Consider the following 57671-nt stretch of genomic DNA (forward strand, 5'->3'; position numbering starts at 1 on the left):
ACCGAGCCACCGGCCAGCCCGTGACCAGATCCCTGACCGCCTACGACCACTGACCGAGTTAGGACTTACTCATCTAGCCCACGCCAGCGCGGTACTGCAGGAAGCCGTGAACACCGGGATGTGCCTGTCCTGGGGATGGGCAACGTGGGACCCCAGGCCGCTGCACGCCGCGCTGGACACCAAGGCCGGTGTCCTGCCCAGCCCCCAGGCCCTCATGACGCGGGCCGGTCTGCTGGTCCCCGCCGACGTCCTCGACTCGGCACAGCACTTAGCCACGATGTTCGGCATCGGCGAGTCCGCACGATGGGGCATGAGCCCGTTCGGCGGACGCGCCGACCACCCGATCTGGGAACGAGTCAACCCACGGCGATTCCTCACCCCGAACCAGAACGCCTCCTGCGCTCAGGCCATTTTCAGAACGGCTTTCGAGCTTCCCCCGGTAGACCGCATCGCGGTGGGCACAGACGACCCTCGCCACCTCGACGAACTGCTCGCCGCAGTCGAGCTCCCGGTCGACCAGGCGGCGATCGCGCGTTATCGCCAGTTACTGCGGGCCCGGGGCGATCAGGACCGCAGCAGGGGGATAAGCTCGGAGGCCACGCGGCGGGCTGGCTCCAGCAACGGCCCGGAGTAGTCCGCAGGTGCGCCCAGGATTCCCGCGGCGAAAAATAGCATCATCAACTGACCATCCCGGCTGTCCAGATCAGCTTGCCGAACACGCCGAACCTGCTCGGCCAGACCCGGAACCGCCAGCGAGTTCGACCACAGCATCGCTGCGTCGAGCCCCCGGGGCGCCTGGCCCCAGTCTTCCCAGTCCAGGATCCAAAACTCAGGGGCCGTCAGGTTCGGCCAGGCGAAATCTGCGTGCGCGGCAACCCAGCTGTGCACCGTGGTGTCGAGATCGGCACCGAAGACCTTGCCGATCTCGCCGCTGACCCGCTCCTGGGTGATCGCCACCGTGTGCAGCGTCGCCACCCGTGTGGTCTCTGCACGAGCCAGAGAATCGAGCGAGTCGTTCAGCCCCGCCCACCACTGCGGTGTCAGCTGTGGATCATTGGTCAGGATGCCGCCTGGTTTGATCGAGGCAGCGGTTATCAGGTCGGTTTCATCCGCCCGCCACATCACCCCGCGCTCTGGATCGTTCCACGACATACCGGCATGCCAGGCAGGCATCGCGATACCGGTCAGCACCGCGGCTGCCTCCGCACCGTTGAATCCCTGACCGGTGATCTTCTCCCTGCGCCGGACCTCGATGCGAACCCACGTGCCCCGGTCGGTGGGTGTCCCCACCGACCGGCGTTTGCGCACCTGCTTTCCACGATCAAGCTGCACATCCAGTGCATGCTCGACCCTGGCCAGCACATCCTCGTCGAGCTGGGTGCGCAGATCGATCTGTGCCGACGTCCCGATGCGATTGCCTGTCGTCACGACGAATCCCTTGCTGTAGCAGCGTGTGTTGGGGTGTGCGGGTAAGTCAGTGCGCGTCACTGTGGTGGCGTGGTGCCGCGCGGCCGTGTGACTGTCCCGGCCAGATGTTTCCAGCGTCTGATGCGCGGAAGCGGCGAGAGCAGGTCAAGTAATGGCAGGTGCAGCGCGGGGTTGGTAGCCAGGCTGCTGCCGTCTCCCGGTAATGCCCTGCCCCGCAGGTCGGTCGCCACTCCGCCGGCTTCGCTGACGATGACCGGGACTGGTGCCCAGTCCCAGTGCTTTCCGGTGTGCACGGAGACCACGGCGTCGGCGCGTCCTGTCACCAGCATGGCGATGCCGTAGGCGTCGTCCCCGCGATTGCACTGGAGCAGACAATGGGCATGCAACGCGGCCATGAAGTCGACTGTCCAGGTGAAGGTGTGCGTGCCGTGCACCACGGCGGTGCCCAGATGGGTGCAGTTCCCGATACGCACCTGGCGAGCCTTATCGAGATTGGGGTTGGCGCCATGCGCGATCCAGCAGCCCAGTCCGCGTCCGGCGAAGACGAGCTCCTGTTGCATTGGCATGTTGATGACGCCGATGGCGCTGCCGTGCTCGTCTTCGTAGGCGAGCAGATTGGTGAACACCGGGATCCCGTTGGTGAAGAAGCGGGTCCCGTCGATGGGATCGATCACCCATCGACGACCCGAAATGCCCTCGTCTGATCCATTTTCCTCACCGAGGATGCCGTCATCGGGGGTTTGCCGTCCCAGTTCGCGGCGCATCATGTCTTCAACGGCTTGATCCGTTCGTGTGACAACACTGCCATCCCGCTTGATCCGCGCCTGCCGCTCCGCCGTCTGAAACCCCTCCGTTGTAATGGCACCTGCCGCGTGCGCCACGGCAACCGCAAGGGATAGCAAACTTCTGTCGACAGCAGGAAGCTCAGTCTCTGTGGCCATAGGCCCCGCCCCGCGTTCTCTAGGTTAATTCACGTGCACAGTCGGCTGCGCGGCTACACCCTAGTGTTATCTGAACGGTCTGTGTGCCGAAAGCTGGGCCTTCGTCGGCGGCCTCCACCTGACATTGCATCCCCGCGTAGGGAAGGAAGGCGCGGAACGCTGCGAGGAGAGCCGAGGGAGGTCTGCTCGCCGACTGCTGCTCCTCGTTGATGGCATGAGACTTTTGTTGACCGACGGGACCCATCCGGCCCCACACGTTGCCATCCCTCGTAGGGAAGATAAGAACAACAACAAAAACAACAAGGCTTTCCGGTCAGATCGTCGCTTGCGTGTTGCCACTCCTTATAGGGGAGACGAGGACCGCAGCGTCCCAGTCTGCCAGTTGCCAACCCTCGTCGGGACATGCGCACGCCGGGCTAGGGCAGGCTGGCCCGCCAGGTCTCGTGTTGCCACCCCTTTAAGGGACATGAGCGCCGGCCATCTCGCGCAGACCAGCAGCCATCTCCTCGCGTTGCCACCCCTCGTAGGGGGACGTGAGCACCTGCCAGATCGCCTTCGTCTGGTGCGGCACCGCAATCCGTTGCAAGCCCTCGCGGGGAAGATGAGCACACGTGCCTCTGCCCTGCTGGCCCGCCTGCCCAACCTGTTGCCACCCCTCCCAGGGGAGATGAGCACGCGAGAACAGTGCGGACGTCGTCCATGGTCCGCCTTACGTTGCAACTCCTCATAGGGGAGACGAGCACCAGTGAGCAAGTAGATGCCGATCAGCAGGGCTCGTTGCTACCCGTCGTAGGGGAATTGAGCACGAGTGGCTGGCCCGCGGCGACTTCCGCCGGTACATGTTGCCACCCCTCGTAGGGGAGATGAGCACGTCCTGGCCACCGGGGCGGTGCTGGCCACTACCTAGTTGTCACCCCTCGTAGGGGAGGTGAGCACCTGGACGCGGCACAGCACCACCGTGCTCGCCGAGACGTTGCCACCCCTCGTAGGCGAGATGAGCACGAGATCATCCCGCTGAGCGAGCCCTACTCCCCGGCGTTGCCACCCCTCGTAGGGGAGATGAGCACCCGGCTTGACCCCTTTCCCCGGCACCGGCACTACCGTTGCCACCCCTCGTAGGGGAGATGAGCACGTGATCGACCCTCGGCAGGTCCCGCTGTTCGAGGTGTTGCCACCCCTCGTAGGGGAGATGAGCACTCCACCCGGACGGCTTCGGCCGCCGGCCCGCCAGGTTGCCACCCCTCGTAGGGGAGATGAGCACACCGGCGATCAGCGACTTGGCGAGTCGTTCTGGATGTTGCCACCCCTCGTAGGGGAGATGAGCACGGTTCATCCGCCAGTACCGGCAGCGAGTCGGTCACGTTGCCACCCCTCGTAGGGGAGATGAGCACCCGATAGTAAAGGGCAAGATTCGACTCCAGGCTTCCGCACCGGTCAGCAGTTGCACGGTCGTATCCAGGCACTTTCTCACATAGTCGCGAGGTGGATCACAGTTGTGCCTCAGCGCAGCCAGCCTACGCGGCCATTTCGACCTACTGCTTGCAGCCGACCTGTGGTTGCGCAGCAGCAGAAACGCGACGCTGAGCCAGTTGCCCGAGCGCACCGAGCATTAGGCGAACAGTGGATCGCCGGAACAACGGTGCGCCAGGCATGCTCCGTCGTTTCCTCCGGTCTCGGAAGCTGGCGTCGGCCCAGACCGAGTCAGAAGTGAACCGGCGGTCGTGCAACGCCAGGCGGTGGCCTGCTGCAAACCGGCGGTCCGCCTCATGGCCCATCTGCAACTCCAGTTCCACCCATTAGGGTGAACGTGTCGGCGGGCTGGCGACTTGATTCGGCTTGGCTTCCGGGCCAAGTGCCTGCCGTGCCTGATCATCGGCAACGCTGACAAAGACGAGGTCTGAACTGCGGTAATTGACCGCCGTCGCGGATGGCAACATGACCGCTTGTGGTCTGCGTGCCGCTCTTATCTGCCCTGTGAGGGCTTGACATGACCTCGCCAGGAGGGGCTGACAGAGCATCTGCTCTGTCAGCCCCTCCTGCTATCCAGCCTCTGTGCCTACGCCGAGCCGGACCGCTGACACCGGTCGCTCCCATACGAGACGCTGCCGCCTCAAACCGTCACTTGCCGTCCAGGTACGGCGACTGATAGTAGTGACCACGCATCGCGAGATCAGAACCTAAAACCCCAAGCTGTCATCGACCGAAGGAGGTGTGACGGTGAGGCTTCGCTGTCAAGTCTTCACCCGGGCCCAGCAGATCCCCTGGGATGCGCTGATGCCCAAGGGCCGCGGCGTCTTCTACGACGCGCTCCGCGACATCGATCCCGCACTGGCACAGCAACTTCACGACATCGGGATCGGCCCTCGAGGGCTCACCCCGCTGGGCTACTGCCCCCCGCGGTTCGACAAGGCCAAGACCCGTGGAGCGGGCATCTACCGCGCCGGAGGTCAGGGCATCGTGGAGGTCGGCAGCCCTCTGCTGCACATCACCCAGGCACTGGCCGAGGGCCTGACTGCCCAGCGGATCTGGGACTGGGGCGGCGTGGCCCTGCAGGTCGGGACCATCACCCCCGTCCTACCGCCCCGCTTCGCCACCGGAACAGCACTGATGCGCTCCCAAACCCCCGTCATGCTGCGCAGCACCGCCCGCGACGAATCCGGACAGCTGCGCCGCAACAACTACCTGCTGCCCGGCGATCCTGAGTGGGTGCCCTACCTGCAGATCAACCTGCAGCGCAAAGCCGAGGCACTCGACCTAGACCCTGACATCTCCGTGGAGGAGGTCACCTGGATCGGCGCCCGCCGCCGCTTCACCACCAGCGCCACCGGAGCCAAAACCGGCGCCCCGGTCGAGGTACGTCTCTCCGGTGCCCCCGCGACGTTGCAGGCGATCTGGTCCTGGGGCCTGGGCCTCTCGTGCAGCGGCGGATGGGGCTGGGTGCAGGCATGACCACCGTCGCCGAGGACACCCGCTGGCAGATGCTGCCTCAGCTCACCCCGCACAAACTCCAGCGCGTCGGCGCCTTCGCCCTGGCCGAACTAGGCGGCTGCGACCGCCTTGGTGAGCTGACTGCCGAGACCTTCCACACCGCAGTGCAGACCATGACATCCGACGTGGCTGCCACCGCCGGCGCCTCCACCGCCAAAGACCATGTGCTGCTGGCCTACAGCCACTGCCTGTGGCCCAATTCCCCGGTCAACCACCCCACCCGGGCCAAACTCACCATCCCGCAACGCAAGCAGCGCATCCAGACCTGGCGCACCCCTCCGGAGCCCGCCGACTGGCCCGGGGTGCCGTGCGCGCTGTGCGGGCGCGGTGCCTGCGGCTTCTACGGCAAAGTCGACGTGCCCCTGGGCGCCAGCATCTCCCACCGCAACACCACCACCCCCGGCCACGAAGGCATGGCCCTGTGCGTGGGGTGCTGGGCCAGCTTCCACGCCGTGGTCTACGCCAGTGTCCTGGAGGGCGGCCGGGCGACTGTGTTGCACAGCTGGGACGAGGAGTTTCTGGCCCGGGTCACCGCCACCCAGGTCGCCAAGACCCGGCGGATCCTGATGCTGGGCAGCATCACCACTCTGAGCGGCTCCTACGTGCGGGAACAACTGGCCCTGCACAGGGTGCGGGAATTCAACCGCCCTGTTGCCGCCGATGTGGAGCTGCTCATCTTCAGCAACAGCAACAAAGAGCAAACCCTGGACTGCCGAGTCCTGACCGAGCCCGCCGCCCGCTGGCTGCAGACCACCGCCTGGCATCCGCAACGACGCGAGGCCTTCGGCTTCCTCCAGCGTGCCTGCTACACCGCCAAAGTCAGCGGATCCGCGCTGCTGGCCCGGCTGCTGTTCACCACACCGCAACGCTTGCCCGCACGCATCGCCACCTACGTGACCACCGATCTGCAGGAGAACATCCGTGAAGAGACCATCCCGCTGGCCGAGCTGGGCCGCAGCTACCTGGTGGAGGTCTTGATGGCCCCACGTGAGAACGTCGAACGCATCACCGCGCTGGCAGAACGACTCGCCCAGGTGATCATCAATCAGGACGCCACAACGGAACTGAAGAAATTCCAGGTCAGCTTCCGCAAGCCTCGCCGGCTCAGGGAGTGGCTGCGGGCCCAGCGCGAACGCCACTACCTCGCCGCCACCGCCGCCATCACCGCCGACGGGGCCAGCACCGGCTCCGCCCGGCGGCCGCAGGAGGCATTCATGGACTCAGCAGATCTCTGGCTGCTGTTCAACCCCGCACCGGAGTCCGACAGTTGGTTGTACCGCGAACAGTTGCACACTGACACCCTCGCCGCGCTGTTGCGCCATGGCTGGAGCATCGACCCGGCCACCGCCCGCGAAGCCCTGGACTACAGCCAGACCCCCTCCGACGACGCCGACGGTGTCGCTGACGATGTGGAACAGCCATGACTTATCTCGTTGGCCAGATGGTGCTCGACATCAAGGCCGGAGCCCCCAACAACGGCCGAGGCGAAGCAAACGTCGCCTTGGTCAAGCAAATCCGCCTCGGCCGTGACATCCACCCCTACATCGCCGCGCAGGCCACCCGCTATTGGCTGCGCACGTCGCTGCCACCCGAGGAACGCCGCTCCCCGGTCGAGCGTTCCGGTGCCGGTGCCAAGCAGCAGGCCCACACCGCCGGTCGTCCCGACCTCTACCTCGACGATGACCTCCTCGGCTACATGGTCGCGGTCAAGGACACGAAAAAGGCTTGCCAGCGCGACACCGTGCTGGCCACCGGCACCGCGGTCTCGGTCCTGCCACAGCGCCCTACCCATGACTTCGGCACCATGAGCCGGGGATTCGACGGCGCTGACCCGGTGATCCATGAACACGAGCACTACACTGCCCACCTCGCCCAGGACATGCTGCTGGACCTGCCGCGTGTGGGCACCTTCGATCTCTCCGGCACTATCCGGCTGCCCGACCTCGCCCCTGGCATTCAGCACGAGGCCCTCGTCCCGGAGGGGCAGGCACTGCAATTCCGGGGCAACCAATCCTGGCAGCTCCCGCTGGCCGAGCGCCGCCGCCGGGCCGCGGTCCTGCTGGAAACCCTGGCCGCGATGAGGGGCGGAGCCAAACAAGCGCTGCACTACGGCGAGCGCAGCCCAGCGCTAGTGCTGCTGGCCCCGATGAAGGGCGGCAACAACCCCTTCACCCGCATCGTGCGCAACCTCGACAACCACACCACCTTCGACACCCGCGTATTCCGTGAGGAACTCACCGCCTGGGCCGACGAGCTGGACGGCCCTATCCACATCGGCTGGAGTCCCGGATTCCTCGGCGACCAGCGGGAGAAGGTCACCGAGCAGATCAGCGACCTGATCGAGGACGCCACCGTCATCATCGGCCACCCGCGCACGGTGCTGCGGACCCTGGCCCAACAGCTGCGCGACGGTGAGCGTGACGACTGGTTCCAGGACTCCGCCCGGTGACCGAGACCATCCCCGCGCTGGAGGTCACGGTGACCGCGACCGTGACCTCCTTCCGCGACCCCATGTACGCCGCGGTCCAGAAAGGACTGCCCTGCCCGCCGCCGGCCACCGTCGGGGGCATGCTCGCCGCCGCCGCGGGTGGCTGGAACCACGTCCCGGTCACCACCCGCTTCGCCCTGTCCTTCACCGCCCGCGCCGAGGGAACCGACCTGGAGACCTACCACCCCGCCGATGCCCTCGGCCGCTCCACCGACCCCACTCCGAAAGACCGCGAATTCCTCTACGACACCACCCTGACCGTGTGGCTCCTGGACGAGCTCGACCACTGGCACGCCTCGTTGCGGCGCCCGATCTGGCCACTGCGCCTGGGCCGCAGCCAAGACCTGGCCGCCGCTCGCCCACGCCGCACCAGCCTGACCCGAGGGGAGGGCGTCCAAGGACACGCGGTACTGCCCCAGACACCACAAAGCCGCGGAACGCTGCTGCGGTTGGCGACCGCGACCAGCCTCGACCGCCAACACACCCGGTGGGACAACTACCACTACGCCCCCAAGGGCACGGCCGCCCCCATCACCGACACGCTGGTGACCTCCGACGGACAGGCCGTGCAACTGCTGCCCCCGGTCCACCCCGACACCGTGAAGGCCCGTTGACGATGACCGCATCACCTGCGCCGTGGTTGTTGTCGACGGCCACACCACCACTGTCCCTATTGGACTATGTGTGGGCGAAAAGCAGCCCCCTCAAAGGACAACCAGGCGAGCTCCTCACCGAACACAGCCGCACCACTTTGGAATTCGCCTTCCGCATCCGCGACCGCATCGGCGCCATCCCCGGGATGCCACCGAAATTCTGGCTGTGGGTACTGCTGTCCGCGCTCTGCCACGACTGCGGGAAAACCTGCGGCGGGTTCCAATGCCAGATCGGCAACAGCTCCCGGCCGGCTATTCGCTGGGGGGAACGGCACGAGGTCTACTCCCTGGCATTCCTGCCCACCCTGCTTCAAGACCTCGATGATGAGGACCTGCTGTGGGTGGCCACCGGCGTGGCTACCCACCACCGCCCGCTGGACAGCCAGGAACGCGGCACCCGAGCGATCCTCACCCTCTACCCCGAACCCCACGCCGAGGACTTCACCCGCCGCTTCGACCCCGTCGACCCAGACACCGCCCAAGCCCTGCTGGACTGGCTGATCGCCACCAGCGCAAGCTATCGCCTCATTCCCCGGCTCCTGCCCACCGGCGACACCCGGCGCACCACCGCTGAGCTCGGTGCTGCCGCCCACCACCTGCTCCAGCAGTTGCGCGCACGGTGGATGGACCGCCTGCCCCGCTCCCGCCGCGACGATGGCCTGGCTGCAGTCCTGCTTCTGGGCGCGGTGACCGCGGCCGACCACCTCGCATCCGCGCCACGGGCCGAACTGCTGAAGACTCTGCCCATCCTCGGCTACCGGCAGCAGCTCACCCAGCGGCGCTCAAACGAAAACCAGCAGGTGCGCCCCTACCAGTTGCAGGCCGCTGCAGTCTCGGGCCACCTGATCCTGTTGGCCCCCACCGGCTACGGCAAAACCGACGCCGTCCTACTCTGGGGCGAAACCGCCACTACGGAGATAGCCCGGCGCTGTGGCGGACGACCACGCCTGATCTACGCCCTGCCCTACCTGGCCTCCATCAATGCCATGACCCTGCGCCTGGTCGAGGACTTGCACACCCCTGATGTCGGGGTCCTGCATTCCCGGGCCGGGCTGTATCACCTCAACCGCCTCCGCGAAGACAACACCGGCATCGACGAGGACACCGCGGAGGTGGCCGCGGCCGAGCACGCGGTGAAGGCAGTCGAGGCAAGCCGGCAACACCGCGAACTCGTCCGCGTCACCACCCCGTACCAGCTGCTGCGGGGCGCGCTCGGCGGGACCCGCCACGCCTCCACCCTGCTGGATACCGCCACCAACAGCGTACTGATCTTCGACGAACTCCACGCCTACGAACCCCGCCGCCTGGGCATGATCCTGGCCATGATGAGCCTGACAGCCCGTCTGGGCAGCCGGGTCGCAGTGCTCTCGGCCACTCTGCCCACCCGCCTGATCACCCTCATCCAGCGTGCCCTCACCCCACCCGGCAGTCCCGAACCGGCGCCCGTCGTTCTGGATGCCTACCCGCAGCAGGACTGGCCAGCCCGGCACCGCATCAGCCTGCACGAGAAGCACCTCACCGACCCACAGACCCAGCAGGCTATCGCCGCCGACCTGGCACAGGGCAAGTCCGTACTGGTCGTAGCCAATAACATCGCCGACGCCCACTACCTGTATGGGGTGCTGGAGCCACAGTGCACTCAACAACACGGCGCGGGTTCGGCCCTGCTACTGCACTCCCGCTTCCGCGGCATGGACCGCAGCGCCCTCGAAGCCGGCATCCACAAGCGTTTCGGCGCCAACACCGCCACACCCCAGCCTGGCCTGCTGATCGGCACCCAAGCTCTGGAGGTCTCCCTCAACTGCAGCCTGGATGTGCTCTACACCTCCTGCGCCACACTGGAAGCGCTGCTGCAACGGGTTCGGCCGCGTCAACCGACTCGCCCTGCTCACCGGCGCCCTGGTGCACATCTGCGCCCCCGAGTACCGAACCCGCACCGGCGAGCACGGCCTCTACGCCGACGCCGTCTACCCCGAGGAACCGACCCGCGCGACCTGGGAGTTGCTCACCCGCCATGACGGTGAACTGATCAACGAATCCAACACCCGCGGTTGGCTGGATGAGATCTACACCGGAGAGTGGGCCCGGCACTGGGAAGACGCTGTGACCCAATCCCGCGACAGCTTCGCCGAAACCTTGACCTTCCCCCTGCCCTTCGAGGACACCATCGCCCTCACCCAGGACTTCGACCGGCAGTTCGAGGGCATCGAAGCCATCCTCGAGACCGACCTACCCGACTATCTCCGCGACCTCCAGGCTCCCGAGACCACCGCCGCCGGAAAACTGCTGGCCTCCCGCTACCTCATCCCCCTGCCCGAGCGCCTGGCCTATGCCACCACCTACCACAAGGGCGCCGGCGTGCTCACCATCAACGGCGACTACGACCCCGTCTACGGGCTCCGCTCGGTCGCCGGCGACCACAGGAGCAAATACAACCTCGGGGAGATCCTGTGATCAGCAGACAAGACATCGGCGGTGTCCACATCAAGTACCTCTACCACTGCCGTCGCCAACTCTGGCTCTACTCCAGAGGAATCCGCCCCGAGTACCTCAGCGACACCGTCGCCTACGGCAGCGCCGTGCACGACACCACCTACCCCCGATACCGCGAGATCGACCTCGGTGCCGCACGCCTGGACCACCTCGACGGCCAAGCCTGGGTCCACGAAGTCAAATCCTCCCGCACCTCCACACCCGCCGATGCCGCCCAGGCCCGTCATTACTGCTACCGACTCGACCAGCTCGGGGTTCAGGTCCACGGCGCGATCCTTCACCATCCCGCCACCCGGCGCACCCACCGCCTGCCCTACACCGACACCGAAGCCACCCAAGCCGACGCCGACATCACCACCGCCCTGGAGGTCATCACCCAGCCCGAATCACCACCCAAGCCTGGCCGATCCCGCTGTCACCGCTGCAGCTTCCACGACTACTGCTGGACCGACTGATGCCCACTGCCTCCCGCACCTACTGGCTCACCACGCCCTGCCGCATCCACCGCCAGGACAACTCCCTGCGCATCGACCGCGACGACCAGCCGTCCACACACATCCCCATCACCGATGTCCGCGACATCATCGCCGCGGCCCCCGTCGACATCAACACCTCCACCATCGCCCTGCTCAACACTCACCGCATCAACCTGCACCTGCTCTCCCACTACGGCGACTACGCAGGCTCCCTGCTCAGCGCAGACACCGCCACCTCAGGCCACGTCGTACTCGCCCAAGCGCGCCTGGCCGAACAGACCGACACCGCACTGCCCATCGCACGATCCATTGTGGACAACGCCGCCTTCAACATCCGCCGCTGCATCGACCGCCGCCTACTCCACCGCCCCTACGAAGTTCTCACACAGGCCATCCAGCACGCCGACACCATCGAGCAGCTCATGGCCGCCGAAGGAAACTTCCGACGCAGCGCCTGGGAGGTCCTGGACACCAAACTCCCCGACTGGCTCCAACTCCACGGACGCCACCGCCGCCCACCGGCCAACGCCGGCAACGCCTTCATCAGCTACGCCAACGGAATCACCTACTCACGCGTGCTCTCCGCCCTGCGCCTGACACCCCTGCACACCGGAATCGCGTTCCTGCACAGCAGCCTCCACCGGCGCCGCCACTCCCTGGCTCTTGATCTCGCCGAGATCTTCAAACCTCTCTTCGCCGAACGGCTCCTGCTACGCCTGGCCGGCCGCAAGCAACTCAACCCGAAACACTTCGACATCGACACCAACCAGGCCATGCTCAGCGACACCGGCCGCAAACTCCTCATCACGACCATCCGCGACGAACTCGGCACCACCATCGACCACCGCGGCCTCAAACGCCCCGTCGCCTACGACGAACTGCCCTACCTTGACGCACTGACACTCACCCGAACCTGCCTGGAAGGCACGCCCTACAAGCCGTTCCGGATCTGGTGGTGACCACCGGTGTATGTCATCGCGGCCTATGACACCGCCAGCGAACGCAACCCGCAGATCCTGCGAACCTGCCGCAAGTACCTGCACCACAGCCAAAACAGCGTCTTCGAAGGCCCGCTCACACCAGCACAACTACGACTGTTCCAAGCCGAAATCCAACGCCATGTCGATCCCGACTACGACCGGGTACTCGTCTGGACGCTCCCGCCCGGAGCCATACCGGAGAGGCAGTCCTGGGGACAACCAGACCCCCAACCGGACAACATCCTGTAGAAGGACGAGCTGATGTCAGCTTGCCGACGTTGTTGAGTTGCTGTCTAAGTGATCAGTTCAAAATGAGTTTTCGTAGGCAGATGATCAAGCAGGCCAGGCTGAGTATCGCTTGGTGGACGTCGGCTCGGCACTCGGTGCGGACTCGGAGTCGACGGAAGCCCTTGAGCCAGGCGAAGGCGCGCTCCACCGGCCAGCGGACCCTGCCCAGACCGGAGCCGTGTTCGACTCCGCGCCGGGCGATGACCGGGGTGATGCCGCGTGCGCGGACCAGGCGGCGGTACTTGTCGTGATCGTAGCCGCGGTCGGCGTCTGGGCTTGCCGAGCACGCCACGGATCGGAGGAATGGCGTCGATCAGCGGGATCAGCTGGGTGACGTCGTTGCGGTGGCCGCCGGTCAGAGTCACGACCAGGGGGATGCCGGTGGCGTCGGTGATCAGGTGGTGCTTGGAGCCGGGCTTGCGCCGGTCGACTGGGCTCGGCCCGATGTGGTCCCTCTGAGCGTGCGGAGATGGGTGGAGTCGACCAGGGCGGCGGAGAGGTCCAGCAGCCCGGCCACGCGCAGTTCGGCGAGCAGCCGCTCATGCAGTTGCTGCCAGACACCGGCCTCGTGCCACTCGGTCAACCGCCGCCAACAGGTCGCGCCCGAGGTGCCGAACAGAGTGGTGGGTAGCCGGTTCCAGCCGATCCCGGTGCGCACCGCGTACAGGATGACCTCCAACCCGGCCCGGTCGTCGGCACGCCTGCGACCCGGATGACGGAAGCGCCTCGGACGCACCGGGATCAACGGTTCCAGCCGAGCCCACAGCTCGTCGGTCAGGACCTCCTCGCGCATCCCCTAATCTTGAAACGTCCTGTCCTGCTGGCAAAGCCGACACGCCAGCTCATTCTGAACTGATCACTAAGCCCTGTCTGGTGCCTCCAGCGTCGCGGCCCGCGTTAGCGAGTTGGAGGCCAGCGAGGTCCATGAACCTGCCATTGCGACCCCTGATCGGGGAGATGAGGACTTTCGGCACCACCGCTACGGCGCCTGACCCAGCCGTTGCCATCCCTCATAGGGAGATAGGGACTTCTACCCGGTCGGGGCCAGCCCGCGGAATCCGGATGAATTGCCATCCCTCGTAAGGGAAATGACGACAGCGCGACCGAGCTGGACTACCTCGGGGAGTACCTGTTGCTACCCCTCGTAGGGGAGATGAGAACGCGCAGGGCCGCTGGCCTTGGCGTGGAGGAGCTGGCGTTGCCACCCCTCATGGGGAGATGAGGGACCTGCAGAGCCTGCGTCCGGGTCGTAATCCACTGTTCGTTGTCACCCCCCCGTAGGGGAGATGAGGACGTGTCCACCCCTGTGGTTGGCACTCGCAGTCGCCCGTTGCTACCCCTCGTAAGGGAGATGAGGACCGATGGTGACGCCACCGACGCGGGCCTGGTTTACATGTTGCCATCCCTCGTAGGGGAGATGAGGAGCCGGGACGTGGCCAGCGGCGGCCAGGTCATCCTGGTGTTGCCACCCCTCATAGGGGAGATGAGGACCTGCAGCGCAAGACCGGCCGCCTCCGCTTCGGCCAGTTGCTACCCCTCGTAGGGGAGATGAGGACCTGGCGCGGCAGATCGGTACCAGCACGTACACCGTGTTGCCACCCCTCGTAGGGGAGATGAGGACACCCGATCGCCCAGGGCAATGGCGGTGGACTCAGGTTGCCACCCCTCGTAGGGGAGATGAGGACCCGAGCACGAACGCAGCACGGGCCCTGAGCCCGATGTTGCCACCCCTCGTAGGGGAGATGAGGACACCACCCCGACCATCACCCCGCGCCTGGGCTGCGCGTTGCCACCCCTCGTAGGGGAGATGAGGACGCTCGTGATCGTCTGGATGCGATCGTGGATCTGATGTTGCCACCCCTCGTAGGGGAGATGAGGACGCGCGGAGACGCCGGACTGCTGCGGCTGAGCAGCGTGGTTGCCACCCCTCGTAGGGGAGATGAGGACCACCGACCTCCGCCACGGCGACGTGCTCGTCATCGCGTTGCCACCCCTCGTAGGGGAGATGAGGACCCGAGAGTAAAGGGCCGACCAGCCACTGCGGGTGCGTGGCGCACTGCCGTAGCCTACCGCGCTGGCCAGCCTCGATGCTGAGCGGACACAGGCTTGGATAGCTGGCTGCTGGCTGGATGCGTCCCATTTTCAGGCAGGGCTGCAGCGAATCTCCGGTTGTGAACAGGTGTCTGGCGTTTGGTGCCTTGTGTGGGTGGTCTCGGCCCAAATGCGCCCAGGCCCAGGCCGGCATGTGCGCTGGAAAGAGCCGCGATCTGAGACGAAATCGCAGGCGAACGCACCGCCTGGCCCTGCCGTAGGGTCTATCGGCCTCAGCTTCACCGCCTAGCTGACCTTGTCAACCGGCACGGCCAGGGAGCGTTCGCAAGGCAGATGAGAACGGCAGCCCACTGGCGATCGTGCCTGCGTTCCCCTCTCACCGTGACGCGCCGCGAGGCTGGTTGGCCTGCCTGCGGATGCTCCAGCGAGTGCACCTCTGTAACTGTTCTCCGACACTGCTGGCTCGGTGGGTTGCCAGTCTCCTTGGCCAGTTAAGAAAAAGCTGTCATCTAGAACGGGCAAGGTCGGCCAGTAGATCGATGAGCACTCGTTCCTCAAAAAGCGGCCGTTGCGCGGCCCGATCTGGCGAGCGCCGTTCATACCGCCACAGGCAGGATCCTGGCACCAGGGCTGTCAACTGTTCCACAATCGCTTGCCCCACAGGGTCGTCGTCGGCACGGATGAACAACCGTGCACCAGTGGTGGCGAGGCCTGCCAGCAGATGACGAACCGCTCCGCTGGGAACGCCGTTGGTACAGACCAGAGGAAAGGAGCCTGCGGCGAGAGCGTCTGCGGCTGCTGTGACAACAGTGGGGTTCTCACAAACGTACACCCGCCTGTCCTGCCCGCTGAGTTCGTCGTCGAGTGCGAAACCGCCTTGGAGGGAGCGCCAGGTCAGCCAGACCGGCTCCCCAGTCCGGTTGGCCGCGGCGGTGATGCCGCAGGCCGTAGCGGCGCCTGTGAGGGGGAGGTTGAGTGTCAGCACCTTGGAGGACAACGGATCGCAGATGACGCCGAGGGCGTCCCACGCGCTGCGCCACGTCTCAATGTCGAAGTCTGTGCCTTCGGATGCCGTGCTGTCGGCCAGACGCAGGATGTCCACTCCGAGTCGCCCGGAGCGGCGGTCCAGCGCGTGGGGGTCATCAAGCGCGGCGTCAGCGAGCACGCTGAGCATGATCGTGTCGGCTCCCCACGGCAGGTGGCGCCACACAGCTGCGATGGACTGCGCCAGCGCCACGAGTAGCCCGTTGCCGGCGGGCGGCAACCCTTTGCGCCGCAACCAGGTTTCCGCCGCTGTCGAGTCGATGCCGGCTTCGCACAGGGTCACCAGTGCTTGCTGGCGCTCAGTGGCGGCGCTGGCACGCTGTTCGCGGCGTTGTTCACGCCGGTTGTTCAGGTCGCGCCCGAGGAACACGCGTAGCGCCGCGTCGGGATCGAGTCCCTGCCTGAGCATCCTGGCCTTAATCATGTGCGGGGTCACTCCACGGCCAGAGGAGTCCCAGGATGTGCCCAGCAGTGCCCGGACCTCTCGCCGTTCCTGGACGGTCAGCTCAATGGCCAACGTGCTCTGGCCCCAGCTGTGGCCGTCTTCAAGGTGTTCGCACAGCGCGGAGAGGACTTTGGCGGGGCCTGACTGCGCGGCCCAGTCCATGAATCGGGTCACGGCTGCGGAGTCGGGCTCTGGCTGCCGGGTGTCCTCAGTGGGCATGTCGTCCTGGTTCATCGATGCGGCGGGGCGTGTGAGGTGGGCAGGTTATCGGGGTGAGTCGAACAAGCCGTCCTCCACTGTGATGGCTTGTCCACCGGCGGGTAGTGCTCGATGGAGTTCGGGGAGATCAGCAGGATCGGGTGTCGTGATGTGGCTGGTGGTCTTGCCGTTCCACAGCATGGTTTCGAGGAACACACCGGGCAGCGGTTTGGGTGCGCGGCAGGTAGTGACGATCGCGGCGAGGGGGACTTCGGGATTGTTGGCGAGCATGCCGGGACCGGCCATCATCCAGTCGAGGTCGCATGCTCGAAGGAGCCTGAACAGGGCGGTCTTGTTGGGGGGATCGACGCCGTCGAATGCCTCGTCGAGCCACATCAGCCGGGGTGCGTTGGGGTGCTGGTCGTACATGGCCTGCAATGCGGCGATGAACGGCGCCAGCAGGGTGACCACCCGCGCACCTCCGGAGAAGGTGTCGTGTTCGGCGCGTTCCAGTGGGATCCAGTTCGGTTTGGCGGCTGAGGCGGTGCGATATTCCAGCTTGAGGTCGAACCAGCGGCGGTAGTCCAGGGTGTGTTCCAGGCGTTTGCGCCAGTCGGTTTCCCCGTGGGCACGGGCAGCTTCCTGTGCTTCGGCGACCCGTCCGGCCAGGAACTGCTTGATCGTGTGCTGGGTGGCCGCGGGCAGGAACGTGACGCTTTCCTCTTCCAGGACCTGGAGCACCTCGTTGGCGTCGCGTTCTGCCGAGACCGGGACTCGTGTCAGGCGCAGGGTGAGCGCCGAGGTGGTGGTAGGGCTGGCTTTGAGCTTGGTGTTGATGCTTTTGCGGAGCGATTCGACTTCCACCAGTCGGTCGCGGAGGTGTTCGACGAAGGTGCTGCCCAGTAGTTCGTTGATGGCGTGGTCGAATTCCGCGTCGTAGTTGGCTTTGAGCTGGGCGAGTTGTTCCTGCAGGGTGCGTGCTGCAACGGGCGGTGCGTACGGTCGGCCGGAGCCGTCGATGATCAGTTCCACTGTGGGGAGCTGGGCCGGGTTGCTGTCGTTGGGTTCGGAGAGGTTGGCTGTCCGGCTGGAGAGGGCTTCCAGCCGGGAGCGCAGCGCAGGAAGCTGGCCGGTCAGGGCCTCCCACTTTCGCCGTGCGTGGGTTGCGGCTTGAGCTGTGCCTGGTTCCCATCCGGGGATCGGGATCAGACGAGCCGCGGACTCGGCATCGCCCAGAGCGGCCTCGGGGGTGCGGTCGGGGGAAGCGGAGATGCCGCACAGGGCAGGCAACGCGGCGTCCAGGTGTTGCCACCAGTAGGCCACCGCCTCGCCGTGGGTGGTCTGGACGGCGTGACGGTGTCGTGCCGTGGTGTCCAGGTCACTCTGGGCGGCGATCCGTTCCTCCAGCAGGGCACGCTGTTGCTCCCGCAGCGTCCGCAAGGTGGTGGTGTGGCCGGTGATCGCGGTCTCCAGCGCGGCGGCTCGCTCAAGGACTCCTTGCCCGTCCAAGGACAATGCCGCCCGTGCCTCCTCTGCTTCGGTGCGCAGAGCTTCGGCTTCCTCCTGCGCCGTGCCGGCGGCCTTGGTTTCACTGCTGAATTCCGCTTCACAGCGACCCAGCGTCTCCTGCGCTCGGGTCAACGCTGCGCTGAGTGTGATCTCCTGTTGCGCGGCTGCGTTGAATTCGCCGATGCTGGTGCGCAAGGCCGCTACCGCAGAGGCCACGGAGTTCAGGCCTTCGGCATGGCGGGGCATCTCGTGCTCGGAGGCATAGAGCGTGATCTCCCGGGTGGCCTCCTCGAGGGCCTTCTGGGCCGCAGTCTTCGCTTCCTGGGCCCGCCGTAGTTCCCCAGCACTGGCCTTCAGGAGTGCGGCGGCCTGGCGGGCTGCGTGGACTGAGGACACCACTGCGGTATCGGAGGGAGAAGTGCGGTAGGCGGTGGCCAGTGTCTCCAGCCGGCGGGTCAGCGCGGCGAGCGCGGCTGTGAACTCCTCGACCTGGGTCTCGGCAATGGCCAGTTCGGTCCGGAGGTGCTTGAGTCGGCGTTGCCGGGCTGCTTCTCGTGCGGCGGTGCCCAGCAGTTGCGCTCCCTCGCCGGCAGGCGCGGCCTGACCGCGCAGGCCCGCGAGATGCCAGTGACCGTCGGCTGCGATGACGGCGCGCTGTGTCCCGGACGCTGGCCGAGCTGTGGCCTGGCTTGAGCTGGTGGTTGGGGGATGGTCTTTGCCGTCAGGCTCGGGGTGATCCTGGAGTGTGTCGATGTAGGCCACGCCGCAGAGCAGTCGATCTACCACGGTGGCCAACTCGGCGGGGATATCGGCGGCGGGAGCCAGGACCGAGCGCAGCGTGTCTTGTTCGGGGATTCCCACGAGAGCGGGGGCGGGCGCGTGGCCCGGGGCACCTTCAGGCGTGGAGTCCGCGGCTTCGAGTTGCCAGACGACTTCGTGGCCCTCTCGGGCCTGTCGGTAGGTGCCGTCTGGGGTGATCCACGCTTGCAGGAGACCTGCCGCATCCAATGCCGCCTCCAGGACGGCGACCTGCTCCTGCGTGGTTGCGGGCATGGGGTCCACCAGTCGCCACAACGGTGCACCGGACTCGGTGATCCCCGCGGACCGTGGCCGCCGCGACCACAAGGCTGGCTGCAGCGGACTTGGTTCGCTCTCCTTGGAGAGAGTGTCGATCTCGAGGGCCACCTTCACCTGTGTCGCCTGGGCCGCTGTCAGTTCCTGGCGCTGACGCTGCTGTTGGCCGGTGAGATCGGACTGGGTGGGCAGAAAGTGTTGCCGCAGCAGGAGTTCCCTGAGTACCGGACCTGGTTGTGCCGCACCGGCGATCGTGGCGACTTGGGCCATCCACTTTTCCACGAGGTCAGCCGAGGGTGGGTTCTCGGGAAGTTGTGTGGCCCAGCCGGACAGGTCATGGGCCAAGGCCGCGACCGCCTCGTCGACGTCCGCCTCGGCCTTGTCCGAAGCCTCTTGTGCCTTCAGATGCTGGCTCTTGTTGCGGCTGAGTTGACTGTCGGCATGCTCGTCGAGTTGCTCGGCCTGGCTTTGCTGGGTGAACAAGCCACGGAGGTGGTCCAGGAGCTGCTGACGATGAGTGGTGAGGTGGTGCAGTCGGGCGATGTCGCGGCGCTGAACGAGTTCTTCGGCCAGCGTTCCGCATCCCGCTTCTGCCGCGGAGCTCATCACAGCGTGGCCGGTCTGTTGCACCGTTTCCGTGGCAGCGGTGGCATCGCCCTGGGCCGTGTCGCGATGAGAGCGGGCCTCACTCAAATGTGTGCCGGCCGACTTCAAACGTCCTTGGGCCAGCTCCGCGCGCACCTCGGCCTTGCTGGCTTGCACCGCCAGCGAGCGTGCGCTGGCAGTGGCGCTGGCCGCGGTGAGGTACTCCTGCGATTTGTGCAGGGCGTCCTTCTGCGTCTGTGCCTTCTGCCGGTTGCCCTCTGCCTCGGTGATGTTGCCGTCGATCGTCTCGAGGTTCGCCGTGCATGTGTCCAGTGTGGACTGTTCTCGCTTCTCCTTTTTCAGGGCTGCGGTGAGAGAATTGTGGCTGGCGAGCACGGGGTCGGCTGCTTGCCGGATTTCGCTGTGCGCCCAGGGAAGCCAGTACTTACTGATGAACTGGGTGATCGCGGCCAGGGCCTGTTCAGCGTTGTCCTGCTCGGTGCGCATCCGTTCCAGTTCGTCCCAATCCTGGGAGAGCTGTTCGATCTCGCTGTCGTCGACGGCGGGGAGGGCGTGACGGAAGGCGGTGGCGAGATTGTCCATGTCGAACCGGGCGCCGATTTTGGGTGTGCGCAGCACCCGCAGCACGCGAGTGAGCTGGGTGAGCACCGCGGTGTCCCCGTCGAACATGGTGCGTGCGATGGCGGCACGGTACTTCTCACCCGAGGTGTGCTGCTCGAAGCCGGTGACTGTCTTGACCTGGCCGGGATCGACGGGATAGCCGGACTCGACGAGGGTCAGTCCGGACCGCACACGGTGGCTGCCCAGCAGGGTGCACCATGTCGGGGGGATGTCGTTGTCCCCAGTTCGGGCCTGGGCGAAGAGCAGCGTGGTGAAGAACTCCGGTCCGTCCTGGGTCAGTCGGCCGTATTCGGCCCAGGCCCAGCCGCGATACTTCTTGGCGTTCTTCTCACGCCGGTCCAGGGTGTGCTCTGACGGCTCGATGTAGAAGCGGAACCGTTTGGTGGAGGATCCGAGGGTGTCGATGTTGTAGGAGGAGACATCACCGGCGAAGAGCAACAGAGTGGTCAGTGTCATCAAGGTGGACTTGCCGGTCTCGTTGGCGCCGGCCAGTTGCAATCGGCCGTCGGCGAACCAGGCTTCGGCGCGGTCGAACTCCCACAGGTTGACCACGCCGACCCGCAACGGTTGCCACCGCGAGCGGTGCGGCACCGGGAGTCCGCCCTGTTCGGCTTGCTCCCTCCACCGCAGGAGCGCGGTTGCCCCCTCGGACGGGTTGTTCTCGACCTGGGCCTGAGTCATTAGGGGGTATCCGTCTCGCGCGTCGTGGGTGGGGGAGTGGCCGGGGAATCCGCGGGGTCGGGGAGGAGCTCGTCTGTGGGCAGCGCGGGCTGGTAGCTGAGGCGGGGATTGCGGAAGCGCGCGGCGGTGGGCAGCACTGTCCAGCCCTTGTTCGCGCTGATGCGCACCACACCCAGGGCCTGGAGGATCGGCTCGACCGCGGTCCGGAGGCTGCCTGTGCCGCCGCGCAGGTCCTCGGTCAGCGCCTCGGCACAGCGGATGCGGACCTCGGCGGTGACCTGATCAATGACCTCCGAGGTGACCGTGATCCGGCCGGCGCCATCAGGTGAGGGGCCCGCGGTGAGCACCCCATCGAGGATGTTGAGGGCGAACCAGGCGGAGCGTTTGCTGCCGGGGAAGGCCAGGACCATGCCGGCAGGGCAGTCCTGCGGCAACCGAAGGAGTAATCCCTCTGCCCGGACCTCCACCGTGCCGCCGCTCATCTCCGCGGCCGCGGCAGCAAGCGAGGACCGTTGCGCCCGAGCGTAATCGGCGTCGTCGGGATGGAGATCGCCGTACAGCAAGGCGGTGTCTTCCAGCAGGTGGCGGAGCATGCGCTGGCGTCGTGTCGCCGTGCGCACCTCCTCCAGGTCCTGACCCTCCACTGTGAACACCCGGTGCACGGTGTGCGGATCGATGAACTGCAGCAAGGCATCCGAGTTGACCTCGAAGCCACCACCGATGCCCTGGCCCTCGTCTTCCCACTGACGGAGTAGCCCGTCGTCGGAGGTCCGGCGAATCAGCACACCGCAGTCGACGAGGTGATCGACCGCCTTGAGGAAGGTCTGCCGTTCGGCTCGAGCCCTCCGGCGGCCCTCCTCCTTGTCCGGATGGGGGTTGTAGGGCTTGATCTTGCACGCGGGATTGACCGAGGCTGCCCGAACCGCATCGGAGAGGTACTGCACGGTGGTCGTGCCGGTGATCTCTTCGCACGCGGCGGCCAGCACGATCCGCAGCACCAGTTCCCGACGCGACGGCGGCTCCACCATCACCGGAGCAGCGGTCAACTCCGGTCCCGCCGGGTCGCGATGCAAGCGAACGACCCCGACCGAGGTGGTCAGCCTGTACCCGACCCGCGCCGCCCACCGGGTCAGGTGGCCGCGATTGTCCAGCACCGCGCGGTAGAGCCGCGGATTGGTCTGATATGTCAGTATCGGGAAAGCCAGCAACCCCAACCAGGCCCGCTGCGCGCTGTGCAGCCTGACCGCCTGGGGAAGCTCGTCATAGACCCGAACCGTCATGCCGGGATCAACTCCAATGTCCAATCCGGACAGACAATGTCGCCGGCAGGTGTGCGTACACAGGCGGACTCCGTTGGCCTGGCCGGAGGATGGGCGATGACCTGCCACCGTCCGTCGGCGGTGGTGACCCTGCGCACCTGGGACTCCTGCGTCGTGCGTGCTGAGCCGACCGCGGCCAGAATGCCCCAGAACAGCGCAGCCTCCCCCAGTCCCAGCGGCGCCCACGAGGACAGCGCGCTGCCCGAGCGTGCCGCCAGCAGGTCCTCGGCGGCGGACTGTTCCCGGCGCTGCTGATCCAACAGCCACCGCGCCTGATCCCGGGCTACCCGGCGATTGGGCACCTGCCCCGCAGGACCACCGCTGCTGCCACGGGCGCGCTGGCGCGCGACAGCGTCGATCGGTACCGGCGGCGCCTCCCAGAACGAGGTCCGTGCGGCCCCCACCGGCGGATCAGCCGACTCACCGGGCAGGTGCTGGGCAGACCACTGCCCGGTGGTCTGACACCACATTCGCCACGCAGCCTGGTCATCGGGGGCCTCCTCAATCGCGGCCGCGACCCGGAACAATTCGGCCTGCCGTGTGATGTGCCCGCCAGTGGAGAGCAACGCGCGAGTGCCACGCAGCAACGGCGAGACCGCGTTGCGGACCTGGCGACGCAAGCGCGAAGCTTGAGTGTCCGGGCCGGCAAACCACGCACGCAGCGTGTCCACCCCAGCCTCGTGGACCTGCGCCATCTTCGAGATCAGCTCCTCGCCGGCACCCGGGTCCAGGCCGACCACTGCGACCTCTCGCCACAGCTGCGGCCCCAGCCGGTCCAGCTCTCCCACCGCATCCCGGATCCGGGCGGTGTAGGTGTCGATTCCGGCACCCCACACGGTGATGTAGGACATCACCGTCTCCCGCAACCGCTCGATCTTGCCTTCATCCGGTGCACCGGCCAGCGCCGAGGCCATGCGTGATTGCCACACACGCGCGGCATCGGCCATGGTCTTGAGCGTGGTACCGACCTGCGACCACGCCTGAGCCGCCGCCGGATAGTCCTTGCCCGTGACCGCCTCCAGCACCTCGTTGAGGCGGTCAGCGATCACGGCAGGCGCGAACGCCGCGGCGGAGGTCATCGCCGACTGATCATCACCACGTTCCCGCAGCCATCCGTGCAAGTCAGCCGCGTCAGTCGTGAGCTGGTAGCGATCCCGGGACCGGACGAAGTCCGCTTCCGTGCGCGCCTGGTCCTGCCAGCTGTGCACCACTCCCCACTTGGCCAGCTGCTGCATGCGGGCGTCCAGGTCCAGCACCGGCAGAGTGAGCAGGTCTCTGGCCCGCGGTACACCGACGACGGATTCGACGCGTTCACCAAGAGCCGCCAGCAGCTCATCGCGACCCACTCCGGTCAGCGTCACCGCCTGTGCCTCGAAGAGCACGTCGACGATCAGGCGGTACTGAGCGGCATGGTCTTGCGCGGTCAGGTAGCTCGCGATCTCCATCCGGCCGGGGAAGCCAGCCAACTCCCACCGGCGCAGCCCCGGCTGCTCCGGCGCCCGCTCACGTTCGCCGCCCGCGCTCACTGGTCGCTGCAGGGTGGTGTCACGACGGCGCGCGCCGTCGTGTTCGGACGGACGCTGTCGGGCAGTTGCGGCCAGGTCTCCACGGAGTTCACGCTAGGCATCGACACCGACAGCACCTCGGTTCACACGCCTGTTCGAGTAGCAGAGAGTGACGGCGAGTGTTGCTGCATGGTTGATGTACTCCCGGCAATCATCCATCGCGGTGATCCAGATCGGCGACTGCGATTCATGGAGTAGCCATACGCCCATGGATAACCTAGGTAAATATTCTTGCATGTCACCGCGGCCGCCAGGTGATGGGCGAAGAATATGCAGATGACGACGCAGAGATACCGACATCTGCCGCCAGCGCAGCCTGACTGTTGGGATGGTCGCGTTGCTCGTTTCGGGTGATGAACCCCTTCAAGCCCTCGATTCGGCCGGGATGAGACGCCAGCCGACTGGGAAGGAGGTCGTGTCCTGGACACCGGTTCGTCGGCAATCCGGATCTGTCGGTACCGGCTGTTACGTTCCCGCCCATGACGAACTTCGACGGCGCCGTGGCTCGGAATGCCGGTGGAGGACCCAAGCTGGAGCTTCATTTCAGCAGTGGCTGGCCGGCGCTCACAGAGGCGCTGAAACAGCCAGGTTCTCCGCTGAAGGGATTCTTCGCCGACCTATTCCCGAACACCAAGACAGTCTTTCAACGGTACAAGGATTCTGTCGGTGCTCTGGTCGTGCCAGCTAGCACGGAGGCACTCGGTGGCGGTATGGGCACGGTCGGCGGCGCCTTCGACTGGCTGGTCGACTTCCTCCTCTGCCCCCACCCCGACCTCCACCTGCCGGCCGTCGGAGCAGGCAGATGCGGCCACCGGATGCCGCGTGCACTGGCCGAACTCGCCGGCATCCTGGCAACACGAGCACCCAGCGAGGACACCCGAGGCGGCCAGGACAGGGTGAGCGAGTTCGACGGGCCCCACGCTGGGACTGCGGTCGATCCCGAGCTGCTCGCGCGAGGATGCTGGGCGTTGGCCTTGCTCACCGAGTTGGGGCGTGGCGTTGCGATCGAGCGCTCCCCGCTCGCCGCGGTTGACCCGACAACGGTCACCGGCCACCACCTGCTGGACATGGCCTCCAGCGTGGCACTTGACCAACTCGCCGCGCTTCGACGGCAAGCCGAAGCGGTTCTCCTGCCCGCACTGGCCGGGTATGTCGGGCGCTGGGCCATTAGTCCCACTTTCGACGGCTCGGTGCTCCTGAACGCCGACGCGGACCTGATCGCAGCAGGCACCCTCGTTGAGATCAAGACGTTGCTGGGAAGCAAACGCAAAGACGGTAGCCGCTATGCGACGCTCGACAGCCAGACCTTGTTCCAGATGATCGGCTACGTGCTCCTGGACTTCCAGGACGCATTCAAGATCCGCGAGATCATGCTGTTCAACGCCCGCTACGGTCACGTCGCCACTTGGCCGGTTCATGACCTCCTGAGCGGCCTCGCAGGCCACCCTGTCGATCTCGCCGCTACGCGAACCGAATTCAGGACGTTTCTGCTCAGCGGAGCGAAGCCGAGAGCCTGGGTTCGCTCCACACCGGCCAAGCCAGACTGATCGCAAGGACACGGGCGCGCCCCCTTGCGGTGTGGTTGGCGCGGACACCACAGAGCGAGCGTGCTGGCGGGAACCGCCTCGAATGCCGTGAACCAGCCCCGGGACCTGGGTGCCCTGGAACGTGAGGTTCAATCGCCACACGATCGGTCGACCGCTCCTGCGTGATGCGGTGCGCCCAGAACCTGCTTCCCCAGCCCCCATGACGCCGCGACGACAGGCACCTGGGCCTCGCAAGCCACCGCGCCGCCGCATCACCCGCCCCGGTGATGTCCCGACCCCTCACCGGAACCGTCGTCTGCTTCGCCGGCCGGGTCGCGCAGTGCTGCCTGGTCATGGCAGCTTCGCCGCGGATGTCAGGACCGGAGGCTACCGTGAATGTTATGGCCCGCACCGCGTTGCCCGCTCCCGAACCGCCCGGCTCACAGGGCATCGCTGACCTCATAGAACAGCACACAACGTTGCGTCCCACCGTGCACGGCCAGCTCCAAGGTGATTGCCCGTTCTGTAACTCCACGGCATTTGTGGTGCGCCCTGCACACGGCACCTACCACTGCTTCGGATGTGGCGACGGCGGTGACTCCCGCGCTTTCGCAACCAAGGTCCAACGCGACGTGTGACTCTCGGGCCCAGGAGGTTGTGCCAGGAGTGAGTCTGCTGAACCCCTTGCCCCACCGACGATGCGGCCTCCTCCTCGGCGATCTCACGATCGTCGTTGCAACGGGGCAGGGGTGTGCCCCCGTTGGGTTCGACCAGCTCGCCCCTTGCCGCATGCTCGTGGTCCGCTGTTCCTCCCCGCCACATCAGTGTCATGAACCGTTTCAGCCGTGGCGGGCAGGTGTCCCCACAACTGTCCAAGGGATAGCAGAACCCGCTGTCGCACTGGTTTGGCCGTGACAACCCGCCCTGTAGACCGGTGCCCTGGTCCTCACCTACACGAAAGATTCCGATGAACGGCACTGCCGCCGAGACTTCGCCCGAGCTTCTGCAGGATGCGATGATCACGAAGATCACAGACGCTGGGTACACCCTCAGCCCGAGGGCTGAGCAGGCACTGCGTGCCGTCGATCGCCATCTCTTTGTTCCCGACGCCACGCTTGAGCAAGCCTATGAGAACTCCATCGTGGTCACGAAGTGGAGCGATGACGAGCAGGTTCTGAGCTGTTTGTCGCAGCCGTCGATCGTCGCGCTCCAGCTGGGACAGCTGGATGTTCAGCTAGGCCACCGTGTCCTGGAGATCGGCGCCGGCACTGGCTACAACGCCGCGGTGCTCGCGTACCTAGCGGGACCGCACGGACACGTCACGGCGATCGATGTCGACGCGGACATCGTCGAGCAGGCACGCGAGAGGCTGGCCGCCGCCGGAGTCGGCAATGTGGAGGTCGTGCTCGGTGACGGCGCACTCGGCTACGGACCGGGTGCCCCGTATGACCGGATCGTGGCCACCGTGGGCGCGTGGGGCATCCCGGAGGCCTGGCTTGCACAACTCGCACCAACCGGAAGGCTGGTGGTGCCCACACGGATCCGCGGCAGCGTCTCCCGCTCGATCGCCTTCGAGCGCGATGAGGACGGCCTCTGGCGCAGCGTGGACCACAAGATGTGCAGCTTCGTGCCTCTGCGTAGCGGGATCGCCGACGACCCACGGAGGAGGATCCCGCTGACCGCTGACAACGCGGTGACACTCCAGCTCCACCAGGAACACGCCATCAACCCGGCCGAATTGATGGGGGTGCTCACACTTCCCCGGTTCGAGGCGTGGACCGGTGTCACATTCGGCCCGATGCAGTCGCTGGAGTGGCTCTACCTCCGGCTCGCGTGCGTGTTGGACGCCAGCCTCTGCTCACTGTTCGTCGACCCAGCCGCAGTCGAAGCCGGACTGGTGAAACCGATGTTCCGTGCATACACGATGGCCGTGCCCGGCGAGGGTGAACTCGCCTACCTGACCTGGCGTCGTGCCGGACACACCGAGAACGGCGGCAAGATCATGGAGATCGGAGTCATCGGCCACAGCGCCGCGGGATCCGCATTCGCCGACCACGTGGCTGGCGAAGTCCGCACCTGGGGTGAGCAACAGCGAATCCCCACCGTCCAGTTCGAGATTTCACCGACCGGCACCCACGATCCGCAGGCTGGGAAGTTCGTCCTCGACCGGCCGCACCATCGCCTGACCGCCATCTGGCAGTAGTTGCCTCTGCCATCGAACCTCTTGGCGTATAAGACCAGAGCGCGATCCGCTCAGCTTCTTGCCGTGCGTGGGGAATTCCACCTCAAGCCTGGTTCACAGCGGCACGAGTCGCGGAGGTGGTCGGGTGATACATGTGGGTGGTCTCGGCTCCACACCCCACCGCCAGCGCGGAATGGCGACACACTGACAGGCGTGGCGGAGGAGGACGGGAGCCGCAACGAGATCGGAGGCGGCGTCCACGTGTTGAGTGCCGTTTAAGTTGGTGATGAGCGTGCCGTTGGCGGCGGGGATCGGCTGGGACGAGAACGCCCGGCCGGTGGTGTTCCGGCCGGGCGTGTCGTGTTCACGCTGTCACTGCGGTCCCCAAGGTGCCGTACTCACTCGGTGATGACCTCGGCGATCGCGGCGCGGGCGGAGGACTCATCGACGATGCCCTTGTCCTCGGAATAGGCCGCCAGCAACGAGGACAGCGCGAGATTGTTGACCGCGCGGGGGTAACCGCGGGCAGTGTCATGGATCAACGTGACCGCGTCCTCGGAGAACAAGGTGTCCTTGCGGCCGGCCAACCCGAGGTGGTGTCCCAGGTAGGACGCGGTCTCGACCCCGGTCATGGGCGGGATGTTGTAACGGATGGCGATGCGCTGATCGAGCGCGGCCAGCATGCCCAGGCCGATCTTGCGACGCAGGGTCGGCTGCCCGATCAGCAGACAGGCCATCGGACTGGTGGAGTCCATGTCGTGGTTGGTCAGCATCCTGATCGCTTCGAGTTGTTCATGGTCGAGCAGGTGGGCCTCATCGATCACGACGACGGGAACCCGTCCTCGCTCGGCGTATTCGGTGGCCAGCGCGTCAGCGGCCTGCGGGATCAGCGTGGAGCGGTGCGGGCGGGGAACACCCCCGAGGGCGGTGACGATGGCGTGGTGGATGCCAGTCACCCCGACCGCCGGATTGGGCAGATAGATCACCGTGTGCCGGGGCGCGTCCAGCGCGGCCAACGCCGCCCTGGTGGCCACCGTCTTGCCGGCGCCGACCTCGCCGGTGATCACCCCGAGAGCGCGTTCGGCGATACACCAGGTGATCCGCGCCGCCGCCTGGGCATGCCCGGCATGCCGGTGCAGCATGCTCGGGGCGAGATCACGCCGGAAGGGCATGCGGGTGAACCCGTAGAACCCCTGGATCTTGTCAATCACCGCGTGTCCCTCTCCCACTGTCCAACCAAGTCCCACTTCATGGTGTCCTTGTCCCGCAAGGCATCCATGCTGTCCTCGCCAGGGTTCACCGCTGCTGCTCCCCGTCACCGTCGGGCTCGTGGCCGACCAGGGCGGTGTAATTGATCCGTCCCGCCAGGTCACTGGTGCGGGCGGTGTCGATCAACCGCAGGTAGTCGATCCCGGTGGCCGGCGCCGACTCGGCGGCCGGGGTCTCCGGACGCGCCTTGGGATGGGCGTGCCGGGACAGCTGGTGCGGCCGGGCCAACCCGAACGGCCTGTCCTGGTAACGGACCTCGATCTCGACCAGGTCGAACGGGTCGAACACCAACTCGACCTTGCGCCCGACCAGGGACCGATCGACCTCGTAGATGTTGGAGTGCAAGGACACCGTGGCGGTCTTGGTGACCGTGCGGCGCTCCGACCAGCGGAAGGCCTCCCGCAGCGCGGCCGGGGTGGGCTGCGGGAACGGTGCCCCGTCGTTCCAGCGCTCCCAGGGCTGCGCACCGGTCTCGGAGTGCACCCGCCGGTGATAGACCTGCTCGACCCAGGCGGTGAACAACCGGTTCAACTCCGCCAGGTCGCTGATCCGCTCTGGGTCGACCTCGACCAGGAACTGCTCCCGAACCGTGCGGAACAAACGTTCGATCTTCCCGCGTCCCTGCGGCCGCCCCGGGGTGGAGTGGATCAGCTTGATACCCAGCCGGGCGCAGGCCCGCAGCAGCGCGGCGTCGACGAACGCGCTGCCGTTGTCGACGTAGACACCCTCGGGGACCCCGCGCGCGGCCAATGCGGGGCGCAGGGCGGCGGCCAGGCGGACGGTGTCCTCCGCGCCGCCCCACCGGTGCCCGACGATCATCCTGCTGTGGTCATCGACGAAGGCGAACAGGTAGGTCTTGCGGCCGGCAATCCTGGGGCCATGCAACGCATCCCCGATCCAGAGCTCGTTGGGGCGGTCGGCCTCGAACCGGCCGAACGCCGCCGGCGGGCTCCCGTCCGGACGGGTGATCAGCTCCAGCCGCTGGAAGTGGCGGTGGATCGTGCGGTAGGACGGGCCCCAGCCCAGGTGCTGCGCCAGGATGCGGACCACCTGGGCGGTGGTGCGGGCGGGGTTCTCCCGCTTGAGCGCCGCGGCCAGGTCCAACACCTCGGTCGGGGTGCGCGGGGTGACCTGCCGGGTCGGGGGCAGCAGCGCGTCGAACCCGCCAGAGCGCCAGGCCCGCAGCCAGCGGTCCAGGGTGTTGCGGGAGACCCGGACCGGCTTGCCGAACGGGTCGGTGTGGGTGGTGGCCGCGATCGCCCGGACCAGCGCGCCGCGCTGCCGCGCGGATAACGCGGTGTCCGCGGCCTCGCGGATCAACTGGTAGCGGAACAGCGCGACCTGGTGGGCGCGTTCGGCCCGCCGCTGCTCGTCCTCGTCCTGCAACGCCAACGCGCTGCTCCCTTCCGGTGATGGGGCATGGCCGCTCGGAAGGGTCAACCACCACCCGTGTCACCCGAAAGGGTCAATTCGTGTTGATCCACTCAGCCGTTCGCGGCAGGCCAGCCGGGGGTGAGCAGCTGGCCGTGGCAGGCCGCGCTGACCACGGGCCAGATCGGCGCGGTGGGGACCGAGAACCGCGCCCGGACCGCGTGGACGAACCCGATCATCGCCGCGACCGCGTCGCCCAGGGGTGTCCCAGCCGGGGACGGCAGTGCCCGCGCCGGGTCGTCGACCAGCGCGACCAGCCAGCTGGTGAACCTCGCGGCGACCCGCTCGGCCCGGCCGGCCAGGCGCCGTAGCCAGCCACGGACGGTGGAGGCGGGGCGGTCGAGCAGCGCGGCGACGCGCCGGTGGCCGTGCCCGGTCGCGGCCAGCTCCAAGCCGGCGCCGATCACCACGACCTGATCGGCCCGGCGCAGCAGCACGGTGGCGGGCAGCAGTATGTGGGTGCGCAAGCAGCCCGAGCAGCGGGTTCGGCGTGGTCGCAACGGCAGCGCCTGGCCGGGTCCGCGCAGGGTGCGGGGTCGTCCCCACCCCCACGCGGTCAGCCGGCCCGAACACTCCGGGCAGGCCAGCCGGCCCGCTCCCAGCATCGCCTCGACACCACCGGTGTCGGCTCCCACGGTCACCACGTGCACGAACTCCCGAACGCACCCGACGCCCCTGGCCGGTATGACTGGGGCGTCCTTGCTGGTCACGACGTGTTCACGGTGCCGCCGGGCACTGTGGGCATCAACCGACCTTCGGCTGCTACCTGCCGGTGTTCATGTGGAGTGGCACACAACCCGATCTTCATCTCCACCCAGAAAGACAATCAACACCACGGCCCGGTCGTACAGGCCAGGACCATCCATCACCTCACCGTCACTGTCGCCGGCTCTGCCGGCACCGGTCAAGCCGGGCAGATACCGCGGCAGCTGCCCTTGGCGGTATCCGGTTTCACCGGCCGCGCCGAACACCTGGCCGCCCTCGACGGCCTGCTGCCCCACGAGGACCACGTCGCCGGGGGAGCGGTGGTGATCTCCGCGGTTGACGGCACCGCCGGAGTCGGCAAGACCACCCTGGCTGTGCACTGGGCCCACCGGGTCCAGCACCACTTTCCCGACGGAACCCTGTTCGTCAACCTCCGCGGCTACGGCCCCGCCACCCCCGCCACCCCCGACGAGGCGCTCGCCGGATTCCTGCACGCCCTAGGCGTTCCGGGCGACCGCATCCCGCCCGGTCTCGATGCCCAGGCAGGGCTGTACCGCTCGGTGCTGGCCGGGCGCCGCGTGCTGATCGTGCTAGACAACGCCAACTCCGTCCACCAGGTGCGGCCCCTGCTACCCGGCAGCCCCGGCAGCCTGGTGGTGGTCACCAGCCGGGCCAGACTGACCGGGCTGGTCATTGGTGAGGCCGCCACCCGCCTCACCCTCGACCTGCTCACCTCCGCCGAGGCACGCCGGCTCCTGCACGCCACGCTCGGCCCAGTCCGGATCGCGGCCGAACCGGAGGCCGTCGCTGCGCTGATCCGTTACTGCGCCCGGTTGCCGCTGGCACTGCGCATCGCCGCCGGCCACGCCGCGGCCCACCCGCACACCACCCTCGGCGAGTTGGTCGCTGAGATGGCCGGTGACCAGACCCGGCTGGACCTGCTCAGCAACATCGGCGACCACACCCTGGCCGTACGCGCGGTCTTCGCCTGGTCCTACCGGCAACTGACCGAGCAACAGGCCAGGCTGTTCCGGCGGCTCGGCCTGCATCCCGGGCCGGAGATCAGCCTGCACGTGGCGGCCGCGATCGCCGAAGTCGGTCTTGCCCCCGCCCGGCACCTGCTGGGCGCACTCACCGAGGTCCACCTGGTGCAGCAGGTCGCCCGGGACAGGTATCGCTTCCACGACCTGCTGCGCGCCTACGCCGCCGAACTCACCGAGGCCGAGGACCTCCCCGAGGATCGGGCCCGCCTGCACCGGGCTCTGCTGCAGTGGTACGCCCACCACATCAAGACCGCCTATGTGATCGACCGCCCGGCTTTCTCCTCCAGGCTCAGGATCCTGGAAGCACCCACCACGACCCATCCCGTGATCACCTTCGACGGCGTGGCCCACGCCTGGCAGTGGGCGGAACTAGAGAGCGACAACCTGGTCGCCGCAGCCCGCACCGCCGCCCACCAAGGCCACGACGATCTCGTCCTCCTGCTCGGCATCACCACGGTCAACTTCTTGTCCAGGAAGGCGTTGTCAGCCGAGGAGCTGGAGCTTGATTGGCTGTGCCTGACGGCAGGGCGCCGTAGCGGTGATCAGGCCGCTGAGTACGAGGCGCTGATGAACCTGGGAGAGATGCTGCAACGGCTATCCCGGCTCGACGAGGCGTTCGCTGTCTTCCACGATGCTCGTGTACTGGCACGCACGCTGGGTGATCCAGGGCGGGAAGCAGCCGCCCTGCTCGATCTCGGCAGGTGGTGCAGTCAGCAAGGGCGGTGTGCCGAGGCACTTGACTATTTCCAGAAGGCTCTGCCGCTGAGCCCAGGCGCCCAGAACGGACGGCTGGAAGGGGTGATCGAGTGCTACCTCAGCATGGCGCACGCTGGTCTCGGCAGCCACCACCAGGCGCTGCACCATGCCCGACGCGGACTGTCACTCCGACAGCAAGCGGTTGATCGCATCGGCGAAGCGGAGGCGCTGGAACAGCTGGCCCGCGCACACCAGGGCCTGGGCGCGCACCAGGAGGCCATCGCCGTGTGCGAGCAGGCCCTGACCATCAGCGAGTCCTACCCGCTGGAGAGCGCAGGCATTCTCGACGCGCTAGGGACCTCCCTGTGTCACATCGGCAACACCCAGCGGGCGATCACCTGCTGGCGGGAAGCCCTGGCGATTTTCGAGGCATTCGGCGACTATCAGGCTGCGGACCTGCGTACTCGGCTGCGCGCACTGGAAACCCGCGAGCCGGAGAACAGCTAGCATCACCGGGCTTCCTCAGCGCGGTTGTGCGTCAGGTTCGTCGTCGGGCTCGATGATCGAGCCGGTCCTGTAGTCATAGCCCGGCAGGAATGTCGCCAGTGCGGCCATGGCGTTGCTCAGCGCCACGATCGCGTCAGCCGTGTCGACCGGCGTGCATGCCCTGCTGAACTGCTCCCAGGCGTGCCGTGCCTCCGTGCCTGCCTCGTGCCAGGCCTCGTCCACAGCAGCGCCTCGCGTCAGGACCTCCTGCGCCACGACCATGCCGATGACGGGAACCGTTGCGTCAATGATGTCTTCAGTGTCTGCATCATCTTCCTGCCGCGGACTGGCGTCCCGCACCGTCGAAATGGCCGTCCACAGCAGCTCACGCTGCTCGCGGCTGATCTCGAATCTCCCCACGGAGTCACTCACAGCCGCTCTCCTCGCACCGCAGTGCAGTCATAGCCCTCACCGACGCCGTTCCTGTGACCGCTTCACCACGTGGCACGCTACTGAACGTGGGTCCTCACCGCGCATCCGTCCATCCTTCTCCCATCGCCGGTGATCCGGCTTGTCCGGATCTTGCTGGCGGTCTTGGCGAGGTGTGCGGGCCGAGTGAGTTGGTGATGGCGCGGTGCTCGCACGGCAGTCGCGGCCGCGTGCCGCTGGGATCTTGTGGCTCGAATCGTGGTTGCTGGCCGGCGGGCTCGACTGCTGGGCCCTGACCATCCCGCCACCGCCATCACACGCAAGCACCTCGTCTGTGTTGACACCGCCGCGCTACGCCCCGGTCTCACGAGCGCGGCAGGTAAGCAGTTGCGCCCCCGGCGAAGCGAACCACATATCCCGACGCTGATTATGTGACAGCCAGACGCAGCGACCGCTGGCCGAGGTGCCGTCACCATCGTCGTGGCCGTTCCCGCCGCCAGCGCGCGTCCTGTGACAAGTAGGCCGTGTGTTGCCTCACCACGCCTGAACCAGGTGCCACCACCGAGCCTGCCGCAGCGCTCAGGCACCAGGCCACACTCACGGCGTCCCCGTAAGCGTCAACGGATGTGCGCTGACACCTTACCCAACACGGAAAGGAAACAAGCCCACATTTCACACACTGCCCACCTAGGGCAGCAATCAAGTGCCCTCTTGCTATCGTGATAGCGACATCCACCGCTACCCCTTGAGGCGGAGTAATGGCACAGCGAACCGTCGTTCAGCTCATCGACGACCTGGACGGGAACACCAGCGACGATATCTCTCGCATCGAGTTCTCCCTCGATGGTGTTGTCTATGAGATCGACCTCAACGACGCCAACGCGACACAACTCCGTGAAAATCTGGCACGCTTCGTGGACGCTGCCCGGCGCACTGGCGGCCGCATCAAGCGCGGCACCGCGCAGTCACCGTCTCTGCGCCGCGCGGGGGGTGATGGTCGAAGCAAGGACCAGACCAGAGCCATCCGGGACTGGGCGCGCACCAACGGACACCAGTTGGCCGACCGGGGCCGGATCCCTGCCTCAATCGTCGAAGCCTTCGAGGCAGCGCACTAGCACAGGCAACTGCCGGCACTGCACCTGCGGTTCATCAGCGGACCGGCCAACCAGAGGTGCCTGACAGCTGGCCTGGTGTTGCCGCACACCCTGGCTTGGTCAGCTGACCTGCTGACCCCGACCGTCCTGCACGACACCATCTCTCTCTGCGAACCTGGTCTGTCCGGTCTGTCGGTGAGTGGGGTCGCGCGCTGGGGTGGCATCGCTGGAGATCGCACCACGGCGGTGCGGCGACAAGTCTCTAGTCAGCCAGTGCCACCGGAGCCTGGGATCCGGCACAGGGCCACGGAGCGCGACACGACAAGGTGCCGTGACCTACCACCGCGCTACGCCGGAGGAGATGCCGAGAGTCGCAGCCAGGGCAGCGCACAGAACTCCTGACCAGGGCACCGTGGCGAATCTGTTCTACGTCAGCCGAACCAAGCGCTGTGTCTGTTGTGGCAGTGCGCCTGTTCAGGCACAGGGCGGGCATTCTGTTCATGCCCGTCACGCCGTGGCATGTGGGGGCGACAGGCTGAGTAGTGTCAATCGCCGTGACCGAGGCAACCGACAACGAGTTCCTGGAGCACGACCGCCACGGGCTCTATGCCGAACATCCTCAGGGTGAGGCGAGGTTCGCGGTCGCCTACCCTGACTACCCCGGTGGCGAAGCCGCCTACTGGAAGGACTTCGCCGCGGCCGCGGCGACCTACTACACCACGGAGGAACTGGAGGGTCGCCGGAGTCCGGAGCAGTACGCCGAGGAACAGGCCCGCTACGCGCTCAAGCGTCGTGTGGACGAGATTGCCCACCAGGTCGCCGACGCCGCCGGCATCAGCTATCACGATCTGTGTCACTGGCTGGTCAAGGACCAGGGATTCCCGTGGCGCAACGACTGTGACTTCGGCCAGCTGCGCACCCTGTTGGAATTCCTGCAGGCCCCAGACACAGTCGGGAAGGCGCGGCAGGCGCCGGACTATCCCGTCCGCATTCCTGCAGCAATGGTGCGGGCTGCGGGCGCCTACTGGGGACGGCGGCGGGCCGAGCGCTCTATCGGCGGGTAGGCCTGCGGACGGATGAAGCAGGTCGCAGTCGGTGGAGCCTTAATACCTGAGCGACTTCGCTGATCACTGCTGGCGCCTGGCGCCCAGCCGCTGGGGCCTCCGATGCTAGAGTGCCCCGAATCGTTGGTGTGTCAGGCCGCCAGACTTCTGCCCCTGTTGTGTTGAGGGTTGTCGCCGGGCCGTGGAGGCACCTGTGACATTGAGTCGGCGCACGTCCCGTGTTTGTCGACAACCACAGCCGAGAACTCCTCCGTTCGGAGGTGAGTTTCCGCACCGGGCCCTTGATCAGACGGAGCTGCGAGGTGCCCGCTACCGCACTAGCTCATCGGCAATGCCGTAGTAGGCAGCAAGTGCAGCGAACAAGCCGCCGGGTTTCTTGGCCGCACGCCCGAGAAGGGTGTACATGGTCGACATGCCCAACGGTTGCTGACGGGACCAGTCCGGGGCGATCTCCTGTGCCTGGGCAAGGAACCTGAGCGCGAGTTGGTCCTGACCTAGCTGCACCGCGGCCGCAGCACAGTGCAAGTAGTGGCCGGCCTCCCAGAAGGCGGGCACTTGGCCGGTCGAGGCCGGAATGCGGCTGGCGAGCCTCAACGCGCTCTCAGGATCCCCTCGCCGCAAAGCATGGTCGACCTGTTGGATAGCGGAGACTCTGGGACCGAAGATGGCGGCCTCGCTGACCATGTCCGTACCGCTACGAATCGCTGCTGCCTCTGCCACGGCCAGCACATCCTGCGCCTGGCGGTGATTGCCCTCTCGGGAGGCCGCACTGGCACCGTTGAAGAGCAGGTTGCCGAAGATGCCGGCACGGACTGGATCCCGGTCGAGCATCCGTGGTTCGATCCGCGCGGCCGCGGCCAGGGCCAGCCGCTCGGCCTCCGTGGTTTGCTTCAGCCGGACATGCGTCCACACGAGATACCGGGTCGAGATCGCCGTCTCAGTCTCTGGTGAATCTGACTCACCTGCGGCCTCCAGTGCCCTCATGGCCGCTGTCCAGGCAAGATCGTCCAGCTTGAGCCTGCCCGCCAACCCTGCCGCGAGGCGTCGTGTCGTGGACAGCACACGGTGTGCCTCGGCGTTGGCATGGCCGGTGGTGGCGTGTTCGAGTCGGTGCGCGTCGATGAGCAGAATGGGCAAGGTGGCCAGCAGTTCGCCGTTGCGACCAGCCACATAGTCCTGCCATGCCTGATGGGTACTGGCTATAAGGACGTCAGGGGCGGTGACCTCGTAGGTCTCAGGGAACTCATCCAGACATGGAACCGCGCCGAAGGTGATCGCCCGCCGAAGGTCGCGCAATCTCGTGGCATCGTCGGCCTGGGAAGCACGTGGTGTCGGCGGGAGTCCAAGCAGCGCACTCCTGGACAGGCCCACACCGGCGGCCAGCTTCGTAATGGTGTCAGGCCGCGGCGATCGTACGCCGCGTTCAATCCGGCTGATCGTGTCCTTGGTGAGCGCGGTCTTGTCCGCGAGCTCCTGTTGGGACATGTTCAGCGTCATGCGGCGCCGGGCGAGAATCTCAGGCAGAGCGAAGGCCTCCGTCGGATGTGACACGGGAACCTCCGCTGTGGCTTTACCTGATTCGCTGCTGACGAGTGATTCAGTTCTGGGGTTCGTGTTCGAGGAGGAGACCCTCTCGAATGGCTTGCAAGCCTAGCCTGATCCTGTGGGCAAGGCCGGGGCTGACAAGCTTTTCGACCTCGTCCATCGTGTACAGACCCACGGAGCGAATCTCCGGGTCAGTTGACACGATGGCCTCCACCTCGGAGTCGCTGAGCACGCCGCCGTCATAAACGAAGGCTAGGCCTTCAGGCATCGGGCCGTTGGCAGGCACGTAGTCGATGACCAGCAACCGTCCACCCTGCCAGTCGATGCCGAGTTCTTCACCGACCTCGCGAACCGCTGTGCGTCGTGGGCTCTCGCCTGCCTTGGCGGCACCTCCCGGGATCTCCCACGACTCCTTGTAAGTGGGCTCTACCAGTACAACGCGGCCACGCCCGTCGTGGAATAGCGCTCCGGCGGAGACGCGCTTTCTGATCAGCGAGGCTGCGTACTCAGGGTATGGAAGCAGGTCCAGTTTCACAGGTTCCACAGCCCCGAAGCCTACCTGCCCGGCGGCGTGGTCCCGGTGTAGACCAAAACGGTCTACTTGAGCATGTGCTCAACTGGGATGTGGTCCAGATATGCCCCTGTTGTCGCAGGTCACAGTGTTCGACACTGATCATGGAAGGCATGCGTCTGCGGCACCTCGCGTGATCGGCCCTGCGTCCTTGCTGTCGCTAGACGCCCCTCCCGCCGCCTCCCCGCGGATCCTTGCCTGCCGAGCGGGAGGTGAGTCGCAGTGTTGCTGCTCTGAGGAGGTGCGAATGCACGTTGGTCCGCTAAGCCGGAGGGTGAGTCCCCTCCGGCGAACCACCGGGGTCGGCCCGGGTGTTGTGCTGGCGACTGGATGCCGGCTTGAGCGGGGACATCTGGACGGCCGTCGGGGGAGCGGTCGGAGTAGAACTGTGCGCTTCGAGCCGCACCGATCCTTCCGACCGTGCAGATGTTGCGCCGAGTTGGTGAGGCAGGACGCTTGATTTTTGAAGCCCTGCACGGCGGTGCGGGGCCTGCTAGTCGCAATATCACACAGGGGGCTGTGCAGTTGAACCTGAAATTGGACCACGCGGTGATTACCCAGGCCGCCTACGCACTTGCCCAGTCTGTCCATGACGAGGGCTGGCGCCCGACACGCATCATCGCAGTGGTGCCGGGCGGACTCGTGCCAGCCCAACTACTCCTCCACGCCCTCGACCTTCCCCTCGAGGCATTGGGAGTTCTGTTCGACCGCCACCATCGGAGACTTGGCACAGTCCCTGACTACGTCCTGGCCGGCAGTTGGGATGCCACAGACCTCGACGGCCGCGATGTCCTCATCGTCGACGACCTCGCCAACACAGGTGGCACCCTGCGTGCGGCCCGCCGGAGGTTGCAACGCCTGCGGCCACAGCGGATTCACACAGCAGTCATCGCGGTCAACACCACAGCATGGACAGCGGCCAACCGCAGCGCCAGCACCACAACAGTGACCTACCACGCGATGGAACTGAGCCAGCCACCGAACTTTCCCTGGCACAGCATGCAGGAGATCTGCCACCGCCAGGAGTCCCTGCTGAGTCGTTCCGAACAGCTCGTTGACACTCCGGCAGCCGATGCCAGTCAGGACGGCGCGGCAGTGATCGACAGCAGCACTCAGAAGCCACCAGAACAGCGGGGGATCTAGTGCGCACACTCGAGTCCGCCCTCGCACGAGAGGCGCGATCGATCATGGGACACCGACACCTACGGCGGGGTGAGCAGGCACCGTGGTTCCGTTCGGCCTTGAACGATGACGCGTTGGCAGAGGCGGTGCACGAGTTCACCCGCGGACGGTGGGGTGCGGCGCAGCGCCTGCTCAACCCTCGCGACGTGACCGGGGATGTCATGATTCATCGACTGCAGGTCTTGGCGCAGGAGGGCTGTCGGCACGACACCATCGATCGGTGGATCACCCACAGGGCAGACGAATCAGCCCTTCTCCTTCAGGTCTACACCGACGTCGCTCGTGCATTTCTGGACCCCGCCGACATCCAGCAGGTCACCGTGGCCTGGCATCAGTGCGTGGATGCGTCCCGGGGCGGCAATCTGTTCGCACAGGTCGCCTTGTTGACGATGGTCCGGTGCCTGCCGCCGCGGTTGCGGCACCCTTCCGGAGCTGATCCCGTCATCGGCGGCGCATGGTGGCGCTTTGCGGGCAATCTTGCAGCTCAACCTGAGTCGCGCCGGGATGAGTTCACCGAAGGCCACCGCCAGTACCTCCAGTACTACTCACCTCAGTGGCATGGCAGCGCCGAGCAGGTGCTGTCCACGGCGCGTGAACTGCGCCGTGGTGCCACCTCCGGATCACCCCGGCACGTGCTGCCACTGATCGCGGCCTGTGAACAGCTCATCGCCTCGCACCTCCAGGCCGGATCACCCCAGCACCGCAGGGGTTTCCGGTCACCGTGGCGGGACCGCAAGGTCCGCCAGAGCGTGAGCGAGGCCCTCGTCAGCTGGTGGGATCAACGGCACGGTGAGCATGCCACCAGCATCCGCGAGGCCAACTATCTGGCCTACGCCTTGGTCCACACAGGACAGCTCGAGGCGGCGGTGGACGTCTTTGACCACATCGGCCCCCACCTGACCCCGTGGCCATGGGGATTGGATCACGAGAATCCAGCCGAGGCATTCCAGGAACATCGTGAACGGGTGCGCGGCGAGAAAGCCCTCCACACGCCCCCACCGCCCGCGGCGGCCCTACCTTCTCCCCGTCACCGACAGCCCTGAAGGAATCGGCATGTCCCTGACTGAGCCTTCCAGCGCCAGTTTCTCCGCTGACCTGCCACGCCGCAAACTCGGCGGCCTGGCCGTCGTCGCGGTCGTTATCTCGGCCTCGGCGCCGCTGACCGTCGCCGCCGGCGGCACTCCCGCGGCCTTCGCCGCCTCCGGGATGGTAGGCCTGCCCTGGGTATACCTGGGTGTCGGCGGCCTCATTCTGCTGTTCTCCATCGGCTACGGAGCGATGAGCCGCCATGTGGTCACCGGCGGCGGGATGTTCACCTACGTCGCCCGCGGTCTGGGGCCACGCGCGGGAGTCGCGGCCGCTTTCGTTGCGGTGCTGGCCTACAGCGCCATCCAGGTCAGCGTCTACGGGTTTCTCGGTGCGATGGCCTCCGAGCAACTCGCTCTGCTGGGCCTGCCGGAGTTTCCCTGGGTGATTCCTGCGGCCGCGGTGGCCTTTGTGGTCCTGGTCTGCGGAGTGAGCCGGATCGAGATCAACGCCCGCCTGCTGGGAGGGCTCCTGGTCGTGGAGTGCCTGCTGGTGGCCGGATTCGTCTTCGGCGCCGCGCTGACCCCCGCACAGCCGGAGTCGATGCTGCTCGCCCTGTCTCCCGATGCGGTGGCCACCGGGTCCTTCACCGCCGCGCTGTGCCTGTGCGTGGCTGCCTACACCGGGGTGGAATCAGCGGGTCTGTACGCCGCCGAATGCCGTGAGCCCTCCCGCACGGTCGCCAAGGCCACCTACATCGCGATCGCCGCGATCACCCTGGGCTACAGCCTCATCGCCTGGTCGATGACCGCGGCCACCGGCCCAGGACAGGTCGTGACCCAGGCACAGAAACTGGGGTCCAGTTTCCTGTTCACCGTCGGGTCGCAACTGCTCGGCCCTTGGTTCGGACAGGTAGGGCCGCTGATCTATCTCTCCTCGATGTTTGCCGCGCTGCTGGCCTTCGCCACCATGGTCGCCCGGTACCTGTTCGCCCTGGGGCGTGAACGCGTGCTGTGGACCGCGCTGGGCCGCCAACACAGCGAAACCGGCGCGCCGGTGGTCGGAGCCTTCGTCCAGTTCGTCATCTCCCTGGGCGTGGTGATCCTGTTCTGGGCGGCTGATCTGCACCCGGTACAGCACCTCGCGGTCTGGACATCCGGTCTGGGGGCGCTGGGGATCCTGCTGCTGATGGCCATGACCTCGATCGCGGTGATCAGCTATTTCCGGCACCGGAACACCACGGTCAGCCGGTGGTCACGCAGCATCGCCCCAGCCCTGTCCGCTGGTGTCCTCTCCGCCCTGACGCTGCTGGTACTGCTCAACTTCGACATCATCTTGGGCAGCAGCACCCCCTTGTGGTGGATCCCTCCCGCCGCAGTCATCGCCGCCGGGCTCGGCGGCCTCGGATGGGCAAGCTGGCTCCAACGCCACCGTCCGGAGATCTATGACCAGATCGGCAACGGCGGCCGCCACCACAGCGAAGGACCCACCGGCTTCCTGACTCACTAAGTTGCCGCAGCCTACCCAGCACAGAGACTTCTGCGAAGGACCCCCGATGACCACCGCACAGCCTGCCGCGGTCCCCGCGCTGCATCCCGCCGACCCGCTCACCGCGGCCGAGATCGACACAGTGCGGGACCTGATCACCAGAACGCACCCTGATCTCGCCCTGCGCTTCTCCCTGATTGCGGCTGTGCCACCGACCATGCAGGACAACGCCGCCTTCCGTCGTGGACAAGGCCAGGGAACCCGGTGGGCCACGGTCATCGCCAACGACCACCAGGGCCAGACCTACCTCGGAGAGGTGTGCCTGTCTCCACCGCGCATCTCCTTGTGGCAGGTCCGGCCAGGACTGCAGCCGGCGATCACCAGCGACGAACTGATGACCCTGTCAGAGATCGTGACCTCCGATGCCCGCGCCGTCGCGGCGTTGGCACGCCACGGCATCATCGATCTGGAGTTGCTGCAATGCGATCCCTGGACCGCGGGCAATCTCCCGATCAAGGGAGTGGACCCATCTCGGCGGATCGTGCGGGCCACCCTCTACCAGCGGCACTTTCCCCAAGACAACGGCTACGCCCACCCCCTGCCCCTGATCGTCACCGTCGATCTGACCCAGCGCAACGTCCTGCACCTGGAGGACACCGGCCCCGCGCCGATTCCCGCCGACTGCGCCAACTACCTCACCGAACACCTCGGGCCACCCCGCACCGACATCCGCCCCCTGACCATCACCCAGCCGGAAGGGCCGAGCTTCACCGTCGACGGCGGTGTGATCACCTGGCACAACTGGCGCGCCCACATCGCCCTGCACCCGGTGGACGGCCTGGTCCTCAGCGATGTGTCCTATCAGGACGGAGACCGCTCCCGCCGGGTGCTGCACCACCTGGCACTGGCCGAAATGGTCGTGCCCTACGGCGACCCCCATCCGCTGTTCTCCTGGCGCAACGCCTTCGACGTCGGTGAGTACCACCTGGGACGGCAAGTCAATTCGCTCCGGCTGGGCTGTGACTGCGTCGGCGAGATCGTCTACCTGGATGCCACCATCCCCGACCATGACGGCCGGCCCGAAGCCAAGCCCAACGCCATCTGCCTCCATGAGGAGGACGCCAGTATCGCCTGGCGGCACAACAACTTCCGCTGGGAAGACCGCCCCGTTGTCCGCCGAGCCCGTCGCCTGGTGCTCTCCTCCTGGTTCACCGTCGGCAACTATGAATACTGCGTCGAATACTCGCTGCACTATGACGGCCGGATCGAGTGCACTGTCAAACTAGGCGGGATCATCCAGACCCGAGCGGCACTGCCCGGTGAACCCGACGGCTACGGCGGCCGCATCACCCCGGAGCTGATGGCGCCCATTCATCAGCATTTTTTCGCCTTCCGTCTCGTTCCGGAGATCGACGGCGCAGAGATCACTGTCCATGAGGTAGACGCCGTGGCAGCCCCACCGGGACCTGACAACCCGGCAGGCAATGCCTTCCGGACCCAAACGACCCTGATCGAGTCCGAGGCCATGTCGGGCCGGGTGACAGATCCGGCCCGGGGGCGGATGTGGCGCGTCAGCAGCGCGACGGCCCGCAACGCGGCCGGCGCGCCCACCGCCTACAGCCTCCACCTCAATCCGGCCCCCAGACTGCTCGCAGCACCGGAGAGTTCCATAGCGCACCGTGCCGCCTTCGCCACCAAGGACCTGTGGATCACCCAGCACAGGCTCAGTGAGTGGTATCCCGCCGGCGACTTTGTGAATCAGAGCAACGGCGGTGGCGGCATTCCCGACTGGATCCGTCAACAACGTTCACTGACCGACACCACGCTGACACTGTGGCCGGTACTGGGGACCTTGCACTCACCGTCCACTGAGGACTGGCCGGTCATGCCGACAGCCCAGACAGGGTTCGCCCTCACGCCCAACGGCTTCTTCGACCGCAACCCGATGCTCGACCTTCCGGCCTCCGCTGGCACAACCCCCAGCCACGATCGCTCAGCCTGCCACTAGCAACCAGCCACGATCCTCACCGCAGGGGGGACACTCCCGCCGCAGCACAGCGGGTGGTGCCTACTGTGCAGTCACCGCGCCGAGGATCCGCCACGCAACCCATGTCCGCACTGACAGGAAATCTATGAACGACCCCGATACCCACCATGAGGACCCCCTCCACAGCCCAGGACCATTGAGCCAGGCCGAAGCAGCCATGGTCATCGACCTGGTCTGTAGCGAACACTCCACCGTGGACCGCTACGCCGTGACTGTGGAACTGGCAACGCCAGAGCCAACCTGCATCCGCAGCGGAGCCGATCAGGAAGCGGTCGCCTCACGCTGGGCCTCGATCACGGCACGAGACAGCACCACCGGGGCGCGGTTCTCAGGCCTGGTGAACATCCGCGACAGGCATATCGCCAGCTGGCGGCTGCACCCGCCGGAGACTGCGTCACCTGGCTCAGACTGACCTCTGCCGCTGGAGCTCAGGCGGGCCGTCACAGCAGCCAAGCACAACGGCTCACGATCGCGCACTGCTGCTGACCTGACGCCAAACAATGTCCCCGATCGTTCACCGGCGACACCACATCGGCGTCCACATAGGACACCAACGACACTCTCGGAACCAGAAGGGCACAGTGAACCATGGCCGCAGCCATCGGCACCGAAATACGACGCGGGACCCCTGGCGACCAACGGTGGCCGTACGCCCCTGGCGTTAGTCGAGCACGTCTGCTCAACGGCTGCCTCGGCGGAGCGCTCACTACCCCCGCAGACCGCACACTCGCCACAGCACTCGATGCCGCGGACCCGACCTGGGGAGCAGCCGCCGCGATCACGGCGACGTTTGTCGAGGAGACACTCCTCGCCGGTGCCAGGGCGGGCATCCGACAGGTCCTGCAGATCGGCAACGGTGCGCCCGTACCTACCACGATGCCGCACGAACAGTTCGCCGCACACCACCGCGGCAGCACGAACTCCATCAGATACATCTACGCGCTGGAGGATCCGGTCGAGGCCGCCCTAGTGTGCGAGGAACTCATTGCCAGCACCAGAGAGCCCGCTCCAGTCCCCATGGATGCCCGGGTAGTACACGTGGCCGACTCTCGGCTCACGACGATCCTGGCCGATGTGCGGGCCTGTCAGGCATTGGGTGACCAGGAACCGCTGCTGATGCTCTTGCCCCTGACCGGCCTGAACGACGCCGAGTTCCGAGAGCTGATCACCCACGCCCGCACAGCCCTGCCAGCGGGCAGCGTGATCGCCATCGCCGCCACCGGATTCGGCTGCACCCCGACAGCGAAGGAGATCCTGGTAGCCAAGAACATGGGCAGGATCTATCGCGACGCTGGCCTCTCCTTCCCGCTGACCACCTGGGCAGAACTGGAGGTGGCGCTGCGGGACTGGCGTCTGCTGGAACCGGGAATCGTGGCCCAGACACGCTGGCGCCACCAAGGCTCACTCCCTCCAGCGGCCATACCGGTCCTCCTGGCCATCGCCACAGACCCGAGGGCAGACATTTCCGCGGTCTGGCAACGCCCCTCTCGGCCGAGGCAGGCATCGCTGCGCCTGGTCAACCCGAACCGGCGCAGCGCACCGTGACCACCACTGTCTACAGTGGAGTCAGGAAACAACTTCAGATCGTGGGCCTCTGAGACGGACATGACCACACTCCCTCGATCATCCATGCCTGCCCGAGCGGACCGTCGACACAGAATCACCGCGCTGATGCTCCGCGGTGCGCTCAGCGCAAGCGGCACGACCGCGATTCAATCACCCTCGGGTACCGGAGTGCACCAGCCCAAGGCTCTGCCGCACAAGCACCACGGACTGATCTGCACCCAGTCACCCGATCCTGACAGGTTCCCTGGCATCACCACAGGGATCACGCCCTCCAACACAGAAAGGCCCGACCGGTGATCGCCGTCAGCACCCGAGCACCTCAACTGCCCGTGCGCCGCAGTCGCCCGTGGACACATCACCAGATGTCCCAGACGCCCGAAGCCAGGGGAAGTGGACACCGGATGGTGAATGAGGCCCGGGGGCTTCGCCCACGCAGGCGCCACCGGCCTGGAGCCCATGACCATCGCTACCGGGTGCGCGAGGCCAGTCACCGCAGACGCCACCGCCGGGCCACTTCCCACCTGTCACAGGTGCGTCCGCATCAGTACCGCGGCGGCACCAGAGCGGAAGGACCTCCACTTCACAGGACGCACGGGAAGCACGCGTCCCGGCCGAACCCCACAGCGCTGCACCCGATCAGCCAGCCCGCACGCAGCACCAGCGATCACCGCCGCCCAACTTCCCTTCCCACTGAGCCACTCCAGACCCAGCCGACAGACTCATGACCACCTCCACTCCTGCCCAACAGAACAACCAGCCGACGCGCACACGACTCCGCCCATCGCAGTCAGGACACACCAGTGCGATCTGTCAGAGGGCGGCACTGCCTACCTGCGCACTGCTCCTCGCAAGGGCAGGGCACACTCGGCACGCTGTGCCGACAAGCTCCGCATCGCCGCGGCCAGTGCCCGCAGACATGTCCGAGGACGCGGCTCACTGGGCACTGCACCTCGTCGATGCCTGCGGCCTGGCCCGCTCCGCCACCTGCTTCTGGACCGTGCCGGGCAACGTCGAGTCCGCCGCACCCCACAGATGCGACACATGCCTGGTCCCAGGCGCTGCGGACCTGGCCGTCTGGGGTTGCCGCCGCAGTGACTGCCCGCAGCCGCCACACCGTAGCGGGTGCACCGCCCGTGGACACCCGAGCATGACACCTCTGCCTTTCCGACACCCACTCACCACCACGCCGGAAGAGGAGCCATGGCCGGCTCGTTGCCACTGCCCATCCAGTCCCATAGCCAGGCGCCCGGAAATGCCGAGCACACCGCGGTACCTGATACGGAGTGGTGCCGAGAACAGTTGGACCGTTCCCTCCTCCGGTACCGCCGGGCACTCCGGACCGGGGCACCGACCTGCCTTCTCACGGCCCTGATCCTGCTGGGATTCGGCACGAGGATCCACCGCGAGGTGCACAAGACGGTGGGCGGCCTCATGGCTGTGACCGGTCTCGTCGTGATCGCGATCTGGCTCGGGTGGTGGTGGCTGCGCTGGATGGTGCTCAGCACCGACCGATCGATGTATCGACTCAGCGTCGCAGCCAATGAAGCCGTGGCCTGGTCCGGCCTGGAACCGCGACACCTTCGCCAAGGCCTGATGTACACCCGAGAACGCGGTGGCGTGTATCAGTTCTACGGCCCACTGCCCGATCACGCGCTCCACGCCGAGAGCAGCAGCACCCAGGACGGATAGCGCCTGCCTGCCTCGGCAACCGGCGCACACCCCGCAAGCCCGGCGAGTGCCGGTACTCCCACTGTTGATGTTTCTCCTCACCGTTGGACACCAATGACGATCACCACCGGCCCCAGTGCGATTCAGGATGCAGCCCCAGCAGTCCACGGCCACGCGAAGCGGGAGGCTGTCCTGCGATGGGCGCGGATACTGGACCAGGCCAAGCCAGCCTCGGTCATACCGGAACCACGGCAGCGACCATCACAGTTCCCGACCGCGCCGCAACCACTGCTCGGCAGGGACCGCGACTTGGCTCTCCTGGACGAGCTGGCCGCCCTCCACCGCGCGCAACCGACGTCTGCGACCGTGGTGATCTCCGGTGAAGTCGGGATAGGAAAGACAGCCTTGGCCCTCACCTGGGGCCAGCGCAACCAGCAGCAGTTCCCACACGGGGCAATCTGGCTCGATTTGGCCGACTACCGACACGGCACCCACGCTGCCTTGGATGCCACTGCCGTCCTGGAGGCACTGCTGCGTGCACTCACCATCCCGGCCTGGCGAATCGACGCTGCGCACACCAGAGCACTCAAGGTCGAGCTGCTCCACAACGCCACCGCCGGACAACATCTACTCATCGTGGTCGACAACGCCGAAGCCACCGACGACCTGCTCGGACTGCTGCCGAGCTCGACAACCTGCGTCGTCCTGATCACCACTGCTGTCGGCCCGCCAGGACTGTGGGGACTTCGTGAGGCCAAGCACCACGTCCTGACCCCGCTGGATGACACCGCCGCGACGGAACTGGCCGCCGGCATTCTGGGCGCCTCACGAATCGAGGCCGCGGACCAAGCGTGGGAGCAGATCCTGACGCACTGCGCGGGGAACCCGCTGGCATTGCGACTAGCCGCCGTCACCATCGCCACCCGCCGGCCATCCAGCCTGACCTGGGCCGCACGCCGCCTCACCGGAGAAACCGGGACCTGCCGTGCCACCCTCGGCACGGCCCGGAGTACCGATGTGGTGGCATCGGCGACAGCCCTGGCCCTGCAGGGCGCTGGCCCACTCTTGGTCCGCCGGGTGCGCAGACTGGCGGAGTATCCCGGTCACGAGCTCACTCCACCGGTAGCCGCAGCCGTCCTCGGCTGCGGCACCAGTACCGAAGGAGGAGAGATCCTCCAACGACTCACCGACCGCGGCCTACTGACCATGATTCATCCGAACCACTACCGGATACCTCGCGCCCTGGCACGCACCATTCGCCACGCCACACCTCCACTCAGCGCGGCGTCCCAAGCCGCAGCAGTCGCCGCCGGCCTTCGTCAACTGGCCCGCACAGCCGTCGCCGCGATTGACGTCCTAGGTGGATCGGGCGACAGTTCGCTGCGAACTCCAGTCCGTGATGGCTCCACCGCGGCCGACCTCTTCGACAGCCCTTTGCAAGCCCTGGCGTGGCTGGAGGTTCACCGCAGGGACCTCCAGCGAGCCGTCACCATCACCGTGCAGCTCCGCGAGCTCCGATCCATCGTCTGGCCGTTGCACTACGCACTGAGCCGGTTGTGCGCCCTCCAGGGCGGAGCGGCCGACTGGATCCGGATCTATCAGAAAGTCCTGCCCCTGGCGTGCGAATCAGGCATGCAGCGAAGGCAAAGCGAGGTTCGCTTCGGCCTAGCGATGGCACGCCTCGTGGCGCCGCGGCCCTATCGTGCCGGATCTGCGGACGCAGGCTTGCCAGCCTCTGCACACCTGGACCTCGCCAGCCGTCTTGCCTCCATCACCGGGTCGAGATTCCTCAGCTTGCCCGAGCAGTGGAACGGTTTTCTGCCCTATCTCAGCAGCCGCTGGGCCGACCCACGAGTAGCCGAGAAACTTCACTGCACCGCAGCCGCGATCTTCGTCCGTGACCACAACGCGCGGATGGCACATGTGCACAACATCGGACTAGCCGAAAGCTGCGCTGCCACAGGCCGATCCGCGCAAGCACTGGCACTGCTCAACACCGCATCGCAGGCATTCGCGCTCATGGACGATCGCGCCGCACAGGTGCGGGTGCTGATCACCATGGCGGCTGTTCATCTGGGACTCGGTAAAGCCCACAACGCTGCAGATGCCCTCGCCCGCGCCCGCATGCTCCTCAGCCCGGAATCCTCCAGGGCAGAACACGCTGCGGTGGAAGGCAGTACAGCCATCGTGGCTGACACCATGGGGCAGCACAGCCGAGTCCGCAGTGCGCGTGCAGCGCTGGCACAACTGCTCCCGGCCAGTGGCTCAACGCCCGCGATCACCGCTGTGCTGGAAACCCTGGAACGAGAAGGAAACCGCACAGCGGCGAGTGCTAGGCAGAACACAGGCCCTGTGCCACACGCAGTAGCGGCACGGCACGATCGACCTCCAGGTGTCTCTCAACAACACCACACCTCGACTGTCCTGGCCTGACCTTGAGTTCTATACCGCTAGCCATGAGGTGGACTTACACCGTGGCGGCGCCTTCCGCCTGCATCGGCCGCCCCGTACGGCTCCGCACGCCCTGTTGTTGCGCGGCCGCATTCGCCACGACCGTTGCCCCGGCCGTGGGGCCTGGCAGATGTTTGGCGCCACTGCGGCGATGTCCCAGCCTTCTCACGGATCTGCTCTGCCGTGCGTCGGTGGCCTCGGCGACAGGGGAGCAGTGCTGGCACCCCACAACCACCATCTCCGATCGCGTACCAGGAGAACAGTGTGACGACGCTCCGACCAACCTCGCTTCGCTGGGCCACCCTGCTGGGGTCTCTGCTCGCGATGATCGCCTTGACCCCGCTGATCCTCTACTGGACCGGTGTCGCTGCGATGGGCGTGGCCAGCTGCTCGATGACCACCGACCCCGCGCACCAGGGGATCTGTTCGGTCCCCATGCAGTTCCTCCTTCTCATCCTGCCCTCCGCGGTCTGGGTGCTGTCTTTCGTGGTCATGCTGGTGTGCGGGATCGTCGCGATCAGCCACAGGCGGCGGCTGACATGGTGGATCGCCGGTCCTGCACTGGCCACAGGCTTTGCCCTGGGGGTCAGTGTCGGCCTCGGTCTGTGGCTGGGCTAGCCACGCTGACCCGTTCTGGTGACACAGCCATGCGACAGGCCGCCGATGTTCGAGCAGGTCTGATGTTCCAGCCTCGACAACGGATGTGGCTGCACACCAAGCGTCCACGACCTCAGCGTCGCGGACAGGGCGCACGCGAACCAGGTGGCGCGCTCACGCCGGCAGCGGGACTCGCTGGCCAGGGTAGGCGCGGTACTCATTGCGGCACTTCACACATCCCATTGCCTGACTGCACCCCATCATCCCCGGACACCGCACAGCGGTCCCAGATGAGTCCATGCTTGAGCCAGGCGCAACCACACACTCACCCCACCGGTCGTCTCGTACGTCTCGGCACGGCGGCGCACCTTCGCCGGAGTGCTTGCGCAGCAGGATGTTTCGTTGCACGATGGGGATGGGTGAGTGCACGGAAAGGATGGCCATGGAGGCCACTACGTTCCCGACCGATGCAATCAAAGAAGCGCCGCGATATGAGCCGCCGGAGGTCATCGCGCTCGGCGGTGTTGTCGAGCTGACCCAGGGCAGTGCGTTCGACGACACCATGGAGAAACGGTCCTACTATTTCTAGGCGGATCACGTGATGTGGTTGGCGGAAACCGTCGGCCGCGACGCTCTCCACGTACCTCCAGCACGCGCGTGCCCGGATCTGACTGCCGTCGCCGCCGACTGGATTCGGTTGTGGCACACCAGATCCGGGCCACCCGGCGGCCTACGGAAGGTTGACGTTCCAGGCTGTCGCCTGCTGGTGCTGGGCTACTGCCCCGCGGATGATCGGGAGCTGACCACCATCGGCGAGCAGGTGGCTCGCGGCGGTGATTCGGCACTAGCCTCGGTCGGCGGGAGCAGCGTGGTGATCGCCGTGCGGCGCGATGATGCAGTCATCGTGGGAGATCTCGCCGGACAACGCACGGTCTTCTACACCCGCACTCCCAACGGGCGGACCGTACTCGGATCTCACTGCAGTCACCTAGCCAGAACTGTCAGCACCGGAGTCGACAAGGGATGGCTGGCGACCCGCTTGATCCTTCCCCGCGCCTCGGACGTGTGGGCCGAGGGCTCACCGTGGACAGGAGTGCAGGCACTGCGGCCAGGCTGGGGGCTGAGACTGCGCCGCACCGGAGCCAGCTCCGTACACCAAGTGCACACCTTGCCCACTCCAGAGACAGAACAGGGGGACGCCGCAGTCGTTCTCAGAACAGCCCTGCGTCAGGCGGTAGAACTCCGGGTGCGCACAGCCCAGGTCAGTTCAGTCGACCTGAGCGGCGGACTTGATTCCTCCACCGTGGCAACCCTCGCGGCCAAGACAGCACCTGGCCGAGTGCCTGCGTAGACGATGACCATTCCCGACGTCGACGATGCTCAAGCAGCCGCCTCGGTCGTGGCTCAGGTTCCCGGCCTGACACACCGACAACGTCCCATGCCACCGCATGTCCTGCCCTATTCCGAACTTGACCAGCTACCCCCGCTGGACGAGCCCGGGGCCCTGGCTGCATCCAGTGCCTGCGAACGGTGGTGGCATTCCCACATCGCCAGCCTCGGACCAGACGTACACCTCGGGGGCGATGGTGGGGACGCGGTGATGACCGCCCCCCTGCTCTATCTCGCCGACCTGGCCCACCTACGCGCGGCCGGGCAACTCTGGCGGCATGCGGTGGGCTGGGCACAGTTGCGAAACCAAGCACCCCACCTGCTGATCCGCACCGCACGGTCGGCGCGGCAGGCGAATTACCGAAGCGAACTTGGTGCGCTGGCCGCGCAGCTCCGCGCCGGCAGCCTCCCGGCGGCCAGGCCGATGGCGGCACTCTCGCTGTTGCCGCACACCGCGGTCGCGGCCTGGATGAGCAGACAGGGGCGAGAGCTCGTGGCTGAGCGACTGCACCAGCACGCCGCAGAGCACGCGGAGCCGGTAGTTCCCGGCAGCTTCGGCATCGGTGACACGGCTGCCTGGCTCACCCTGACCGCCTTCGGCAGGCAACAACGACTCGATGCCGATCTCGCCGCGACCCAGGGAATCAACCACCAGTCGCCGTTTCTGGATGATGCGGTCATTCGGGCCTGCTGGTCGATACCGGCCTGGCATCGCACGACTCCACACCAGGCGAAACCGTTACTGGTCAACGCCTTCACCAACCTGGTGCCCGCATCCGTGCTGCGCCGCAGCACCAAAGGCGACCACACGGCTTATGCCTACCGCGGTCTGGCTACCAACGCACCCGAGCTGACCCGCCTGTTCACCGACTCCTGCCTCGCCCAGGTTGGCCTGATCGAGGACTCTGCGGTCCGCGCGGTGATCAGCCGGGCCCGGGCGGGGCAGGCAATCCCCCTCGGTGCCTTGGACCTGCTGGTCACGACCGAGTTGTGGCTACGAGGCAACAGCGGCACACACGACTCGGCAGGAAGGGACACGTCATGACGGTGCGAGCAGCACCCGGTGTACACGCTGTCATGATCGAGGGGGGAACCATGATCGTGCTGGCCGAACGCTCCGGCCAGTACTACCAGGGCTCTTCCACAGCGCGTGCCATGTGGTGTGCCCTGCAGACACACGCTGGCGACCTGTCCCCGGCGGCGCAGTCCGTGGCGACGGAGTTCGATGTGCCGGTCAGCCAGGTACGAGCCGACCTCGAAACCTTCGTCGGCCGATTACTCGAACTCTCGTTGCTGGAGGTGACCGCGTGAGCATGCCCATGGCAATGCGGCAGAAACGGCCACCAGGGTTGTTGGCCACCAGCATCGGCGCGTGCGCGGGCCTGGCGGCCTGGGCCGTGCTTCGCCTGATCCGATTCGATCGTCTCACCGCCGCGGCCGAGGCTCTGGCGCGGACCACCCAGCGCGCCGCCACAGCCGAGGAAACTCAGCGCGCGCTCGACATGGTCACCGCCGGTGCGCGCTGGATACCGGGACGGGTCGCCTGCCTGGAACGCTCGCTGGCGGCGTTCGTGATCCTGGCGGTGTGTCGGCGGGGCGTGAGCTGGTGCATCGGAGTACGCACACCACCGATCACTGCGCACGCCTGGCTCGCCGACGATGCCGGCACACCGCTGGGCGAACCTGACTCCACAACAGGCTGCAGACCGCTGCGGGTCATTTCTCGCCTGCCAGGAACCACCAGAGGAAGCTGGAGAACATCGTGAACGGCATCGATGTCGACTACCAGGTGTGGGTTCACACCTCCGAGGGGGAAGTCATCCCACAAAGCACGGCGCCGGCCACGATCGAGCGGATGCTCGGACTCCTGGCCCCCGCACCCGGGGCCGCGGTGCTGGAGATCGGCACCGGCTCAGGCTATACCGGCGCCGTGCTGTCCCACCTCGTCGGTGACAGCGGCCGGGTGGTGTCGCTGGATGTGGATGCGGACTTGGTGATCCGGGCCCGCGGCCTGCACGCCTCGGCCAACCACCGCAACATCGAGGTGCATGTCCACAATGGATTCCAAGGCTGGGCGCCGGGAGCCCCCTACGACGCTGTGATCGGGTGGACCACGGCTCCCGTCCTGCCCCGAGCGTGGGTGGAGCAAGCCGCTCCCACCGCCGTCCTGGTCGCACCAGTCAAGATTGCCGAGATCGCCCACGCCAACGCGGTCATTCTGTGCACCCTCCACCAGGGTGCGCCGGTCAACCCCGCACTGCACCCAGGATCCTTCATCGACATGCACCATGAGGTCATCGAGGAACTGGGCCGTCCTGTCCGATTCGTCGACAGCGAACTCCGCGATGACGCCGGATCGGCATGGTGGCTCAGCGCCACCGCACTCCGAGACCACGCGATGCGAGAGTCGGCGACAGCGTTGCTGGAACAGATCCGGCTTGCCGAGCCCGTCACAGGCTTCCTCCCGCAGGACCGGCAGACCATGGAGTCTTTCGCCGCCTTTGTTCTGAGCACCACTACGAGTCCCGGCAGCACCGGGGGCCCCGGACTGGGCCGGTGCATCGGGGTCGTGCACGCCCAGGGTGCTGCGTTCGTCACCTCTCATGGCCATCTGCTCGCCGCCGGAGGCACCGAGGCAGTCGAGGAACTGGGGGAGCTGCGCCGGCAGTGGCAGCACCGGGGCCGGCCCCGCCTCCAGGATCTAGAGGTGGTGCTGACCGAGGTCGCCGAGGGCTGGGCGGTACGAGCGCAGTGTGGTGCCTAGGCCGCCAGGGGAGCGGCGGGGTCAGCGACCCTGATGGTCCTGACCCCGCCCTCCTGGACCGGGCGCGGTGGGGTGAGTGCACACCTGGTGTGTGAACAACCGCAGCCCGGAGGAAAAGGGGGCGCAGGTCCGCGCTCGGCCTGCGCCCGGGAATGCTCGACGGGCGCGCACACTGCGGCAGGGCCTGGCCGCGGTCGCGCGTCGAGCTCAGTCCTGGGCGCTCACCCGCAGCAGCGCGCGAGGCCGGGCCCCGATGATCTCCAGCACGCTGTCCTTCTCCCGCGGCGCATGCAGTGCCTGCGCGACCGCGCGCAGAGTTCCGGAGCCGCTCCGCACCACAGTCGGTTCACGACACGGGACACAGGGGGAGAAGGCGGTGAGAACGCGGACTCCCACTACACACAGAGATCCTCCCCACACCGCGTCACTGTCCAGGTGATGTCCAGTCGGATGCACCAGCAACAGACCGGTCACCCGACCATGCCAGCCCGGCGTCGCGGCAACACTGAAACCCCATCCGCTGATCATGGCGCCGATGGTCACCCCGTGGACGGCCAGCTCACCTCCGCCCCTCGGGGCAGCAGGCAACCCTCTGAACCGTGGCCTCTGCAGTGATGTGTCCGCCATCGCCCTCTCCTTCACATCAGCACACACCGGGGCGGTTCAGTCGGTGAACACAGCGGTGACGGCGCGAACGACGACACACGGCCACACCGGGCGTCCCCGCCAGGACCTCGGGCATCCGCGACACCGGCCGGACTTGCCGGGCTGGTGGAGGTCGCTGAGCCAGCGCCACCCCGTGATCAGGCGGACGAGCGCGGCGTACTCCTCCCGGCCGATCCTCCCAGTCTCCAGCAGCCCGATCAGCACGGCAGTGCCACAGGCCTCCTCCGCACACACCACTTCACGCGCACGCGCCTTCTCCGGCTCCGCAGACCGCATTCGGGCCTGGGGCGCAGCGACACCGCCGGCGGTCATCGTGGGCTGCCCAGCATGGCCATCTCGGGCACATCCGCGCGGCCCGGAGCGCCCAGCCACTGCGCGAGAACAGACAACAGATCACCGAGCGTCGAGATCGCTGCCGCCGTCGGCCGAAGCTGACCCACAGGGGCGACCGGCTCACCGTCCCCCTCGCGGCGGCAGTGTCGCTGTGCCACACCGGCACACCCGCACTCGCTGTCCTCAGCGACCGCCGCAAGAAGAAATTCACCGCCGCGGCGGTGAGAAAGAACCGTCCTGGACATCCTCTGGCCTCCATGGGTGGGTGCCGCTTGGCCTCTCCACCTGCACTCAACCGGCCCGAACCGCGCGGCGACAGAGCCTTGATCCGGACATTTCTCGGACATCGACAAGACATCGCAGCCTCTGAACAGGCAAGATGCAAGTACTCGTGACACGCGCAGTCAAGCGGGGGAGAGACAGTCAGATGGGCGACAGGCTGGCCCTGAGACAACGCCGGGAGGCATGCGGCTACAGCCAGGAACAGCTCGCCGGCGAAGTCGGTGTGACACCCAGGACCGTCGGCCGCTGGGAAAGAGGGCAGAGCAATCCCCAGCCCTGGCATCGACCGCGGCTGGCCGCGCTACTACGCCTGGGCATCGAGCAGTTAGGGGTCCTGCTCACTGAGAACGAACCGGGTCTGACAGGCCGAGACCTCGCGTCAGGGACACACACGGCCCTGCCAGAGACCCTCAGTTACGGTCACACGGTCATCATCAGGGGGCAGCGCGAGACAACGGAGTGCGACGACGTGAACCGCCGAGACCTTCTGCGGCTCTTCAGCTTCGCCGGTGCAGGACTGGCATTCCCAGCAGCTGCCGATGCCGTGGATTGGGACCGACTCGCCTACCATTCCACCCACGCGCTCCGGCCTGACCCAGAGACACTCGACCAGTATGAGAAGCTCAACCTTCGCTTGTGGCGAGAATACAGCGATGCTGTCTCGAAAATGGACATGCTCGCAGTGGTTCGCCACCAGCTCAACGAGCTGACCAGCAGCCTCCAGAACAGCCCAGAGGGACCATCCAGGCGGCGCCTGTCCGCATACACCGCGGACCTGTTTCAGCTCGCAGGTGAAATCCTCTTCGACGCCAACAGGTACACCGATGCCGCCCAGTGCTATTCGTTGGCCACTGAGGCCGGCAAGCAGGCGCAGGACTACGATCTCTGGGCCTGTGCCCTGGTCCGGCATTCCTTCATCGACCTCTACGACCGCCACTTCGGCAAGGCCCTGCCACTGCTTGACGCGGCGATGAGGTGCGCGCAGCGCGGAGACCCCAGTCTGCCGACACGCCACTGGGTCAGCGTCGTTCGCGGCCAGGCCCTGGCCGGGCTCGGCCAGGAGAGAGCATGCCGTCAGGCGTTCGACATCGCTGACGGCGTCCACGACATCGATGGGCGGCACCGCACCTCAGGATGGCTGCGTTTCAACGGAACACGCCTCCCTGAGGAGCGTGGAGCCAGCTTGGTTGAGCTGGGTATCCCTGCCCTGGCAGAAGCGTCATTGACCGAAGCCTTGCGAGGTCCGCTGTCCACACGCCGACGAGGCACCGTGCTCGCCGACCTCGCTACGGTCGGCTTCCTGAGCAGAGATCTCGACCAGATGGCGCTGTCGGCTCGGCATGCCCTGGAAGCCGCGCAGCAGACAGGTTCAGGTGTCATCGAACGCAAACTGCTCGGGCTGCGGGAGCGCTTTATCCCTCTCCTGGGAGAGAAGCGGATCAGCGTGCTAGACAATCAGATTACCCACCTCTTTCCCACAGGCAGTACTCATCGTTAGTGAGGAGCGTGACTTGCAGCACGAACCTGGAGAATTTTTCCGGCAGACCTGGATTGACGCAGTGAATGAGCACTATCCGGGCGAGCCGAAAAGCTCCTATGTGGCTCCCTGGCCCGAGACTCGAGAGTGGGAACAACGGTGTGCTGCCGCGGTGGAAGGGCAGCTCCGAGATTTTCTGACCAGATCCGACGGGCATGCCGCCCAACTGACCCAGGAACAGAAAGGCCAGTATGTCACCTTGTGCTGGCTAGCCCAGGTCTACCGGCACGTTGACGACCCGAAACCGGCCTATGTGGCCGGTTGGGGAGACATGCAGGAGTGGCATCGTCGAGTGAACATCAGCATCTTCCTGCGATTCGAACAAGAGTTTCAGGCTTCCTAGACCGGGAGGACGAGGCAGCCCCACATCGGCAGCCGGGGCACCGGAGCAGCAGTCGCGTGCTGTGCCACAGACACCAACGCGACTGCCGACGGCAGGTACAGAACAGCAGTCAAAGCCCCAGTAGCGACCGAGGTTCCCGACTGCCAGCACTGGTGACTCGTACTCACACCGGATCCGCCCCTCGGGGCATGACCGAGCACGTCACGCCCCGAGGAGTCGGGACCGACCCAACCCGCCCGCTAGTGCCCCTCCCGCGAGATAGGCGAGGTGGTCTGTACTCCACCTGGCACTGCAACGGAGTCCGACACTGAGGGAGCGCCACGGCCACTCCGCCACAGCCGCAGACATCCACCGCCGCACCGCGCTTGTCCTCGTGTCATCGGGATCCTCGAGCAGCTCAGGGGAGCGCCAGCGCCCCGTCTGCTTCAGCGGCCGCCGCTGG

General features: G+C 66.6%; 43 protein-coding genes, 3 pseudogenes and 2 CRISPR repeat arrays. Of the genes and pseudogenes, 32 read left to right on the forward strand and 14 right to left on the reverse strand.

Annotated features, from left to right (window positions below):
- Positions 1–106: 106 nt before the first annotated feature.
- On the forward strand, positions 107–634 hold the full coding sequence (locus tag MZC64_RS45830) for a hypothetical protein (RefSeq protein ID WP_247797799.1): 528 nt from the start codon (positions 107–109) through the stop codon (positions 632–634).
- On the opposite strand, the gene MZC64_RS45835 is transcribed toward MZC64_RS45830, so the two are convergent.
- Complete coding sequence (locus tag MZC64_RS45835) at positions 565–1428, reverse strand: hypothetical protein (RefSeq protein ID WP_247765995.1); 864 nt, start codon at positions 1426–1428, stop codon at positions 565–567. The genes MZC64_RS45830 and MZC64_RS45835 overlap by 70 nt on opposite strands.
- 56 nt (positions 1429–1484) lie before the next feature.
- Entirely contained in the window at positions 1485–2369 is an 885-nt protein-coding gene (locus MZC64_RS45840; RefSeq protein WP_247765994.1) for an inositol monophosphatase family protein, read from the reverse strand.
- A 382-nt stretch (positions 2370–2751) separates the two neighbouring features.
- Positions 2752–3760: a CRISPR direct-repeat array (repeat unit 30 nt; unit sequence GTTGCCACCCCTCGTAGGGGAGATGAGCAC).
- A gap of 826 nt (positions 3761–4586) precedes the next feature.
- On the opposite strand from MZC64_RS45840, the gene MZC64_RS45845 reads away from it, so the two are divergent.
- From MZC64_RS45845 to MZC64_RS45885, 9 genes are all read left to right on the forward strand, one after another.
- A complete protein-coding gene (locus MZC64_RS45845; protein WP_247765993.1) occupies positions 4587–5318 on the forward strand; it encodes a CRISPR-associated endoribonuclease Cas6 in 732 nt (243 codons plus the stop codon).
- On the forward strand, positions 5315–6781 hold the full coding sequence (locus MZC64_RS45850; RefSeq protein ID WP_247765992.1) for a hypothetical protein: 1467 nt from the start codon (positions 5315–5317) through the stop codon (positions 6779–6781). The genes MZC64_RS45845 and MZC64_RS45850 overlap by 4 nt, the downstream gene beginning before the upstream one ends.
- On the forward strand, positions 6778–7806 hold the full coding sequence (cas7i, locus tag MZC64_RS45855; protein WP_247765991.1) for a type I-B CRISPR-associated protein Cas7/Cst2/DevR: 1029 nt from the start codon (positions 6778–6780) through the stop codon (positions 7804–7806). Before MZC64_RS45850 ends, cas7i begins: the two co-directional genes overlap by 4 nt.
- Positions 7803–8459: a CRISPR-associated protein Cas5 gene (gene cas5 / locus MZC64_RS45860; protein WP_247765990.1), complete on the forward strand. Its 657-nt coding sequence runs from the start codon at positions 7803–7805 to the stop codon at positions 8457–8459. Before cas7i ends, cas5 begins: the two co-directional genes overlap by 4 nt.
- Before the next feature lie 2 nt (positions 8460–8461).
- Entirely contained in the window at positions 8462–10516 is a 2055-nt protein-coding gene (cas3, locus tag MZC64_RS45865) for a CRISPR-associated helicase Cas3' (protein WP_247765999.1), read from the forward strand.
- A gap of 85 nt (positions 10517–10601) precedes the next feature.
- Positions 10602–10952, forward strand: a complete 351-nt coding sequence (locus MZC64_RS49035; protein ID WP_247765989.1) for a hypothetical protein — start codon at positions 10602–10604, stop codon at positions 10950–10952.
- Positions 10949–11446, forward strand: a complete 498-nt coding sequence (locus MZC64_RS49040) for a CRISPR-associated protein Cas4 (protein ID WP_247765988.1) — start codon at positions 10949–10951, stop codon at positions 11444–11446. The genes MZC64_RS49035 and MZC64_RS49040 overlap by 4 nt, the downstream gene beginning before the upstream one ends.
- Complete coding sequence (gene cas1 / locus MZC64_RS45880) at positions 11446–12426, forward strand: CRISPR-associated endonuclease Cas1 (protein ID WP_247765987.1); 981 nt, start codon at positions 11446–11448, stop codon at positions 12424–12426. Before MZC64_RS49040 ends, cas1 begins: the two co-directional genes overlap by 1 nt.
- Before the next feature lie 6 nt (positions 12427–12432).
- The gene (locus tag MZC64_RS45885) at positions 12433–12696 is read left to right on the forward strand and encodes a CRISPR-associated endonuclease Cas2 (protein WP_247765986.1); all 264 of its coding nucleotides are present in this window, start codon (positions 12433–12435) and stop codon (positions 12694–12696) included.
- A gap of 52 nt (positions 12697–12748) precedes the next feature.
- Here MZC64_RS45885 and MZC64_RS45890 read toward each other — a convergent pair.
- The 5 genes and pseudogenes from MZC64_RS45890 to MZC64_RS45910 form a co-directional block, all read right to left on the reverse strand.
- Positions 12749–13528: pseudogene (locus tag MZC64_RS45890) on the reverse strand (IS5 family transposase).
- Between the two features lie 149 nt (positions 13529–13677).
- Positions 13678–14748: a CRISPR direct-repeat array (repeat unit 30 nt; unit sequence GTTGCCACCCCTCGTAGGGGAGATGAGGAC).
- Positions 14749–15292: 544 nt separating this feature from the next.
- Positions 15293–16510, reverse strand: coding sequence for a TIGR02679 domain-containing protein (locus tag MZC64_RS45895; RefSeq protein WP_247765985.1), 1218 nt, complete (start codon positions 16508–16510; stop codon positions 15293–15295).
- Between the two features lie 30 nt (positions 16511–16540).
- Positions 16541–20965: an SbcC/MukB-like Walker B domain-containing protein gene (locus MZC64_RS45900; protein WP_247765984.1), complete on the reverse strand. Its 4425-nt coding sequence runs from the start codon at positions 20963–20965 to the stop codon at positions 16541–16543.
- The gene (locus MZC64_RS45905) at positions 20965–22245 is read right to left on the reverse strand and encodes a DUF2398 family protein (protein WP_247765983.1); all 1281 of its coding nucleotides are present in this window, start codon (positions 22243–22245) and stop codon (positions 20965–20967) included. Before MZC64_RS45905 ends, MZC64_RS45900 begins: the two co-directional genes overlap by 1 nt.
- On the reverse strand, positions 22242–23729 hold the full coding sequence (locus MZC64_RS45910) for a DUF2397 domain-containing protein (protein WP_247765982.1): 1488 nt from the start codon (positions 23727–23729) through the stop codon (positions 22242–22244). Before MZC64_RS45910 ends, MZC64_RS45905 begins: the two co-directional genes overlap by 4 nt.
- 599 nt (positions 23730–24328) lie before the next feature.
- On the opposite strand from MZC64_RS45910, the gene MZC64_RS45915 reads away from it, so the two are divergent.
- The 3 genes from MZC64_RS45915 to fxlM all read left to right on the forward strand — a co-directional run bounded on the left by MZC64_RS45915 (position 24329) and on the right by fxlM (position 27578).
- On the forward strand, positions 24329–25396 hold the full coding sequence (locus MZC64_RS45915; RefSeq protein ID WP_247765981.1) for a hypothetical protein: 1068 nt from the start codon (positions 24329–24331) through the stop codon (positions 25394–25396).
- A gap of 380 nt (positions 25397–25776) precedes the next feature.
- Positions 25777–26013, forward strand: coding sequence for a CHC2 zinc finger domain-containing protein (locus tag MZC64_RS45920; RefSeq protein WP_247765980.1), 237 nt, complete (start codon positions 25777–25779; stop codon positions 26011–26013).
- A 329-nt stretch (positions 26014–26342) separates the two neighbouring features.
- Positions 26343–27578 carry a methyltransferase, FxLD system gene (gene fxlM, locus MZC64_RS45925; RefSeq protein WP_247765979.1) on the forward strand — a complete coding sequence of 412 codons (1236 nt, stop codon included), beginning with the start codon at positions 26343–26345 and terminating at the stop codon, positions 27576–27578.
- A gap of 377 nt (positions 27579–27955) precedes the next feature.
- Here the strand turns inward: fxlM and MZC64_RS45930 are convergent, their stop codons facing one another.
- From MZC64_RS45930 to MZC64_RS45940, 3 genes are all read right to left on the reverse strand, one after another.
- On the reverse strand, positions 27956–28768 hold the full coding sequence (locus MZC64_RS45930) for an AAA family ATPase (RefSeq protein WP_247765978.1): 813 nt from the start codon (positions 28766–28768) through the stop codon (positions 27956–27958).
- 85 nt (positions 28769–28853) lie between these two features.
- Entirely contained in the window at positions 28854–30218 is a 1365-nt protein-coding gene (locus MZC64_RS45935; protein ID WP_247765977.1) for a DDE-type integrase/transposase/recombinase, read from the reverse strand.
- Positions 30219–30310: 92 nt separating this feature from the next.
- A complete protein-coding gene (locus MZC64_RS45940; RefSeq protein ID WP_247765976.1) occupies positions 30311–30967 on the reverse strand; it encodes a hypothetical protein in 657 nt (218 codons plus the stop codon).
- A 225-nt stretch (positions 30968–31192) separates the two neighbouring features.
- Here MZC64_RS45940 and MZC64_RS45945 point away from each other — a divergent pair, with 225 nt between their 5' ends.
- Positions 31193–33208, forward strand: coding sequence for a tetratricopeptide repeat protein (locus MZC64_RS45945; RefSeq protein ID WP_247765975.1), 2016 nt, complete (start codon positions 31193–31195; stop codon positions 33206–33208).
- A gap of 15 nt (positions 33209–33223) precedes the next feature.
- On the opposite strand, the gene MZC64_RS45950 is transcribed toward MZC64_RS45945, so the two are convergent.
- A complete protein-coding gene (locus tag MZC64_RS45950) occupies positions 33224–33619 on the reverse strand; it encodes a hypothetical protein (protein ID WP_247765974.1) in 396 nt (131 codons plus the stop codon).
- A 755-nt stretch (positions 33620–34374) separates the two neighbouring features.
- On the opposite strand from MZC64_RS45950, the gene MZC64_RS45955 reads away from it, so the two are divergent.
- Both MZC64_RS45955 and MZC64_RS45960 read left to right on the forward strand, forming a co-directional pair.
- On the forward strand, positions 34375–34731 hold the full coding sequence (locus tag MZC64_RS45955; protein WP_247765973.1) for an Lsr2 family protein: 357 nt from the start codon (positions 34375–34377) through the stop codon (positions 34729–34731).
- 533 nt (positions 34732–35264) lie between these two features.
- Complete coding sequence (locus tag MZC64_RS45960; RefSeq protein WP_247765972.1) at positions 35265–35774, forward strand: hypothetical protein; 510 nt, start codon at positions 35265–35267, stop codon at positions 35772–35774.
- A 309-nt stretch (positions 35775–36083) separates the two neighbouring features.
- Here the strand turns inward: MZC64_RS45960 and MZC64_RS45965 are convergent, their stop codons facing one another.
- Complete coding sequence (locus MZC64_RS45965; RefSeq protein WP_247765971.1) at positions 36084–37325, reverse strand: helix-turn-helix transcriptional regulator; 1242 nt, start codon at positions 37323–37325, stop codon at positions 36084–36086.
- A 46-nt stretch (positions 37326–37371) separates the two neighbouring features.
- On the reverse strand, positions 37372–37863 hold the full coding sequence (locus tag MZC64_RS45970) for an NUDIX hydrolase (RefSeq protein ID WP_247797800.1): 492 nt from the start codon (positions 37861–37863) through the stop codon (positions 37372–37374).
- Positions 37864–38316: 453 nt separating this feature from the next.
- On the opposite strand from MZC64_RS45970, the gene MZC64_RS45975 reads away from it, so the two are divergent.
- The 14 genes and pseudogenes from MZC64_RS45975 (at position 38317) to MZC64_RS46040 (ending at position 54068) form a co-directional block, all read left to right on the forward strand.
- Complete coding sequence (locus MZC64_RS45975) at positions 38317–39033, forward strand: phosphoribosyltransferase (RefSeq protein WP_247765998.1); 717 nt, start codon at positions 38317–38319, stop codon at positions 39031–39033.
- A 98-nt stretch (positions 39034–39131) separates the two neighbouring features.
- Positions 39132–40115 carry a hypothetical protein gene (locus MZC64_RS45980; protein WP_247765969.1) on the forward strand — a complete coding sequence of 328 codons (984 nt, stop codon included), beginning with the start codon at positions 39132–39134 and terminating at the stop codon, positions 40113–40115.
- Between the two features lie 10 nt (positions 40116–40125).
- Positions 40126–41607, forward strand: a complete 1482-nt coding sequence (locus tag MZC64_RS45985; protein WP_247765968.1) for an APC family permease — start codon at positions 40126–40128, stop codon at positions 41605–41607.
- A gap of 46 nt (positions 41608–41653) precedes the next feature.
- A complete protein-coding gene (locus MZC64_RS45990) occupies positions 41654–43594 on the forward strand; it encodes a primary-amine oxidase (RefSeq protein WP_247765967.1) in 1941 nt (646 codons plus the stop codon).
- Between the two features lie 196 nt (positions 43595–43790).
- Positions 43791–44045 carry a hypothetical protein gene (locus MZC64_RS45995; protein ID WP_247765966.1) on the forward strand — a complete coding sequence of 85 codons (255 nt, stop codon included), beginning with the start codon at positions 43791–43793 and terminating at the stop codon, positions 44043–44045.
- Between the two features lie 176 nt (positions 44046–44221).
- A pseudogene (locus MZC64_RS46000) lies at positions 44222–45025 on the forward strand (SAM-dependent methyltransferase); the annotation flags it as partial.
- A gap of 1374 nt (positions 45026–46399) precedes the next feature.
- Positions 46400–46888 (forward strand): hypothetical protein, encoded by a 489-nt coding sequence (locus tag MZC64_RS46005; RefSeq protein ID WP_247765964.1) that lies wholly within the window; start codon positions 46400–46402, stop codon positions 46886–46888.
- 93 nt (positions 46889–46981) lie between these two features.
- Positions 46982–49300 carry an ATP-binding protein gene (locus tag MZC64_RS46010; protein ID WP_247797801.1) on the forward strand — a complete coding sequence of 773 codons (2319 nt, stop codon included), beginning with the start codon at positions 46982–46984 and terminating at the stop codon, positions 49298–49300.
- Between the two features lie 282 nt (positions 49301–49582).
- Positions 49583–49936, forward strand: coding sequence for a hypothetical protein (locus tag MZC64_RS46015; protein WP_247765962.1), 354 nt, complete (start codon positions 49583–49585; stop codon positions 49934–49936).
- 421 nt (positions 49937–50357) lie between these two features.
- Positions 50358–50504, forward strand: a complete 147-nt coding sequence (locus tag MZC64_RS46020) for a lasso RiPP family leader peptide-containing protein (RefSeq protein ID WP_247765961.1) — start codon at positions 50358–50360, stop codon at positions 50502–50504.
- Positions 50505–50516: 12 nt separating this feature from the next.
- Positions 50517–52349, forward strand: a pseudogene (locus tag MZC64_RS46025) (albusnodin/ikarugamycin family macrolactam cyclase).
- A 32-nt stretch (positions 52350–52381) separates the two neighbouring features.
- Positions 52382–52615, forward strand: coding sequence for a PqqD family protein (locus MZC64_RS46030; protein WP_247765960.1), 234 nt, complete (start codon positions 52382–52384; stop codon positions 52613–52615).
- A 2-nt stretch (positions 52616–52617) separates the two neighbouring features.
- Entirely contained in the window at positions 52618–53070 is a 453-nt protein-coding gene (locus tag MZC64_RS46035; RefSeq protein WP_247765997.1) for a lasso peptide biosynthesis B2 protein, read from the forward strand.
- Entirely contained in the window at positions 53067–54068 is a 1002-nt protein-coding gene (locus MZC64_RS46040; RefSeq protein WP_247765959.1) for a methyltransferase domain-containing protein, read from the forward strand. The genes MZC64_RS46035 and MZC64_RS46040 overlap by 4 nt, the downstream gene beginning before the upstream one ends.
- 207 nt (positions 54069–54275) lie before the next feature.
- On the opposite strand, the gene MZC64_RS48445 is transcribed toward MZC64_RS46040, so the two are convergent.
- Entirely contained in the window at positions 54276–54404 is a 129-nt protein-coding gene (locus tag MZC64_RS48445; protein WP_282106995.1) for a hypothetical protein, read from the reverse strand.
- Positions 54405–55494: 1090 nt separating this feature from the next.
- Between MZC64_RS48445 and MZC64_RS46045 the strand changes: the two genes are divergently transcribed.
- Both MZC64_RS46045 and MZC64_RS46050 read left to right on the forward strand, forming a co-directional pair.
- Complete coding sequence (locus tag MZC64_RS46045; protein WP_247765958.1) at positions 55495–56847, forward strand: helix-turn-helix transcriptional regulator; 1353 nt, start codon at positions 55495–55497, stop codon at positions 56845–56847.
- A 13-nt stretch (positions 56848–56860) separates the two neighbouring features.
- On the forward strand, positions 56861–57229 hold the full coding sequence (locus MZC64_RS46050) for a hypothetical protein (RefSeq protein WP_247765957.1): 369 nt from the start codon (positions 56861–56863) through the stop codon (positions 57227–57229).
- Positions 57230–57671 lie beyond the last annotated feature (442 nt).

It is taken from the genome of Crossiella sp. S99.2, from assembly GCF_023094165.1.
Lineage (GTDB): Bacteria > Actinomycetota > Actinomycetes > Mycobacteriales > Pseudonocardiaceae > Crossiella.

Excerpts from the sequence above, each read along its gene's own strand:
- MZC64_RS46010 (WP_247797801.1), top strand. The coding sequence starts at position 46,982 with ATGACGATCACCACCGGCCCCAGTGCGATTCAGGATGCAGCCCCAGCA.
- MZC64_RS46045 (WP_247765958.1), top strand. The coding sequence starts at position 55,495 with ATGGGCGACAGGCTGGCCCTGAGACAACGCCGGGAGGCATGCGGCTAC.
- cas1 (WP_247765987.1), top strand. The coding sequence starts at position 11,446 with ATGCCCACTGCCTCCCGCACCTACTGGCTCACCACGCCCTGCCGCATC.
- MZC64_RS46035 (WP_247765997.1), top strand. The coding sequence starts at position 52,618 with ATGCCCATGGCAATGCGGCAGAAACGGCCACCAGGGTTGTTGGCCACC.
- MZC64_RS45995 (WP_247765966.1), top strand. The coding sequence starts at position 43,791 with ATGGTCATCGACCTGGTCTGTAGCGAACACTCCACCGTGGACCGCTAC.
- MZC64_RS45895 (WP_247765985.1), bottom strand. The coding sequence starts at position 16,510 with ATGAACCAGGACGACATGCCCACTGAGGACACCCGGCAGCCAGAGCCC.
- MZC64_RS45990 (WP_247765967.1), top strand. The coding sequence starts at position 41,654 with ATGACCACCGCACAGCCTGCCGCGGTCCCCGCGCTGCATCCCGCCGAC.
- fxlM (WP_247765979.1), top strand. The coding sequence starts at position 26,343 with ATGAACGGCACTGCCGCCGAGACTTCGCCCGAGCTTCTGCAGGATGCG.
- MZC64_RS45900 (WP_247765984.1), bottom strand. The coding sequence starts at position 20,965 with ATGACTCAGGCCCAGGTCGAGAACAACCCGTCCGAGGGGGCAACCGCG.
- MZC64_RS45915 (WP_247765981.1), top strand. The coding sequence starts at position 24,329 with ATGACGAACTTCGACGGCGCCGTGGCTCGGAATGCCGGTGGAGGACCC.
- MZC64_RS46030 (WP_247765960.1), top strand. The coding sequence starts at position 52,382 with ATGATCGAGGGGGGAACCATGATCGTGCTGGCCGAACGCTCCGGCCAG.
- MZC64_RS45975 (WP_247765998.1), top strand. The coding sequence starts at position 38,317 with ATGTTGCGCCGAGTTGGTGAGGCAGGACGCTTGATTTTTGAAGCCCTG.
- MZC64_RS45985 (WP_247765968.1), top strand. The coding sequence starts at position 40,126 with ATGTCCCTGACTGAGCCTTCCAGCGCCAGTTTCTCCGCTGACCTGCCA.
- cas7i (WP_247765991.1), top strand. The coding sequence starts at position 6,778 with ATGACTTATCTCGTTGGCCAGATGGTGCTCGACATCAAGGCCGGAGCC.
- cas3 (WP_247765999.1), top strand. The coding sequence starts at position 8,462 with ATGACCGCATCACCTGCGCCGTGGTTGTTGTCGACGGCCACACCACCA.
- MZC64_RS45840 (WP_247765994.1), bottom strand. The coding sequence starts at position 2,369 with ATGGCCACAGAGACTGAGCTTCCTGCTGTCGACAGAAGTTTGCTATCC.
- MZC64_RS45905 (WP_247765983.1), bottom strand. The coding sequence starts at position 22,245 with ATGACGGTTCGGGTCTATGACGAGCTTCCCCAGGCGGTCAGGCTGCAC.
- MZC64_RS45920 (WP_247765980.1), top strand. The coding sequence starts at position 25,777 with ATGGCCCGCACCGCGTTGCCCGCTCCCGAACCGCCCGGCTCACAGGGC.
- MZC64_RS46020 (WP_247765961.1), top strand. The coding sequence starts at position 50,358 with ATGGAGGCCACTACGTTCCCGACCGATGCAATCAAAGAAGCGCCGCGA.
- MZC64_RS45955 (WP_247765973.1), top strand. The coding sequence starts at position 34,375 with ATGGCACAGCGAACCGTCGTTCAGCTCATCGACGACCTGGACGGGAAC.
- MZC64_RS45850 (WP_247765992.1), top strand. The coding sequence starts at position 5,315 with ATGACCACCGTCGCCGAGGACACCCGCTGGCAGATGCTGCCTCAGCTC.
- MZC64_RS46005 (WP_247765964.1), top strand. The coding sequence starts at position 46,400 with ATGGCCGGCTCGTTGCCACTGCCCATCCAGTCCCATAGCCAGGCGCCC.
- MZC64_RS45910 (WP_247765982.1), bottom strand. The coding sequence starts at position 23,729 with ATGGAGATCGCGAGCTACCTGACCGCGCAAGACCATGCCGCTCAGTAC.